This window comes from Methylobacterium mesophilicum, from assembly GCF_022179445.1.
GTDB classification, from domain to species: Bacteria; Pseudomonadota; Alphaproteobacteria; order Rhizobiales; family Beijerinckiaceae; genus Methylobacterium; species Methylobacterium mesophilicum.
The window spans coordinates 55,412-110,661 of the sequence record NZ_BPQU01000015.1 but is presented as its reverse complement, the minus strand read 5'-3'; the positions used below and the strand labels follow the sequence as shown (position 1 = coordinate 110,661).

At 71.5% G+C, this 55,250-nt stretch carries 54 protein-coding genes (1 of these 54 cut by a window edge); 27 read left to right on the top strand and 27 right to left on the bottom strand.

The window, feature by feature from the left end:
* The 3 genes from hydA to MFF40_RS16345 form a co-directional block, all read right to left on the bottom strand.
* On the bottom strand, positions 1–593 hold the beginning of the coding sequence (hydA, locus tag MFF40_RS16355) for a dihydropyrimidinase (RefSeq protein WP_238261376.1). 835 nt of this gene lie to the left of the window's left edge; 593 of the gene's 1,428 nt are visible here — the first part of the coding sequence; its start codon is at positions 591–593; the stop codon falls past the left edge of the window.
* Positions 594–799: 206 nt separating this feature from the next.
* Entirely contained in the window at positions 800–1,807 is a 1,008-nt protein-coding gene (locus tag MFF40_RS16350) for a GlxA family transcriptional regulator (RefSeq protein ID WP_238261374.1), read from the bottom strand.
* The gene (locus MFF40_RS16345; RefSeq protein ID WP_147857705.1) at positions 1,804–2,364 is read right to left on the bottom strand and encodes an isochorismatase family protein; all 561 of its coding nucleotides are present in this window, start codon (positions 2,362–2,364) and stop codon (positions 1,804–1,806) included. Before MFF40_RS16345 ends, MFF40_RS16350 begins: the two co-directional genes overlap by 4 nt.
* A 114-nt stretch (positions 2,365–2,478) precedes the next feature.
* Between MFF40_RS16345 and MFF40_RS16340 the strand changes: the two genes are divergently transcribed.
* From MFF40_RS16340 to MFF40_RS29075, 3 genes are all read left to right on the top strand, one after another.
* On the top strand, positions 2,479–3,189 hold the full coding sequence (locus MFF40_RS16340) for a Sir2 family NAD-dependent protein deacetylase (RefSeq protein ID WP_238261372.1): 711 nt from the start codon (positions 2,479–2,481) through the stop codon (positions 3,187–3,189).
* Positions 3,190–3,408: 219 nt separating this feature from the next.
* Positions 3,409–3,633, top strand: coding sequence for a hypothetical protein (locus MFF40_RS16335; protein ID WP_147854742.1), 225 nt, complete (start codon positions 3,409–3,411; stop codon positions 3,631–3,633).
* 417 nt (positions 3,634–4,050) lie between these two features.
* A complete protein-coding gene (locus MFF40_RS29075) occupies positions 4,051–4,341 on the top strand; it encodes a DUF1194 domain-containing protein (protein WP_378997221.1) in 291 nt (96 codons plus the stop codon).
* Positions 4,342–4,353: 12 nt separating this feature from the next.
* Here the strand turns inward: MFF40_RS29075 and MFF40_RS16325 are convergent, their stop codons facing one another.
* From MFF40_RS16325 to ispG, 7 genes are all read right to left on the bottom strand, one after another.
* A complete protein-coding gene (locus MFF40_RS16325; RefSeq protein WP_238261409.1) occupies positions 4,354–4,752 on the bottom strand; it encodes a hypothetical protein in 399 nt (132 codons plus the stop codon).
* Positions 4,753–4,827: 75 nt separating this feature from the next.
* Positions 4,828–7,164, bottom strand: coding sequence for a xanthine dehydrogenase family protein molybdopterin-binding subunit (locus tag MFF40_RS16320; protein WP_238261370.1), 2,337 nt, complete (start codon positions 7,162–7,164; stop codon positions 4,828–4,830).
* Positions 7,161–7,640 carry a (2Fe-2S)-binding protein gene (locus MFF40_RS16315; RefSeq protein ID WP_147854740.1) on the bottom strand — a complete coding sequence of 160 codons (480 nt, stop codon included), beginning with the start codon at positions 7,638–7,640 and terminating at the stop codon, positions 7,161–7,163. The genes MFF40_RS16320 and MFF40_RS16315 overlap by 4 nt, the downstream gene beginning before the upstream one ends.
* Before the next feature lie 469 nt (positions 7,641–8,109).
* Positions 8,110–8,424 carry a type II toxin-antitoxin system VapC family toxin gene (locus MFF40_RS16310; RefSeq protein WP_238261368.1) on the bottom strand — a complete coding sequence of 105 codons (315 nt, stop codon included), beginning with the start codon at positions 8,422–8,424 and terminating at the stop codon, positions 8,110–8,112.
* Between the two features lie 88 nt (positions 8,425–8,512).
* Entirely contained in the window at positions 8,513–8,758 is a 246-nt protein-coding gene (locus MFF40_RS16305; RefSeq protein WP_147899405.1) for a type II toxin-antitoxin system VapB family antitoxin, read from the bottom strand.
* 65 nt (positions 8,759–8,823) lie between these two features.
* Positions 8,824–10,812 carry a potassium transporter Kup gene (locus MFF40_RS16300; RefSeq protein WP_238261366.1) on the bottom strand — a complete coding sequence of 663 codons (1,989 nt, stop codon included), beginning with the start codon at positions 10,810–10,812 and terminating at the stop codon, positions 8,824–8,826.
* A 449-nt stretch (positions 10,813–11,261) separates the two neighbouring features.
* Entirely contained in the window at positions 11,262–12,593 is a 1,332-nt protein-coding gene (ispG, locus tag MFF40_RS16295) for a flavodoxin-dependent (E)-4-hydroxy-3-methylbut-2-enyl-diphosphate synthase (RefSeq protein WP_147856138.1), read from the bottom strand.
* A gap of 349 nt (positions 12,594–12,942) precedes the next feature.
* Between ispG and MFF40_RS16290 the strand changes: the two genes are divergently transcribed.
* From MFF40_RS16290 to deoA, 9 genes are all read left to right on the top strand, one after another.
* Positions 12,943–14,118, top strand: coding sequence for a patatin-like phospholipase family protein (locus MFF40_RS16290; protein WP_147856139.1), 1,176 nt, complete (start codon positions 12,943–12,945; stop codon positions 14,116–14,118).
* Between the two features lie 255 nt (positions 14,119–14,373).
* Positions 14,374–16,065, top strand: a complete 1,692-nt coding sequence (locus tag MFF40_RS16285) for a methyl-accepting chemotaxis protein (RefSeq protein WP_238261365.1) — start codon at positions 14,374–14,376, stop codon at positions 16,063–16,065.
* Positions 16,066–16,201: 136 nt separating this feature from the next.
* Positions 16,202–16,756 carry a glutathione peroxidase gene (locus MFF40_RS16280; protein ID WP_147898439.1) on the top strand — a complete coding sequence of 185 codons (555 nt, stop codon included), beginning with the start codon at positions 16,202–16,204 and terminating at the stop codon, positions 16,754–16,756.
* Between the two features lie 44 nt (positions 16,757–16,800).
* On the top strand, positions 16,801–17,424 hold the full coding sequence (locus MFF40_RS16275) for a sigma-70 family RNA polymerase sigma factor (protein ID WP_238261362.1): 624 nt from the start codon (positions 16,801–16,803) through the stop codon (positions 17,422–17,424).
* Positions 17,425–17,520: 96 nt separating this feature from the next.
* On the top strand, positions 17,521–18,285 hold the full coding sequence (locus MFF40_RS16270) for an anti-sigma factor family protein (RefSeq protein ID WP_238261360.1): 765 nt from the start codon (positions 17,521–17,523) through the stop codon (positions 18,283–18,285).
* A gap of 488 nt (positions 18,286–18,773) precedes the next feature.
* Positions 18,774–19,202: a cytidine deaminase gene (locus tag MFF40_RS16265; RefSeq protein WP_147857865.1), complete on the top strand. Its 429-nt coding sequence runs from the start codon at positions 18,774–18,776 to the stop codon at positions 19,200–19,202.
* Positions 19,195–20,019: a purine-nucleoside phosphorylase gene (locus MFF40_RS16260; RefSeq protein ID WP_238261358.1), complete on the top strand. Its 825-nt coding sequence runs from the start codon at positions 19,195–19,197 to the stop codon at positions 20,017–20,019. The genes MFF40_RS16265 and MFF40_RS16260 overlap by 8 nt, the downstream gene beginning before the upstream one ends.
* Positions 20,012–20,755 carry a deoxyribose-phosphate aldolase gene (gene deoC, locus MFF40_RS16255; protein ID WP_238261355.1) on the top strand — a complete coding sequence of 248 codons (744 nt, stop codon included), beginning with the start codon at positions 20,012–20,014 and terminating at the stop codon, positions 20,753–20,755. The genes MFF40_RS16260 and deoC overlap by 8 nt, the downstream gene beginning before the upstream one ends.
* 5 nt (positions 20,756–20,760) lie before the next feature.
* Positions 20,761–22,059 (top strand): thymidine phosphorylase, encoded by a 1,299-nt coding sequence (gene deoA / locus MFF40_RS16250; RefSeq protein ID WP_238261353.1) that lies wholly within the window; start codon positions 20,761–20,763, stop codon positions 22,057–22,059.
* An 18-nt stretch (positions 22,060–22,077) separates the two neighbouring features.
* On the opposite strand, the gene MFF40_RS16245 is transcribed toward deoA, so the two are convergent.
* On the bottom strand, positions 22,078–22,404 hold the full coding sequence (locus MFF40_RS16245) for a hypothetical protein (RefSeq protein WP_147857567.1): 327 nt from the start codon (positions 22,402–22,404) through the stop codon (positions 22,078–22,080).
* 234 nt (positions 22,405–22,638) lie between these two features.
* Positions 22,639–23,481: an SDR family NAD(P)-dependent oxidoreductase gene (locus MFF40_RS16240; RefSeq protein ID WP_238261351.1), complete on the bottom strand. Its 843-nt coding sequence runs from the start codon at positions 23,479–23,481 to the stop codon at positions 22,639–22,641.
* Between the two features lie 319 nt (positions 23,482–23,800).
* Between MFF40_RS16240 and MFF40_RS16235 the strand changes: the two genes are divergently transcribed.
* Positions 23,801–24,985 carry an endo-1,4-beta-xylanase gene (locus tag MFF40_RS16235; protein ID WP_238261349.1) on the top strand — a complete coding sequence of 395 codons (1,185 nt, stop codon included), beginning with the start codon at positions 23,801–23,803 and terminating at the stop codon, positions 24,983–24,985.
* A 133-nt stretch (positions 24,986–25,118) separates the two neighbouring features.
* On the opposite strand, the gene MFF40_RS16230 is transcribed toward MFF40_RS16235, so the two are convergent.
* A complete protein-coding gene (locus MFF40_RS16230; RefSeq protein ID WP_238261347.1) occupies positions 25,119–26,288 on the bottom strand; it encodes an acyltransferase family protein in 1,170 nt (389 codons plus the stop codon).
* Positions 26,289–26,500: 212 nt separating this feature from the next.
* Here MFF40_RS16230 and MFF40_RS16225 point away from each other — a divergent pair, with 212 nt between their 5' ends.
* The 3 genes from MFF40_RS16225 (at position 26,501) to MFF40_RS16215 (ending at position 28,983) form a co-directional block, all read left to right on the top strand.
* Complete coding sequence (locus MFF40_RS16225; RefSeq protein ID WP_238261345.1) at positions 26,501–28,165, top strand: L,D-transpeptidase family protein; 1,665 nt, start codon at positions 26,501–26,503, stop codon at positions 28,163–28,165.
* Positions 28,166–28,349: 184 nt separating this feature from the next.
* Complete coding sequence (locus MFF40_RS16220) at positions 28,350–28,598, top strand: AbrB/MazE/SpoVT family DNA-binding domain-containing protein (RefSeq protein ID WP_147857476.1); 249 nt, start codon at positions 28,350–28,352, stop codon at positions 28,596–28,598.
* Complete coding sequence (locus tag MFF40_RS16215) at positions 28,591–28,983, top strand: type II toxin-antitoxin system VapC family toxin (RefSeq protein ID WP_147857475.1); 393 nt, start codon at positions 28,591–28,593, stop codon at positions 28,981–28,983. The genes MFF40_RS16220 and MFF40_RS16215 overlap by 8 nt, the downstream gene beginning before the upstream one ends.
* 42 nt (positions 28,984–29,025) lie before the next feature.
* Here MFF40_RS16215 and MFF40_RS16210 read toward each other — a convergent pair whose 3' ends face one another.
* Positions 29,026–31,701: a bifunctional acetate--CoA ligase family protein/GNAT family N-acetyltransferase gene (locus MFF40_RS16210; protein ID WP_238261343.1), complete on the bottom strand. Its 2,676-nt coding sequence runs from the start codon at positions 31,699–31,701 to the stop codon at positions 29,026–29,028.
* A gap of 374 nt (positions 31,702–32,075) precedes the next feature.
* Here MFF40_RS16210 and MFF40_RS16205 point away from each other — a divergent pair, with 374 nt between their 5' ends.
* Together MFF40_RS16205 and MFF40_RS16200 are read left to right on the top strand one after the other, a co-directional pair.
* Positions 32,076–32,498 carry a Ros/MucR family transcriptional regulator gene (locus MFF40_RS16205; RefSeq protein ID WP_147857595.1) on the top strand — a complete coding sequence of 141 codons (423 nt, stop codon included), beginning with the start codon at positions 32,076–32,078 and terminating at the stop codon, positions 32,496–32,498.
* 97 nt (positions 32,499–32,595) lie between these two features.
* Positions 32,596–33,354, top strand: a complete 759-nt coding sequence (locus MFF40_RS16200) for a restriction endonuclease (protein ID WP_238261341.1) — start codon at positions 32,596–32,598, stop codon at positions 33,352–33,354.
* Positions 33,355–33,389: 35 nt separating this feature from the next.
* Here the strand turns inward: MFF40_RS16200 and MFF40_RS16195 are convergent, their stop codons facing one another.
* Both MFF40_RS16195 and MFF40_RS16190 read right to left on the bottom strand, forming a co-directional pair.
* Positions 33,390–33,869, bottom strand: a complete 480-nt coding sequence (locus MFF40_RS16195; RefSeq protein ID WP_147857512.1) for a peroxiredoxin — start codon at positions 33,867–33,869, stop codon at positions 33,390–33,392.
* Positions 33,870–33,971: 102 nt separating this feature from the next.
* Positions 33,972–34,250, bottom strand: coding sequence for a hypothetical protein (locus MFF40_RS16190; RefSeq protein WP_147857511.1), 279 nt, complete (start codon positions 34,248–34,250; stop codon positions 33,972–33,974).
* Between the two features lie 172 nt (positions 34,251–34,422).
* Here MFF40_RS16190 and MFF40_RS16185 point away from each other — a divergent pair, with 172 nt between their 5' ends.
* The gene (locus MFF40_RS16185; RefSeq protein WP_147857510.1) at positions 34,423–35,043 is read left to right on the top strand and encodes a YqgE/AlgH family protein; all 621 of its coding nucleotides are present in this window, start codon (positions 34,423–34,425) and stop codon (positions 35,041–35,043) included.
* 59 nt (positions 35,044–35,102) lie between these two features.
* Here the strand turns inward: MFF40_RS16185 and MFF40_RS16180 are convergent, their stop codons facing one another.
* On the bottom strand, positions 35,103–36,107 hold the full coding sequence (locus MFF40_RS16180) for a hypothetical protein (protein WP_238261339.1): 1,005 nt from the start codon (positions 36,105–36,107) through the stop codon (positions 35,103–35,105).
* Positions 36,108–36,497: 390 nt separating this feature from the next.
* On the opposite strand from MFF40_RS16180, the gene dnaK reads away from it, so the two are divergent.
* The 5 genes from dnaK (at position 36,498) to MFF40_RS16155 (ending at position 42,716) form a co-directional block, all read left to right on the top strand.
* Entirely contained in the window at positions 36,498–38,414 is a 1,917-nt protein-coding gene (gene dnaK, locus MFF40_RS16175) for a molecular chaperone DnaK (protein ID WP_147857024.1), read from the top strand.
* Positions 38,415–38,691: 277 nt separating this feature from the next.
* On the top strand, positions 38,692–39,834 hold the full coding sequence (gene dnaJ / locus MFF40_RS16170; RefSeq protein WP_147899367.1) for a molecular chaperone DnaJ: 1,143 nt from the start codon (positions 38,692–38,694) through the stop codon (positions 39,832–39,834).
* A gap of 201 nt (positions 39,835–40,035) precedes the next feature.
* A complete protein-coding gene (locus tag MFF40_RS16165) occupies positions 40,036–40,674 on the top strand; it encodes a class I SAM-dependent methyltransferase (protein ID WP_147856997.1) in 639 nt (212 codons plus the stop codon).
* A gap of 247 nt (positions 40,675–40,921) precedes the next feature.
* On the top strand, positions 40,922–42,394 hold the full coding sequence (gene zwf, locus MFF40_RS16160; protein WP_238261336.1) for a glucose-6-phosphate dehydrogenase: 1,473 nt from the start codon (positions 40,922–40,924) through the stop codon (positions 42,392–42,394).
* A gap of 121 nt (positions 42,395–42,515) precedes the next feature.
* A complete protein-coding gene (locus tag MFF40_RS16155; RefSeq protein ID WP_147899365.1) occupies positions 42,516–42,716 on the top strand; it encodes a hypothetical protein in 201 nt (66 codons plus the stop codon).
* Between the two features lie 217 nt (positions 42,717–42,933).
* Here the strand turns inward: MFF40_RS16155 and MFF40_RS16150 are convergent, their stop codons facing one another.
* Entirely contained in the window at positions 42,934–44,430 is a 1,497-nt protein-coding gene (locus tag MFF40_RS16150) for an OpgD/OpgG family glucan biosynthesis protein (protein ID WP_238261334.1), read from the bottom strand.
* Between the two features lie 295 nt (positions 44,431–44,725).
* Here MFF40_RS16150 and mdoH point away from each other — a divergent pair, with 295 nt between their 5' ends.
* Positions 44,726–46,696, top strand: coding sequence for a glucans biosynthesis glucosyltransferase MdoH (gene mdoH, locus MFF40_RS16145; protein ID WP_238261332.1), 1,971 nt, complete (start codon positions 44,726–44,728; stop codon positions 46,694–46,696).
* A gap of 525 nt (positions 46,697–47,221) precedes the next feature.
* Complete coding sequence (locus MFF40_RS16140; RefSeq protein ID WP_147856557.1) at positions 47,222–47,881, top strand: L,D-transpeptidase; 660 nt, start codon at positions 47,222–47,224, stop codon at positions 47,879–47,881.
* Between the two features lie 51 nt (positions 47,882–47,932).
* On the opposite strand, the gene MFF40_RS16135 is transcribed toward MFF40_RS16140, so the two are convergent.
* From MFF40_RS16135 to MFF40_RS16120, 4 genes are all read right to left on the bottom strand, one after another.
* Positions 47,933–48,259 carry a cupin domain-containing protein gene (locus tag MFF40_RS16135; protein WP_147856556.1) on the bottom strand — a complete coding sequence of 109 codons (327 nt, stop codon included), beginning with the start codon at positions 48,257–48,259 and terminating at the stop codon, positions 47,933–47,935.
* 114 nt (positions 48,260–48,373) lie between these two features.
* Complete coding sequence (locus tag MFF40_RS16130; RefSeq protein ID WP_283206108.1) at positions 48,374–48,667, bottom strand: type II toxin-antitoxin system RelE/ParE family toxin; 294 nt, start codon at positions 48,665–48,667, stop codon at positions 48,374–48,376.
* Positions 48,664–48,891, bottom strand: coding sequence for a hypothetical protein (locus MFF40_RS16125; protein ID WP_147856555.1), 228 nt, complete (start codon positions 48,889–48,891; stop codon positions 48,664–48,666). Before MFF40_RS16125 ends, MFF40_RS16130 begins: the two co-directional genes overlap by 4 nt.
* Before the next feature lie 78 nt (positions 48,892–48,969).
* The gene (locus tag MFF40_RS16120) at positions 48,970–49,392 is read right to left on the bottom strand and encodes a gamma-butyrobetaine hydroxylase family protein (RefSeq protein ID WP_238261330.1); all 423 of its coding nucleotides are present in this window, start codon (positions 49,390–49,392) and stop codon (positions 48,970–48,972) included.
* 81 nt (positions 49,393–49,473) lie between these two features.
* Here MFF40_RS16120 and moaA point away from each other — a divergent pair, with 81 nt between their 5' ends.
* Positions 49,474–50,532: a GTP 3',8-cyclase MoaA gene (moaA, locus tag MFF40_RS16115; RefSeq protein ID WP_238261328.1), complete on the top strand. Its 1,059-nt coding sequence runs from the start codon at positions 49,474–49,476 to the stop codon at positions 50,530–50,532.
* A 546-nt stretch (positions 50,533–51,078) separates the two neighbouring features.
* Here the strand turns inward: moaA and radA are convergent.
* From radA to MFF40_RS16090, 5 genes are all read right to left on the bottom strand, one after another.
* Complete coding sequence (gene radA, locus MFF40_RS16110; protein WP_238261326.1) at positions 51,079–52,515, bottom strand: DNA repair protein RadA; 1,437 nt, start codon at positions 52,513–52,515, stop codon at positions 51,079–51,081.
* A gap of 45 nt (positions 52,516–52,560) precedes the next feature.
* Positions 52,561–53,643, bottom strand: coding sequence for an alanine racemase (alr, locus tag MFF40_RS16105; RefSeq protein WP_238261405.1), 1,083 nt, complete (start codon positions 53,641–53,643; stop codon positions 52,561–52,563).
* Positions 53,644–53,742: 99 nt separating this feature from the next.
* Positions 53,743–54,102 (bottom strand): type II toxin-antitoxin system PemK/MazF family toxin, encoded by a 360-nt coding sequence (locus MFF40_RS16100; RefSeq protein WP_238261325.1) that lies wholly within the window; start codon positions 54,100–54,102, stop codon positions 53,743–53,745.
* Positions 54,102–54,323, bottom strand: a complete 222-nt coding sequence (locus tag MFF40_RS16095; protein ID WP_147856075.1) for an AbrB/MazE/SpoVT family DNA-binding domain-containing protein — start codon at positions 54,321–54,323, stop codon at positions 54,102–54,104. The genes MFF40_RS16100 and MFF40_RS16095 overlap by 1 nt, the downstream gene beginning before the upstream one ends.
* Before the next feature lie 168 nt (positions 54,324–54,491).
* Positions 54,492–55,202 carry a queuosine precursor transporter gene (locus MFF40_RS16090; RefSeq protein WP_238261323.1) on the bottom strand — a complete coding sequence of 237 codons (711 nt, stop codon included), beginning with the start codon at positions 55,200–55,202 and terminating at the stop codon, positions 54,492–54,494.
* Positions 55,203–55,250: the final 48 nt, after the last annotated feature.

The following is a 55,250-nucleotide window of genomic DNA, read 5'->3' as shown; positions in this document are numbered from 1 at the left end:
CGGTCGCTGAGATAGCGGATCGCGTCGTAGCCCTCGGCGTGGACCATCACCCGGGCGCCCTGCCGCCGCGCGACGTGGAACACGTCCAGCAGCTGGCGGTCGTTCAGGACCAGGTCGTCGTAGGTCATGAACACCTTGAACGAGGTGTAGCCGTCGGCCACCAGCGCCGGCAGCTCCTGGCCGAGCACCGCCTCGCTCGGGTCCGAGACGATCATGTGGATCGCCACGTCGACGTGGCACTGGCCCTCGGCCTTGGCGCGATAGGCGTCGACCGCCCCGCGCAGCGAGCCGCCCCGGGGCTGGACTGCGAACGGCATCACGCAGGTGTTGCCCCCGGCCGCCGCCGCCCGGGTGGCGCTGGCGAAGTCGTCCGCCATGACGATGCCGGGGCCGGGGTCCTGGGCGATGTGGACATGGCTGTCGATGCCGCCGGGCAGGACCAGCAAGCCGGAGGCGTCGATCACCCGGGCGGCGTCGGCGATGCCCTCGGCCACAGCCACGATCCGCCCGCCGCGCACGCCGACATCCGCCCGCACCGTGTCGCTCGCCGTGACCACCGTGCCGCCCCGGATGGCGAGGTCGTATTCGGGCATGGTGCGCTCTCCTCCGCGCCCGCGGGCGCCTGTCGGGACGGGCGGATGCATCGTCCGCGCCGATTCGAACGACGCGAGGAGGGCACAGCCGTCCGGCGGGGTCCAGAGTGCGCACGTCATGGGTTCCCAAAGGGCTCAGCCCTTTGGCAGGGGTTCGGGGGCGGAGCCCCTGAGAGACCAGGGCTCTGCCCTGGACCCAAGAAAGGTCACGGACCTTTCGAAACCGGGACTTGGGTTCGGAGTGTCGAGGGGGCGGCTTCGTGGAAGAGGCGCCAGACGCGACGCATGTGGCGGGCGGAGCCGAAGCCCGCGCGGTCGGCGACCTGCTCCAGGGCGAGGTCGGTCTGGGCGATCAGGTCCCGGGCCAGCGCGATCCGGGCGTGGTTCACGGCATCTGTCACGGTCATGCCGGCGTGGAGCCGGAACAGCCGGGCGAGGTTGCGCGGGCTCGCCCCGGCGAGGCGGCCCAAGATCTCGGGGGACCAGTCCCGGCCGGGCTCGGCCGCGATCGCGTCCTGGGCGCGGTGCACCAGCGGATGCAGATGGCTGCGGCCTTCGAGCCAGGGCGAGAGCTGCGGGTCGTCGGGCCCGCGCCGCATGTAGACGACCAGGGTCCGGGCCGCCGCCAGCGCCGCGGCCGGGCCGGCCCAGTCGGCGACGAGGTGGAGCATCAGGTCGACGCCCGCCGTGACGCCGGCGCTGCTGAACCGGTCCCGGTCCTGCACGAACAGCCGGTTTTCCAGAACCCGCGCCCGGGGCGCCAGGGCGGCGAGCCGCGCGCAGCTGGCGTGATGGGTGGTGCAGGCATAGCCGTCGAACAGCCCGGCCCGGGCGGCCATCAGCGTGCCCTCGCACACCGTGACCAGGGTGTGGCCCGGCCGGACCGCGCCGCGCAGCCAGTCGACGATCCGTGCCTCGGCGGCCGCGTCGTCCGGATCGGCTTCGCGGCCGAGCACCCGGGACGAAGCGCCGGGCAGGAGCACCACGGTACCCGGCGCGATCGCCTCCGGCAGCGGCTCGGCGCCGCTCAGGGCCAGCCCGATCGAGCAGCGGGTGTACGGATCCGGCGCCACGTAGCGGACCGCGAAGGCGACCCGCTCCTGCACCGCCCCGGCGATCCGCAGCACCTCGACCGGGCCGGCGAGATCGAGCAGCAGGGTGCGCGGCGGCAGGACCACCAGGACCGGGATGCTGCGCCGCGCTGCCTCGCTCATGCGGCGACCGGCAGGTCCCGGCCGGCGAGCGCCTGCGCCACCGTGGCGATGCGGGCGAAGCGGTCCACCAGGACCAGCTCGGTGCGGGCCTTGATGTCGTCCGCCTCGAACCGGCGGCCGTCAGGATGGGTCATCGCGAAGGTCAGCGTCGCCTCGGTGACGTAATCCACCTGCCAGCCGCTGTCGGAGGCGTGCCGGGTGGTGGTCTCGCAGCATTGCTCGGTGCGGATCCCCGACACGATCAGCCGGCGGATGCCGTGCTGCGTCAGCCAGCCCGCAAGACCCGTATCGACCAGCGCGCTGTGCCGGCGCTTGTGGAACACGGCCGTCGGCGCGATCACGATGGGCTCGAGGGTGCGGACATGGCCGGACTCGACCGAAAACGGACCCGTCTCCGCGACGTGGAACACCTGCAGCACCGGAATCCGGCGGGCGGCCGCGCCGTCGATGAGGGTCTGCAGGCGTTCGGTGAAGAGCGGCACGTCCGCCGCGCTCCAGAACGGCCGGTGACGGAAGGATTCCTGGACGTCGATGACCAGCAGCGCAACAGCGGACATTTCGTGTCTCCCACTCGGTAAAGCGAGCGGCAGGATCGCGCTCTGGCCACACGGGCGAAAGAAACCGCGCAGCCAACAAGCGGACATATCCGGCCATTCCATGGAGAACGCCGCATGAGCACGCCCAAAAACATCTTCGTGCTGACCGGAGCCGGCGTGTCGGCCGAGAGCGGGCTGGGCACGTTCCGCGACCGCGGCGGGATCTGGGCGCGGTTCGACCCGATGCGGCTCGCCACCCCGGAGGCCTATGCCGCCGATCCCGACACGGTGCTCGACTTCTACGACCATCGCCGCCGGGGCGTGGTCGCGGCCGCGCCCAACGCGGCGCATGTGGCCCTGGCCGAGGCCGAGGCGCGGCTCGCCGCGCGGGGCGGGCGCCTGTTCCTGTGCACGCAGAACGTCGACGACCTGCACGAGCGGGCGGGTTCGCGCGCGGTGGTCCACATGCACGGCGAGCTGCTGAAGGCCCGCTGCACCGCCTGCGGGGCGGTCACGCCCTGGCGCGACGACCTGAACCGGGCCTCGTCCTGCCCGGCCTGCGGGACGGTCGGCCGGATGCGGCCGGACGTGGTCTGGTTCGGCGAGATGCCGATGCATCTCGATGCCATTGAGGATGCGCTCGCCGCGGCCGACCTGTTCGTGGCCGTGGGCACCTCGGGGGCGGTCTACCCGGCGGCCGGCTACGTGCGGCAGGCCCGGGCGCTGACGATTCCGACCTGCGAAATCAACCTGGACCCCTCGGACAATGCCGACGCGTTCGACGACGCGCGCTACGGGCCGGCGAGCACGGTCCTGCCCCGCTACCTGGCCGATCTCGGCCTGTGACCGCCCCGGCGGCCGCAACGCGTTGCCGGCGAACGGCTTTTCGATTCGCCGCCGGGTTTCCCCGGCGAGGACCAAAATCTTAAATGATGCGAATCACATCCGCGCGAGCTGTCAAGAACTGTTCGGGTCGTTACCCACCGGTTACAACGGCCAAGCTCGGGTTCGGCGTCGCGGCCCGCCCGGGCGTTCGTTGAAGCCACAAGGGGAAGACGAAGACCCATGCAGCACTTCACCGTAACCGACCGCGAGCGTGACACCGTCCTGGCGGCTTTGCGCTATTACCAGTTCTACCGGATGCAGGGACATCCGTTCGACCCCCGCCAGGACCACCTGATCGACACCATCGCGGGCCGGGCCGGAGACGCCCTCGACCTCGCTGAGATCGACGATCTCTGCGCCGGCCTGAACGGCAACCCGCACGCGCTCGCCGCCGCGGCCGCCTGAGGCCGCATCGCGGGGCGGATCTCGTACCGCCCCGACTTCCCCCGGCCGCCGAGCCGCCGGGACCGGGGATCGACCCCTCCGAGATGAGCGAAGCCGCCGCCGGAGCCGGACGATCCCCGATCGAACCCTGATGCTCACACATCTCAGAGTGAGGGGCGGGTCCGCTGTCGAGTGCGGGCTATGATGTTTCACCCATCGTCTTCCGGGAGGGGCGACGTGCCCCCTCTCCCGAGCGGGAGAGGGCTGGGGTGAGGGATCAGGTCCATCCGGAGACGTCGCATCCCTCACCCCGCCCCTCTCCCGCACGGGAGAGGGGACCCGCGCTACATCCGGTAGCCCGCGCGAAGGGAGGGGGAATGCCCGTGTGGTGTCCGCACCGCCTTCACCCCATCCCCCGGAAGGCCGATTTCACCGGCTTTGAAAGCATGCCCTAACGGATCCGCGGCGGCCCTCCGCCCGGGGAGAGCCGGGACCGTCGATGGCGAGAGCGCGGACGGGTTCGGGTCGGCTCCGGGTGTTGGGCATGGTCGGCGCGCTGAGCCTCAGCTCGGGGCCGGCCCTACGGACCGGACCACCCTGGAGCACTGGTACCGCGCCCACGTCCTCGGCGGCCCGGGCGCGTTCCTGTTGGCGGACGCCGGCTACGGCGATTTCTCCCGGGCGCTGCGCCGGAAATTCGTGATCGCGATCAGCGCCCTAGGGCGGTAGCCCGGCGACGCCTCAGGGCGCCTTCTTCAGCTGACCCTCGGCCCGGGCCACGCCGGCCTCGCAGGCTTTCGCGTCGCCCTTGGAATCGGCGGTGCGCGCCTCGTCCAACGCGACCTTGGCCTGCTGGGCGGCGTCCGCGCCCTCGCCGGCCTGGGCCGACTTCTCCGGGGGGGCCTGCGGGGATTCGTTGGCGCGCTGGCCCTCGGTGCCGGTCACGCCCTCGCCGCCGCGCTTGGCGGCGTTGCCCTGGCCGCTGGTGGAAGCCGAGATCGAGGCGGTCGCCTCCGCGGTGACACGCTTCGACAGGGCGTCGATCTTGTCCGAGCAGGGCGAGGCGAGGACCGGGGCCGCCATCAGGACCAGGGCCAGGGGCACCGTGACGGAAACCGTGAAGGCGGCGGGACGCATCATCGTGTCGAACTCTTTCATGGCGGGGGGCCGGGGATCAGGTCCCCGGTCCCCCAACGCATCGCGGTGGAATGCGGTTCAGGCGCTGAGCTGGTCGCGGATCGGCAATTGCCGCACGCGCCGGCCGGTGGCCGCGAAGACCGCGTTGGCGATGGCGGGCGCCACCGGCGGCACGCCGGGTTCGCCGACGCCGCCGAGCGGGCCGTCGTAGGAGCCGGTCGGCACCAGGTGCACGCGGACCACCTTCGGGGCGGCGTCGATCCGGATGATCTCGTAGCCGTCGAAGTTGTTCTGCACGGCCCGGCCCTGCTTGAAGGTGATCTCGGAGGTGAGGGCGAGCCCCATCCCCATGACCACGGCGCCCTCCATCTGCGACCGGATGCGCTCCGGGTTCACCTGCGGCCCGCAATCGACCGCGATGTCGATGGCGTGGACCTTCACCTGGCCCTTGTCGTCGACCTCCACCTCAGCCGCCACCGACGTGTAGGTGACGAAGCTGTAGTGGCCGGCGATGCCGAGGCCGCGGCCCTTGGGCATCTGCCGTCCCCAGCCGGCGCCCTTGGCCGCCGCCTCGATCACGCCGCGCAGGCGGCCGGTGTCGATCGGGTAGAGCTTCGGGTCCTCGCCGTGGTTCCAGACGTCGCCGATGGAGGTCGGGTCGATTGTCCGGGCCGGGCCGATCAGGTCCAGCAGGTACTCCTTCGGGTCGCGGCCGGCGGTATGCGCCAGCTCCGACACGAAGGACTGGATCGCGAAGGCGTGCGGGATGTTCGAGACCGAGCGGAACCAGCCGATCCGGACGTGGGCGGCGGCCTCCGGGTTCTCCATCCGGGCGTTGGGCAGGTTGAACGGCGTGTTCACCAGACCCATCCCGAGCTCGAACGGCAGCTCGTGCTTCGGATCGGGGGCGAAGATCGAGCCGATCGTCGGCGCCACCGAGCGGTGCAGCCACGCCACCGGCATGCCCTTGTCGTCGAGGCCGGCCTCCAGGCGCTCCACCGAGATCGTGTGGTAGTAGCCGTGGTGGATGTCGTCCTCGCGGGTCCAGGCGAGCTTGACCGGCGCGCCGTCCACCGCCAGCGAGCACAGGGCGGCCTCGACCACGTAATCCGGCTTGGACTTGCGCCCGAAGCCGCCGCCGAGCAGCGTGACGTTCACCTTGACCTTGTCGTCGGGCAGCTTGAGCGCCTTCATCAGGCGGTCGTTGGCGGCCTGCGGACCCTGGGTGCAGGCCCAGGCCTCGCAGAACCCGTCCTTGACCCGGGCCACGGCGGCCGGGGGCTCCATCGGGGCCTGGACCAAGTGGGGCACGAAGTATTCGGCCTCGAGCTTGGTCTTGGCCTTGGCCATCGCGCCGTCGACGTCGCCCTGGTTGCGCACCACCTTGCCGGGCTTGCGCGCGGCGGCCTCGAGCTCCTTGCGGAACACGTCGGTGTCGTAGCCGGCGTTCGGACCGTCATCCCAGGTGATCTTCAGCGCGTCGCGCGCCTTCAGGGCGGCCCAGGTGTTCTTGGCGACCACGGCGACGCCGCCGAGCGGCATGAACTCGCTCGGGATCTCGCCGCCGTCGATCTTGAAGATCTTGACGACGCCCGGGACCTTCTTGGCCTCGCTGTCGTCGTAGGACGCGACCTTGCCGCCGTAGACCGCCGGGCGGGCGACAACAGCGTACAGCATCCCGTCGAGCTTGGTGTCGAGGCCGTAGACGGCCCGGCCCGTGGTGATGTCAAAGTTGTCGATCAGCCCGATCTTGCCGGTGCCGATGTACCGGAAATCCTTCGGGTCCTTCAGCGGGACGTTCGTGGGCACCGGCAGCTCGGAGGCCGCCTGCGCCACGGCGCCGTAGCCGAGGCTGCGCTTCGACTTGGCGTGCGTGAGGGTGTGGTTGGACGCCGTCACCTCGGAGGCCGGCACGCCCCATTGCTTGGCCGCGGCCTCGATCAGCATCAGCCGCGCGGCGGCGCCGGCATGGCGGAAATGCTGGAAGAAGTGGCGCAGCGAGCGCGAGCCGTCGGTGTCCTGGTTGCCGAAGCGCGCCTCGTCGCCCCAGGCCTGGACCACCTTCACCTTCGGCCAATCGGCCTCCAGCTCGTCGGCGACGGTGAGCGCCACGGAGGTGCGCACGCCCTGGCCCATGTCGGAGCGGTGGTTGGTCACCGTGACGGTGCCGTCCGGAGCGATCGCCACGAAGACCTTCGGGTCGTCGCGCCAGCCGTGCGGCATGCCGTCGGCGCCGAATTTCTGGGCCTTCTGCTCGGCGGTCTGGCCCTCGTCGGCGCGGGCGTCGCGCAGGGACAGGGCGAGCACAAGGGCGCCGGCGCCGCCGAGGATGCCGCGGCGGCTGACATTGGCGAGGACCGGCTTGGCGGTCGGTTGAGCGGCCAGTTCGGCCATCATCTGGGCGTCATGAATCACAGGCGCTCTCCCTTGCCGGCGGGCGCCGTCTGGCCGGCGGCCTGATGGATCGCCGCGCGGATGCGCGGATAGGTGCCGCAACGGCAGATGTTGCCGCTCATCGTGTCGTCGATGTCCTGCTCGGACGGCTTGGGCGTGTCCTTGAGCAGGGCTGCGGCCTGCATGATCTGGCCGCACTGGCAGTAGCCGCACTGGGCGACGTTGAGGTCGCGCCAGGCCACCTGCACCGGGTGGTTGCCGTCGGGCGACAGCCCCTCGATGGTCACGACCTCCTGGCCGGCGGCCGCCGAGACCGGGGTGATGCAGGCGCGGGTCGCCGCGCCGCCGAGATGGATCGTGCAGGCGCCGCACAGCGACACGCCACAGCCGAACTTGGTGCCGGTGAGCCCGAGTTCGTCGCGCAGGTACCACAGCAGCGGCATGTCGGGGTCGCCGTCGAAGCTGCGCGCAGCCCCGTTCACGGTGAGTTTGATCATCGATGCGTCCTGTCTGGCAGCGCCGGAGCGGCGTCCCCTCGGGTCCGAGCCGGGTCGGAGGCGCCGACCGATGCTCCGGTCCACGCGTCCGCCCATGCCGGCTAACCCGGCGAACGGGTCTCTGGGTTCGGAAGTGGAAGAATTCTAATCCACCCTGGGAGACTTGTGCAACGCAAGGTGGACGCGGCATGCCGCCGGAGGTCCGCGCCGGGGACATGCCGCGTGCGGCGGCGCACATGCGTGTCTCGTGGAGGGACAACGCCTTCGAACGTGTCAGAGGGAAGCGGTCCGTACTGCCACGCTGCACTGCGTCGACGACGATCAGCGTCGGCATCCGAACGCTCGATCGGCTCGGACCTAACGCCCTTGCCGCTTCGCCGCGCTCGCCATGGCCGGGCGGAGCCTGCATGCCCACCGAGAACATCGGTCCGTTGGGTGTTTGTAGGCGGATCGATCCATCACCGGACCGTCAGCGGACAGTCTCCAGATCGGTCCTGCGAAACTCGTCCGCCGTGGCGAGGATCGGCACGTCGAAGAGCCGGGCCGCGGCGTAGTGGAGACAGTCACCGAGGTTGAGGCCGTGACGGCCCGCCCGGTAGCGATGCGCCGCCGACAGAGCGAGCGCCGTGGTCTCGTTGGCGGGCGGCAGATCGCAGACCTCGATGCTTCGGGCTTCGAGGAATTCGAGGACGATCGGCCCGACGGCTTCGACCGTCATGTCGAACTTGTCGGGCCGCGCGAGGGCCAGCACCGTTTCCAGGACCGCGACGGCGAGGTCATACACCGGCTGGCCGAGGCGAGCGCGGCGGAGATCCGGCCGGCCTCCGGCTCGTCCGCCAGCAGGGCGACGAGCGCGGAGGCGTCCACGAACATCAGCGGCTTTCCCACATCGCGTCGTAGACATCCCGCGGGAGGGGCGTCCGGGCATCCTCGCTGAGGGTGATTCCATGCTTCTCGCGCAGCCGTGCGGCGGTCGCCTGCGGCGTCTCCCCCGGGTGCCTGCGCGCGATCGCCTCTCGCATGGCGATGACGATCGCCTCGGTGATGCCGACCCCCGCCAGGGTGGCGAACCGGCGCGTCAGCGCATCGGCTTCGGGATTGTTGACGTTGATCGGCACGGCCGTTCGCCCTCGACAGAGCGATGTAGATAATCGCTCGCGCGGATCTACACCAGCCGACGGCGTTACACCGTCACCTGCGTCCCGACCTCGACCACCCGCCCGGTGGGGATCTGGAAGAAGTCCGTCGCGTCGTTGGCGTTCTTGGCGAGCGTGATGAAGATGCGGTCCTGCCAGAGCGGCATGCCCGAATGGGTGGCCGGGCGGATCGAGCGGCGGGACAGGAAGAACGACGTCGCCATGATGTCGAACTTGAAGCCCTGGCGGCGCAGCAGCACCAGGGTCTTGGGGATGTTCGGCGTCTCCATGTAGCCGAACTTCATCACCACCTTGAAGAAGTGCGGACCCACCGGCTCGATCCGGACCTTGTCGGCCTCCTTCGAGCGCGGCGTGTCCACCGTCTCGACCGTGAGGATCACGTTCTTCTCGTGCAGCACCTTGTTGTGCTTCAGGTTGTGCAGCAGGGCGGCCGGGGCGATCTCGGGGTCGCTCGTCAGGAACACCGCGGTGCCGCGCACGTGGTGGGGCGGGCTCTTCTCCAGCATGCCGACCAGCTCGACCAAGGGCACGTCGGTCTTGCGGGTCTTGTTGAACAGGATCGTGACCCCGCGCACCCAGGTCCACATCAGGATGACGAGGCCGCCGGCCAGGATCAGGGGCACGTAGCCGCCCTCGACCACCTTGATCAGGTTGGAGAGCAGGAACAGGAACTCGACCACGATGAACGGCAGCATCACCAGGGCGGCGGCCACCGGCGACCAGCCCCACATCCGCCAGATCACCAGGAAGGTCATCGAGGCGGTGAGCAGCATCGTTCCGGTCACCGCGATGCCGTAGGCCGAGGCGAGCGACGAGGAGGTCTTGAACAGCACCGCCAGCAGCACGACGCCGACCATCAGCAGCCCGTTGATCTGCGGCAGGTAGATCTGCCCGGCATGCGATTCGGAGGTGTGGCGGATCTCGAGCCGCGGCAGCAGGCCGAGCTGGATCGCCTGCCGGGACAACGAGAAGGCGCCGGTGATCACCGCCTGGCTCGCCACCACGGTGGCCAGCGTCGCCAGCACCACCATCGGCAGCAGGCCCCAGGCCGGGACGAGCTGGAAGAACGGGTCGGCGGTGTCGGGCTTCTCCAGCACCAGGGCCGCCTGGCCCAGGTAGTTCAGGGCGAGCGCCGGGAAGACCAGGCAGACCCAGGCCACCTGGATCGGCTTGCGGCCGAAATGCCCGAGATCGGCGAACAGGGCCTCGGCGCCGGTCACCGCCAGGAACACCGCGCCGAGCGCCACCAGCGCCCCGGTGCCGTGGCCGAGCAGGTAATGCACCGCGTACCAGGGGTTGACCGCGCGGAACACCTCCGTGTGCAGGCCGATATGCGGCAGGGCGGCGAGCGCCATGGCGACGAACCACACCACGGTCATCGGCCCGAAGAAGGCCGCGACCTTGGCGGTGCCGCGGTTCTGCACCAGGAACAGGGCGACGATGATCGTCACCGTGATCGGCAGCACGTAGTCGTTCAGGGCCGGGGTGACGAGCTTCAGCCCCTCCACGGCCGAGAGCACCGAGATCGCCGGGGTGATCACCGCGTCGCCGTAGAACAGCGAGGCGCCCAGCAGGCCGAGCATGAACACGATGCGGGAGCCGCCGAGCGCCTTCCGGGCCAGCGCCATCAGCGAGAGGATGCCGCCCTCGCCGTTGTTGTCCATGCGCAGCAGGATCAGGACGTACTTGACCGTCACGATCAGGAACAGCGCCCAGAGGATCAGCGATACGGTGCCGATCACTTCCTCGGGCAGCAGGATGCCGTCGGTGCGGGCCGGGACCAGCGCCTCGCGGAAGGCGTAGAGCGGGCTGGTGCCGATGTCGCCGTAGACGACCCCGACCGAGCCGACCAGCAGGGTCCAGAAGCCGGCATGGCCGTGCTGGGTCTCGGCCTTCTCGGGGGAATCCAGGGCGCCGGCGGGGGCCGGCCCCTGCTCGGGGGCGGACGGGGGCGCGGCGTCAGACGCCGCGGGCGCGGGCTGGGCTGCTACGCCGGGTGCGAAGGTCTGGCTCATGCGGATTGTCGGAGGCTCGGGCGTGGCCGGCGTTTCGCGGGTCGGCTCATGGGGGCCCGGAGGGCCGGGCAGGAGGACGCGAAAACTCCGCCGAACCACGCGGGCCGGCCACCAGGCCGACCACTCACGGGATCGTGCGGCCTTGCTATCACGGCCTCAGGCGGCCGGGAACCGGGGGCCGTGCGAAGATCAGGGCTTCGGTGGGAGCGGGGCCGGCGGGGGAGGCTACCCGGGGCAGAGGAATTTACTTATTCTCTTGGGACTCAAGAGTTCTCTGAACTTCTAATCACCCGCCTTGTCATCCCGGGGCCGCGAAGCGGAGCCCGGGATCCATAACCGCCGATAGTTCAAAATCTTGCGCTGTCGGCGGCTCTGGGTTCCGGGCTCGCCTGCGGCGCCCCGGAATGACACGGCGGTTAATCCTGCCGTCCTGCGCGACCTGCGTCCGGCTATTCGGCCGCGGTGCGCGTGCCGCCGCCCTGCTGGCCGAAGCGGCGCTCGATGTACTCGATCACGACGGTCTCGAAATCCTTGGCGAGCGTGGCGCCGCGCAGCGTCATCGCCTTCTTGCCGTCGATGAACACCGGGGCGGTCGGGGTCTCGCCGGTGCCCGGCAGGGAGATGCCGATATCGGCGTGCTTCGATTCGCCCGGGCCGTTGACGATGCAGCCCATCACGGCGACGTTCAGGCCCTCGACCCCCGGATAGGTCTTCTTCCATTCCGGCATGGAGGTGACGATCCAGTTCTGGATGTCCCGGGCCAGCTCCTGGAAGGTGGTCGAGGTGGTGCGGCCGCAGCCCGGGCAGGCCGCGACCATCGGCACGAAGGTGCGGAAGCCCATGGTCTGCAGCAATTCCTGGCTCGCCTTGACCTCCACGCTCCGGTCGCCGCCGGGCTCCGGGGTCAGCGAGTAGCGGATCGTGTCGCCGATCCCCTCCTGGAGCAGCACGCCGATCGCCGCCGAGGCCGCGACCAGGCCCTTGGAGCCCATGCCGGCCTCGGTGAGGCCCAGGTGGATCGCGTAATCCGAGCGGCGCGCCACCTCGCGGTAGACCGCGATCAGGTCCTGCACCGCCGAGACCTTGGCCGACAGGATGATCTTGTTCTGCGGCAGGCCGAGTTCCACCGCCCGGTCGGCCGAGCCGATCGCCGAGCGCACCATCGCCTCGCGCATCACCGCGCGGGCATCGATCGGCCGCGGCAGCTTGGCGTTCTCGTCCATCAGGTGGGTGAGCAGCTCGCCGTCGAGCGAGCCCCAGTTGGCGCCGATCCGGACGGTCTTGCCGTACTTGATCGCCTGCTCGATGATCGAGGAGAACTGGGTGTCCTTCTTGTCCTTGAACCCGACGTTGCCGGGGTTGATCCGGTACTTCGCCAGGGCCTCGGCGCAGGCCGGGTGGTCGGCCAGGAGCTTGTGGCCGATATAGTGGAAGTCGCCGATCAGCGGCACGTGGACGCCGATCCGGTCGAGCCGCTCGCGGATCTTCGGAACCGCGGCCGCCGCCTCGTCCCGGTCGACGGTGATGCGGACCAGCTCCGAGCCGACCCGGGCGAGCTGGGCGACCTGCGCTACCGTGCCGTCGATGTCGGCGGTGTCGGTGTTGGTCATCGACTGCACGACGATCGGGGCGCCGCCGCCGACCGTGACCGCGCCTTCGCCCTCGCCGACCGTGACGCCCACCGTGCGGTGGCGCGGCGCTGGGCCGGCGATCTCCGGACCCCCGCTGGTCAGGGCGGTCGCGGCGGGATTTTCGGAGCGGATGGCTTCCATGACTTCCATCGTGGACCTTCGCGGGCGCGCACTGTGCGGAGCGCCGGAGCCCTGAAACGGGCTGGCCGGGCATCTCGCGGCGCGCGCCTCGCCGGAGCTTCGGGGCTGCGGGCCGACCGCGGTTAGCTGCGGACGACGCCGCGCGGCGTCAAGCAGACGCCACGCATGACAGCATCGCGGTTGTCATGTCGTATCCGGATGCGGATGTCGAGTTTGCCGCGCGGCCGACACCGGTTTTCGTCCGCCCCTGTTGCCGGAATCGCGCGCCGCGCGCCGCCCGTCACCGCGCCGCCAGCCCCCGGGATGGTTGATGTTGCAGTGCACCATCCCATGTAGGGAGCCCTTATTGGAGGCCGACATGCGCGAGCATCCCCACGGCGGTGAGCCGCACAACCCGGTGACCGTCGTTCCGGAAATCTTGCCGGAAACCTTGCCGGAAACCTTGCCCGACCCTTCGTCCGGAATCCCTGTCTCGGACGGGATCGAGCCCACGCCCGCCCACTCGCCGAACCGGATCCTGGCGGGCCCCCGGGCCGAGAAGCCGGTCGCCCTGGCCCTGCAGGGCGGGGGCGCGCACGGCGCCTTCACCTGGGGCGTGCTCGATGCCCTGATCGAGGACGGCCGCCTGGCCTTCGAGGCGCTGACCGGGGCGAGCGCCGGGGCGATGAACGCCGTCGTGATGGTCGACGGCTGGCTGAAGGGCGGCCCGGACGGCGCCCGGGAGGGGCTCGAGCGGTTCTGGCGCGAGGTCAGCCTCGACGGCGACCTCGGCCCGGCCCAGCGCAACTTCGTCAGCGGGCTGTTCAGCCTGTGGAAGGGCAACCCGGTGGCCGAGTTCTGGTCCAAGATGCTCTCGCCCAGCCCCTACGTGTCGAACCCGCTCAACATCAACCCGCTGCGCAAGGCGCTGGCCGCGCAGGTGGACTTCGAGCGCCTGCGGGAGTCCGAGACCGCCGGCCTGTTCGTCTCGGCCACCAATGTCTGGACCGGCAAGCTCGCGGTGTTCGAGCGCGAGCGCCTGACCGTCGATCACCTGATGGCCTCGGCCTGCCTGCCGACGGTGTTCCAGGCGGTGGAGATTGACGGCGTGCCCTATTGGGACGGCGGCTACCTCGGCAACCCGCCGCTCTACCCGCTGCACCGGGGCGCCCGGACCCGGGACATCGTGCTGGTCCAGATCAACCCGGTCGAGCGGCGCGAGACCCCACGCACGGAGAACGAGATCCGCGACCGGCTCAACGAGATCACCTTCAACGCCAACCTGATGCGGGAATTGCGGGCGATCGACTTCCTCGACGGCCTGATCGAGGACGGCACCCTGGGCCAGGGCGGCTACCAGCGGGTCCTGGTACACCGGATCGACGGGACCGACGCGCTGGAGGATTACAACGCCGCCTCCAAGCTCGACGCCCGCTGGACCGTGTTCAAGCGCCTGCGCGACAAGGGCCGCGGCGCCGCCCGGACCTGGCTCGCCGAGACCTACGGGACCATCGGCCACGCCTGCACCCTGAACCTGCGGGACGCGTATCAATAGCTGGGGCAAGACTGGTCGATCGCGGATGGCATGGCGCAATACCCGTATTGCCCCCGGCTCTGTGCGAAGTCATATCAAGATGATTGGACGCGGTGCGACTGAATATATTTCAATCTGGAGGGTGTATTAACTGGCTAAGTATCGCTTTTTAATCAAAAAAGTCGCGGCGTAAGAGATATTTCACGGAGATGTTGTATCCCGGCGCGTCGACCGCGGGCCGATCGGGCCCGGTGATTCTTCCCCGAAGGACGGGCCATGGGTTTTCGTCTGATCGATCTCAGGACCGGCGTGAAGATCGCGCTGGTCATGGCCCTGATGCTGGCGATCACCGCCGGCGCCTCGGCGGTCTCGCTCCGCAATATCGGGTTGATCGAGGACACCGAGGCCTGGACCGTGCACACCCACGAGGTGCTGGCCGAGGTCGACCGGATGGTGGTCGCCATGATCGACCGGGAGACTGCCCTGCGGGGGTACCTGATCTCCGCCGAGCCGCTCTTCCTCGAGCCCGAGCAGGCCGGGCGGAAGGCCTTCGCGGCGTCCTGGGACGCGGCGCGCAAGCTCACCGCCAACAATCCCACGCAGCCCCGGCGCCTCCTGGAGCTGAAGGCCCTGGCCGAGCGCTGGAGCGACGCGGTGGCGGACCGCGAACTCGCCCTGATGAAGGACCCGGCGACCCGGGAGGACGCGCGCCGGCTCGAAGGCTCGGGCGTCGGCAAGGCGGCGATGGATGCCGTGCGCGCCAAGGCGGCCGAGATCGCGCAGGTCGAGCAGGATCTGCTGAAGGACCGGAGCGCCGCCTCGGCGGCGGCCGTCTCGGCGGCGCGGATGGCCAACCTGATCGGCCTCGGCGCGGTGGTGGTCACCGCCCTGATCGGGTCCCTGCTCCTACATCACGGCATCGGCAAGCCGATCAACCGGATGGCCCAGGCCATGACCCGGCTCGCCGCCGACGACCTCTCCGTGGAGATCCCCGGCGTCGGGCGCCGCGACGAGATCGGCGCCATGGCCGGCGCCGTGCAGGTGTTCCGGGACGGGCTCGCTCGGACGAAGGTCCTGGAGGCGGAGGCCGCCCAGGCCCGGATCGGCCAGGAGGCGCAGCGCAAGACGGCGATGCGCGATCTGGCCGCCAGCTTCGAGGGCGCCGTCGGCGGCATCATCCGCGCCGTCGCCACCGCCGCGGCGAGCCTGAAAGCCACCGCGGAGACCATGAGCGCCGCGGCGGCCGAGACCGCCAGCCAGTCGACCCATGTGGCGACGGCGGCCGAGCAGGCGGCCTCCAACGTCAACACCGTGGCGGCGGCGGCCGAGGAACTCGGCGTCTCCGTCAACGAGATCGGCCGGCAGGTGCAGGCCTCGGCCGACCTCGCCGACGCCGCCGTGCTGGAGGCCGGGAAATCCGCCGACCTCGTGCGCAACCTGCGCGACGGGGCGGTGAAGATCGGCGCCGTGGTCGATCTGATCAGCGGCATCGCCGGCCAGACCAACCTGCTGGCGCTCAACGCCACGATCGAGGCCGCCCGGGCCGGCGAGGCGGGCCGCGGCTTCGCGGTGGTCGCCACGGAGGTGAAGGAGCTGGCCGGCCAGACCGCCAAGGCCACCGGCGAGATCGCCCGGCAGATCGGCGAGATCCAGTCCTGGACCGGGGAGACGGTGGACGCGATCGGGATCATCGTCGGCCGCATCACCGAGATGAGCGGGCTGTCCACCGGAATCGCCGCCGCGATCGAGGAGCAGGGCTCGGCCACCCAGGAGATCGTCCGGAACGTCGGCCAGGCCGCGACCGGGGCGGGCGAGGTCACGGCCAACATCGCCGGGGTCGCCAGCGCCGCCGAGGGCGCCGGAGCCGCCGCCGTGCAGGTGCTCGGCTCGGCCTCCGAACTCTCGGTCCAGGCCGAGCGTCTCGACGCGGAGGTCCATCGCTTCCTCGACACGGTGCGAGCGGCGTAAGCGAAGCGCGGGGCTGCGCGCCCCGGAACCCCGCCAAAGGGCCGCAGGCCCTTCGGGATCCCGGTTGTTGGGATCTGCCCGACGCGCGCTAGGTTCCGTGTGGGCGTGCGAGTGCCCGTGACCGTGCGAGGCCGCCATGACGATGTTGCGCCGCGAGGCCCTGATCCTGCTGGGCGCCGGGTTTGCCGGCGCCGCCCGGGCCGCGCCGTCCGGGCGGGCGGGCGACTTCGCCTTCGAGCATCCGGAGGGCGGCGCCATGCCGCTCTCGGCCTATGCCGGGCGGCCGATCCTGGTGGTCAACACCGCCACGGCCTGCGGCTATGCCGGCCAGCTCGCCGGGCTCCAGACCCTGTGGACCCGCTTCGGCGACCGGGGCCTCACGGTGATCGGCGTGCCGTCGCCGGATTTCGGCAACCAGGAGCCGCTCGACGGGCCGGCCATCGCGGAGGCCGCGCGGAAGAATCACGGCGTGACCTTCCCGCTGACCGCCAAGACCCGGGTGAAGATGCCGGGCGCCCACCCGTTCTACCAATGGGCGGCGGCGGAGCGGCCGGGCGAGACCCCGCGCTGGAACTTCCACAAGTACCTGATCGCCCGGGACGGCTCCTTGGCCGCCGCCTTCGCCACCCAGGTGGAGCCCACCGACCCGCGCCTCGTCTCGGGCATCGCCGCCACCCTCGATCAGGCGTGATCGGCGCCCGGGATTAAACGCCCGGGACCCCGCGTTCACACCCTATGGCGTCAGACAAGCTCAAGCATCCGGACATCGTCGATCTGCTGGTGCCCCTGCGGCGCTACGCCCGTTCGCTGACCCGCGACGCGCTGCGGGCGGACGACCTCGTGCACGATACCCTGGTGCGCGCCCTGGAGATGCAGGGGTCCCTGCGCCCCAACACCAACCTGCGCACCTGGATGATGACGGTGCTGCACAACGCCTTCATCGACGAGCAGCGCCGCCGCCAGGTCGAGGCGCGGCACGCCGACGCACTCGTGCGGATGAGCGAGGACATGGCGCCCCCCGCCCAGGAGGGCCGGGTCCGCCTCGCCCAGATCCGGCAGGCCTTCCTGACCCTGCCGGAGGAGCAGCGCGCCGCCCTGCACCTCGTGACCCTGGAGGGCATGGCCTACGCCGACGCCGCCGCGGTGCTGGGGATCCCGATCGGCACGCTGATGTCCCGCCTCGGCCGCGGCCGGGCGGCGTTGCGCGCCTTCGAGGACGGCGCCCGGGGCACGACCGAGGCCGAGCCCGAAACGAACCGGCCGGATGTCCGGCGCGGCACCTTCCCGGGCCTGCGCCTCGTCGCCTCCGACCAGACCCGGGACCGGCCGCCGATGAAGCGCGCCGCCGGAGATGCCTGAGGCATTCGACCCGGACCGGCCGCGCAGGGCCGGAACAGAGACGATGACGACCGGCGGATCCGCCCCGGCGGCACGCTGGAACCGAGGACTTCACCGATGATGGATCCGATAACAGACGACGACCTCATCGCTTTCGTCGACGGGCAGATCGACCCGATGCGCCGTCTCGACGTCGAGGCGCACCTGGCCGCCCATCCCGGGGCCGCCGCCCAGGTGATGGCCGACCTGCACGACCGCGACGCCCTCAGGGCCGCCTTCGGGCGCATGCCCGGGCCGGGGCCCGACCGCACCCTCGTCCTGGCCCGCCGCTTCGACCGCAACCAGCGCTGGCGCCGGGTCGGCGCGCGGCTCAAGCGCGCCGCCGCCATCGTGGTCCTGGTCGGCGCGGGCTGGCTCGCCCACGACGAGATCGGCCGGTTCGGCGTGCCCGACACCCTGGCCGCGACCCCCGATCCGGCCCTGATCGCCGACGCCCGCCAGGCCCGCGCCGTGGCGCAGCTGCGCAAGAGCATCTCCAGCCAGGGCGAGCACCCGGTCTACGACCGGGCCCGCCTCCAATCGGTCACCGGCATCGACCTGCCGCCGCTCCCGGCGGGCTGGCAGGTGCGCGACATCCAGATCTTCCCCGGCCGCCACGGCACGGGCATCGAGATCGCCTTCGAGGCCGGTTCGATGGGCGAGGCCTCGCTGTTCGCCACCCGCGGCCTGCGCGGCGGCCCGGCGGCGCTCACCGGCTCGGACGACGGCACGCTCCTGTCCTGGAATGCCGGCGACACCGCCTACGCGCTGAGCGGCCCGCAGGACGACGCGGTCCTGCGCCAGGCCGCCGGGATGCTGGGGGCGGGCGCGGCGACGCGCTGAGGGATTTTCGGGGACGGCCGAACATTCGCCACGTCATTCCCAACGACGGCCCTGCACAGGTTTGAGGCGCAGGCGCAGTTACAGGTCGCTCCGCGCACCCTCTGCCGCACGGGCTGCCGGATTCACACTTCGGGCCGGGACACTTGGGCACAGGATGACGCGCGGGTCCCCTCTCCCGTGCGGGAGAGGGACAGGGTGAGGGGACAGGTTTGTCCGGATAGGGCGCATCCCTCACCCCAACCCTCTCCCGCACGGGAGAGGGGACTTGCGGCTTCTGCGGCCATGGTATGGATGCGGCTGCGATCGGAACGTGTGGGCCCCCGGCGTTGCGGGCTCGCCTTCGGCGCCCCGGAATAAGGGATCCGGATTTTCAACGCATCCGAGTAGCCCGCACACTGAAAACAGCCGCTCTCGTTGGCACCGCACTATGCCCTCTGCCATTGCTCCGCCCCTCGACAGGCCGCCCCGCCGGGTGCCAAAGATCGGCCATGCAGGCCGCCGATTCAGCGCAACGGGATGAGGGGCTGACAGCCCTGTTCGAGGCCGCCCGGGCGGTGCGCGCGCGGGCGCACGCGCCCTATTCCCGGTTCCGGGTCGGGGCGGCGCTGCGCGACGAGCGCGGTGCGATCCATGCCGGCTGCAACGTCGAGAACGCGGCCTACCCGGTCGGAACCTGCGCGGAGGCCGGGGCGATCGCCGCGATGATCGCGGGCGGCGGCCGGCGCATCGCCGCGATCCTGGTCTGCGGCGACGGCGCGGGCCTGGTGACGCCCTGCGGCGCCTGCCGCCAGCGCATCCGCGAATTCGCCGGACCGGACACGCCGATCCACGCCGCCGGGCCGGAGCGCGTCGCGAAAACCTTCACGCTGGAAGAGTTGCTGCCCGAATCGTTCGGGCCGGAGACGCTGGGTGACTGACGCCGCCGCCCTCGCCACCCTCCGGGCCGCCGGCTTCGGCGGCGGCTACGCCTGCGCGATCGTCACCGGCACCGGGCTCGGCGGGATCGCGGCCGAGCTGGCGGACGCGCACGCGCTGGATTACGCGGCGATCCCGGGTTTCCCCGGGGCCGGCGTCAGCGGCCATGGCGGCCGGCTGCATCGCGGGCGCCTCGCCGGGCGGCCGGTGCTGGTGTTCGAGGGCCGGGCCCATGCCTACGAGCGGGGCGAGGCGGCGGCGATGCGGGTTCCGCTCGCCTGCGCCGCCGGCCTCGGGGCGCGGCGCCTGCTGCTGACCAACGCCTCCGGGTCCCTGCGGCCGGAGACCGGCCCGGGCAGCCTGGTCCTGCTCGCCGACCACATCAACCTGTCGGGCCTGAACCCGCTGATCGGCGAGGCGAGCGACGCCCGCTTCGTGCCGATGACCGACGCCTACGATCCGGACCTGCGCGTGCGCCTCCGGGCCGCGGCGGGGGCCTGCGGCGTGCCCCTCGGTGAGGGCGTCTACGCGTGGTTCTCCGGCCCGAGCTTCGAGACCCCGGCCGAGGTCCGGATGGCCGGCATCCTCGGAGCCGACCTCGTGGGCATGTCCACCGTGCCCGAAGTGATCCTCGCCCGCTTCCTCGGCCTGCCGGTGGCGGCCGTGTCGGTGGTGACCAACCTCGCCGCCGGGATCGCCGGGGGCGCGCCCCATCACGCCGAGACCAAGGCGGTGGCGGCCCGGGCCGCCGCGGATCTCGGCCGCCTGGTCCGGGCCTTCGCCGCAGGCCTGCCGGCCCAGGAGACCGACCATGGATGACCCGGATGCCGGTGCGGTCGCCCGCCGGGCGCTGCCGCTCCTCGATCTCACGGACCTGACCGAGACCTGCACCGAGCCGAAGATCGACGCGCTCTGCCGGGATGCGCGCGCGGGCGGCGTCGCGGCGATCTGCGTCTGGCCGCATTTCGTGGCGCAGGGCGCGCGGGCGCTCGAGGGCAGCGGCATCCGGGTCGCCACGGTGATCAACTTCCCGGCCGGCGGCGAGGATTGCGCCCGGGCGACCGACGACACCGCCGAGGCCCTGCGCGACGGTGCCGACGAGATCGACCTGGTCCTGCCCTATCGCGCGTTCCTGCGCGGCGACGCCGCCACCGCCCGCGACATGGTCGAGGCGGTGCGCGACACCTGCGGGGCCGCCGTGCTGAAGGTGATCCTCGAGACCGGCGAACTCGCCGATCCCGACGTCATCCGGCGCGCCGGGCGGCTGGCGCTGGAGGCGGGGGCCGACTTCCTCAAGACCTCCACGGGCAAGAGCCCGGTCTCGGCGACCCCGGAGGCCGCCGAGGCGATGCTGGCCGAGATTCGAGCCGGCGGCCGGGAGGGCGGCCGGGCGGCGGGCCTGAAGATTTCAGGCGGCCTGCGCAGCGTCGCCGATGCGGGCGCCTACCTGGCGCTCGCCGACCGGATCATGGGGCCGGACTGGGTGAGCCCGAAGACCCTCAGGCTCGGGGCGAGCAGCCTGTTCGGGGCGCTGATCCAGGCGCGGGACTCGTGAGACCCATGCGCCTGCCGCAGGAAACCATCCGGGCCAAGCGCGACGGCCTGGTCCTCGATCCGGAGGAGATCGCGGGCTTCGTCCGGGGCCTCACCGACGGCGCGGTCGGGGAGGGGCAGGCGGCGGCCTTCGCCATGGCGGTGTTCTTCCGCGGCCTGGCGCTGCCCGAGCGGGTGGCGCTGACCCGGGCGATGGCCGGATCCGGCGCGGTGCTGACATGGGACCTGCCGGGCCCGGTGCTCGACAAGCACTCCACCGGCGGCATCGGCGACACGGTGAGCTTGGCCCTCGCCCCGATGGTGGCGGCCTGCGGCGGCTACGTGCCGATGATCTCGGGCCGCGGCCTCGGCCATACCGGCGGGACGCTGGACAAGCTCGCCAGCATCCCGGGCTACGACGCCACACCGGGGCTCGACATCTTCCGCCGGGTGGTCGGCCGGGTCGGCTGCGCGATCATCGGCCAGACCGCCGAGCTGGCCCCGGCCGACCGGCGCCTCTACGCGATCCGCGACGTCACCGGCACGGTGGAATCCCTCGACCTGATCACAGCGTCGATCCTGTCGAAGAAGCTCGCCGCCGGGCTCGACGGGCTGGTGATGGACGTCAAGCAGGGCTCCGGCGCCTTCATGACGGGCTTGGACGAAGCCCGGGCCCTGGCCGAGAGCATCGTCACGGTGGCCGAGGGCGCAGGCCTGCGCACCGCCGCGCTGATCACCGACATGGACGCGCCGCTCGCCAGCGCCGCCGGCAACGCCGTCGAGGTCGCCTACGCGATCGACTACCTGACGGGGGCGCGCCGCGAGCCGCGCTTCCACGCGGTCACCCTGGCGCTCGGGGCGGAGATGCTGGCGGTCGGCGGCCTCGCGCCGGACCGGGACGCGGCGGCCGGGCGCCTGGAGGCGGTGCTGGCCTCCGGCCGGGCGGCCGAGGTTTTTTCCGAGATGGTCGCGGCCCTCGGCGGTCCGGGCGATCTCCTGGAGGACCCGGCGCGATACCTGCCGGCCGCGCCGGTGCGGCGGCCGGTCCGCCAGGACGGCGTGGTCGCCGGGATCGACACCCGGGCGATCGGGCTGGCGGTGATCGGGCTCGGCGGCGGACGGACCCGGCCCGAGGACGCGATCGACCCGCGGGTCGGCTTCACCGACCTCGCGGGTCCCGGCGACGCGGCCGGTCAGATCGGGATCGTCCACGCGGCCGACGAGGCCGCCGCCGACCGGGCCGAGGCGGCCCTGCGGGCGGCCTACCGGATCGGCGCGGCGCCCCCCGGCCGCCCGGCGATCATCGAGCGTGTCGGGGCCGGATAGGCTCCGGCCCCGCCGGCCTTACCAGCGGCCGTGGCCGTGACGGTGGCCCCAGCCGCCGTGGCGGTGATGGCCGTAGCCGCCATGATGACCCCAGCCGCGATGGTGGCCGCGCCCCCAGCCGTGATGGTGGTGGCCCCGGAAGCCCGGTCCGAAGCCGTGACGCGGGCCGAAGCCGTGGCGATGGCCGTACCCGTAGCCGTATTGGACATCCACGATGTCGCCGGCGCCCTGGTGCAGGCCGGTGTCGAGGCCGAGCGGCGCGGCCATCGCGGGGGCTCCGACGGCGATCCCCCCGAGCGCCACGGCGGCGGCCGCCAGGCGTAGGCGTGCGGTCTTGGTGAACATCGATGTCCTCCTGTGCCTCGCCGGCCGCGATGCCGCGACCGGCCGTGCCCCAGGTGTGGCGCTCATAAGTTGACGGAGACGTGACTTCGTCCCTCAGGCGTTGTTCAGGTCCGGACGGCACACGAAAGCCGGAGGTGCTCGCCCGGATCCCTCGGCCCACGCCGTCCTCGCTCCACAACTCCCCGCGTCGCGAAGCCCCGGGTCGCTTCGCTCCGCTCGCAATGACGGAGCGGCTCACTCCGCCATGAACCGCTTGAACGCCTCCGAAAAATCCGGGTGCCAGCGCGACAAAGCAGGCCGGTTCTCGATGATGTCGCCGGCCGCCCAGGCGATGCGCTTCTCGTCCTGCGCCCGGGTGGTCTCGTTGTCGGGGCAGAGGATGTAGAAATCGCCCGCCTCCAGCCGGTCCAGCATGAAGGCGACGGTCTCCTCCGGCGTCCAGGCGCCGGGCGGCTTCTCGGCGACGCCGCGGGCCTTGGTCAGGCCGGTATAGACGAAGCCCGGGATCAGCAGGTGCGCCGTGGTCCGGCAGCCCTCGCGGCTGCGCAGTTCGTGGGCCAGGGCCTCGGTGGCCGCCTTCACGGCCGCCTTCGAGACGTTGTAGGGCGCGTTGCCGGGCGGCGTGGTGATGCCCTGCTTCGAGCCGGTGACGATCACCGCGCCGGGCTGGCCGCCCGCGATCATGCCGGGCGCGAAGGCGTGGATGCCGTTGACCACGCCCCCGAGGTTGGTGCCGAGGATCCGGGTCCAGGTCCCGGCGTCGGAGAAGAGCTTGCCGCCGGCCTCGATCCCCGCGTTCAGCATCACCACGGCCGGAGGGCCGGCCTTGGCGACATGGGCCGCCAGGGCCTCCACGGCCTCCCGGTCCGAGACGTCGGTGGGCAAAGCCCGGACCTCGACGGCGGCCAGTTCGGCCACGGCGCGGTGGGCCTCCTCGAGGGCCGGGCCGGGCAGGTCGGCGAGCCAGACGTTCATGCCGGCCCGCGCGAAGGCTTTGGCCGCCGCGAGCCCGATGCCGCTCGCCGCCCCGTTGACGACCGCGCTGCGGCCTGGGCTGATGGCGGGATGCTGGCTCATGGGTCGGTCCTCGGCTGGATGGCGCCCCGAAGATGGGGCGCGTCGGGGCCGAAGGCGAGTTGGAACCGGTGCGATCGGTCCGCTGCCAGCGCCCTTGCCGACTAGGGCGATCGCATGAGGAGATGTTATTCCTCCGGAAGTTGATAACTCCCGCGGCGCGCGCTCACCCACCGTGTCATTCCGGGGCCGCGAAGCGGAGCCCGGAATCCAGAACCTCAAGCCGAGCAAGATCTTGCTCCGTCGGCGGTTCTGGATTCCGGGCTCGCCTGCGGCGCCCCGGAATGACGGGGTGACGTATCCCTCGAAGCGAGAACCCGGCATGACCCCACCCCCCGGCCTGCCGAGCCGCCGCGCGCTCCTCGCCGGGGCGGCCTGCGTCGGCCTCGCCACGGCTGCGGGGGCCGCGCCGTCCGGTTTCGGCCCCCTCGGCAAGCCATCCTGGTCGGGCGACAGCCTCCAGGCCGCCGCCGCCGCCAAGGGGCTGACGTATGGCTGCGAGGTACCGTTCCACCGCTTCGACTCGACCCCAGCCTACCGGCAGGCGGTGGCGCGGGAATGCGGGATCCTGGTCTGCGGCACCGAGATGAAGATGGAGGAGGTGCTGCCCGCACCCGGGCGCACCGATTTCGCCCGCGGCGACGCGATCCTGCGCTTCGCGCGGGCCAACGGCCAGCGGATGCGCGGGCACACGCTGGTCTGGCACGCGGCCCTGCCGCCCTGGGTCGCGCCGCTGCTCGGCCGGGCGAGCCCCGTCCAGGCCGAGGATTTCATGCGGCGCTGGATCGAGACCGTGGCCGGCCATTACCGGGGGCAGATCGTCGCCTGGGACGTGGTCAACGAGATCCTGGGCAACGAGGGCGACCCCGACCGGGGCGGGGGCCTGCGCGAGTCCCCCTGGCTCGCCGCGATGGGGCCCGGCTACGTGGACCGCGCCTTCCGGATCCTGCACGAGACCGACCCGGCGGCGGCCGGCACCTGGAACGAGGACGCGGTCGAGCAGGGCGCGCCCTGGATGGAGGCCAAGCGCACCAAGGTGCTGCGCCAGCTCGAGGCGATGCGCGCGCGCGGCGTGCCGATCCGTCGGTTCGGCCTGCAATCGCACCTGACCAGCACGGTCCCGATCGACCAGGCCCAGCTGCGCCGCTTCCTGCACGAGATCGGCCAGATGGGGCTGGGGATCGCGGTCACCGAGCTCGACATCGACGACCGGGCCTTCCCGTCCGACGTGGCGACCCGCGACCGCAGGGTGGCCGACTTCGCCCGCCGCTACCTCGACGTGGTCCTGGCCGAGCCCGCCCTGCTCGACGTGCTCACCTGGGACATCTACGACCCCGACACGTGGCTGAACGACCACCCCAACCGCAAGCGGCCGGACGGCCTGCCCCAGCGGGCGCTGCCCCTCGACGCGCAGTTCCGGCGCAAGCCGCTCTGGCACGCGATGCTGGCCAGCTTCCAGGCCGCCCCGGACCATGCCGCCGCGCGGGAAAAACTCAGGCGGGGGTGATGCCGGTGCGACCTTGTCTGTCGTCAGGAGCCAGCGGAGTTACCTGGCGGCGCCGGACGAGGCTCGGGTCCCCTCTCCCGTGCGGGAGAGGGGCAGGGTGAGGGATGCGACGTCTCCGGATAGACCTGTCCCCTCACCCCAACCCTCTCCCGCTCGGGAGAGGGGGCTGCGTCGCGCTCCGTACGGGATCGTGTGAGCGCCCCGCGACACCGAGAACGGGCTCCGGCGGCCGGTCCGCCAGCAGCCGGCGGCGCAACAGCGCGCAAGGGCGCTCGACCAGCGTGAACATGCCCCAGCACCAGAGCAGGGTCAGCGGGAAGGCCGCCAGCATCAGCGTCAGCCCGTGCAGGCCGGGCGCCTGGTGCAGCACCGCCGCCACCACGGCCATGTGGGCGAGATAAAAACTGTAGGACCAGAGGCCGAGCTGGCGCATCGGCCGGGCCGCGAGCAGCCGCACCGCCCGGCCCTCGCCGTGCAGCAGGTAGGCGAACGGCACGAACAGTGCCGCGCTCTGGAGTGTGTAGCGCAGGGTCTCGCGGAAGGCGGGATCGCGCACGGCCAGGGTCAGCAGGATCACCCCGAGGCTCGCGGCGACGTGCCAGGCCCGGGGCCGCCAGGCGCGGTCGCCCGGGATCACCGGGTTGTTCCACAGGCCCAGGCAGCAGCCGAACAGGATCGCGTCGATGCGGGTGTGGGTCCAGGAATAGTTCAGGCTGTAATCGGGCAGCCGCCAGACGTTGACGCAGCGGATCGCCAGCACCGCCGCGCAGAGCCCCAGGCAGGCCAGCGCCGCCCGGCGCGGCCGCAGGCGGCCCAGCCACAGGGCGTAGGCCAAGGGGAAGACCAGGTAAAAATGCTCCTCGATGGCGAGGCTCCAGAGCGGCACCGGCAGCACCGCCTCGGTGCCGAACAGGCCGGGATAGTTGGTCAGGAACAGCACCTGGCCGAGCACGGCCGCCGGCTCGACCCGCATCCAGTCGAGCAGTCCCGCCGCGTAGAGCGCCCCGGCGGCGGCCAGGGTCAGGTAGAGCGGCGGCAGGATGCGCAGGCTGCGCCGCAGGTAGAAGGCCGACAGCGACACCGTGCCGGTGCGCCCGCGCTCGATCCGCAGCAGCGTCGTGATCAGGTAGCCGCTGAGGAAGAAGAACACCGTGACGCCAAAACCCCCCGGCACCACGTGGCTGTAGCCGCAATGGGCCGCGAACACGATCAGGATCGCGAGCGCGCGCACCCCGTCGAGCTGGGGCAGGTAGGGCATCGTGCTCAGGCGCTCCCCGGGGCGCTGGGATCCGGACTCCGGCATGGCGGCGGCTGATCGTCCTTCACGGCACGGCCCGGCAGGGTGCGCCTTTTCCGCGCGAATCGATATCCGCCCCCGGGTCCGGAGGCGATCCCCCTCGATGGATGGTGAACGGGCCCCGCCGCGGGGGCGATTCACCGGAGGAGATTGGTAACCGTACCGCCCCATCATCCCGCCCGACCGCGCCGTCCCGGGCGCCGTCGGGAGTGTTGCGTATGGTCCCGACCCGTTTCCGCCTTCCCGCTCGCCTCGGCACCGGCCTCTCGGTTCTGGCGCTGCTCGGCGGCCCCGTGGCCGCGCTGGCGCAGGGCGCCCCGGCCGCACCCGCGGCGCCGGCGGCCCCGCCGCTCGCCGTCCCGGTCGCCGTGCCGCCGGCCCCGGAACCCGTGAAGGCTCCGGAGCCCAAGGCCCAAGTCGAGAAGGCCCAAGTCGAGAAGGCCGAAGTGAAGGCTGACGCGAAGACTCCCGAGGGCCGGCCGATCGAGGCCAAGACGTCCGAGGTGAGGCCCCCGGATGCGCCGAAAAAACCGCGCGCGCCGGCGCCGCTGGTCTACGCCAAGGTCTCCACCGACCCGACCCCGACGCTCACCGCCCGGACCTTCCTGGACACGCTGAAGGTGGCCGACCGCTACGCCGCCTTCGCGGAGGCCGGCGGCTGGGAACGGCTGCCCGACGACCTGATCCGGCTGAAGCCCGGGGAGCGCAGCCCGGCGATCCCGTCGCTGCGCCACCACCTGACGCTCACCGGCGACCTGCCCGTGGACGCGCCGCCGAGCGACCGGCTCGACCCGCCGCTGGTGGCCGCGATCGCGGCGTTCCAGGGCCGCCACGGCCTGCCCGACAGCGGCATCCTGGGCCGGCTCACGATCAACGCCCTGAACGTGCCGGCCGCCACCCGGCAGCGCCAGCTCGCGGCCTCGGCGGCTCGGCTGATGGGCTCGAAATTCCCGTTCGGCGAGCGCTACGTCGTGGTCAACGTGCCCTCGGCCATCGTCGAGGCGGTGGAGAACGGCGTGGTGGCGCGCCGCTACGTCGCGGTGGTCGGCTCCCCCGACAAGGCGACACCCACGGTGGAGACCCGGGTCACCGACATCAACTTCAACCCGACCTGGACGGTGCCGGCCTCGGTGGTGAAGAACGAGATCATCCCGCAGATGCGCAAGAACCCGGGCTACCTCGCCCGGAACCACATCCGCATCCTCGGCCCCGCCGGCGAGGTCGACCCGACCAAGATCGACTGGGCGGGCAACAAGGCCGCGGCCTACACGCTGCGCCAGGATTCCGGCTTCGACAATTCGCTCGGCCAGGTGCGGATCGACATGCCGAACCGCTTTGCCGTCTACATGCACGACACGCCGGCCAAGTCCCTGTTCGCCGCCAACGTGCGCTTCCACAGCCACGGCTGCGTCCGGGTCGGGCAGGTGAAGGAGCTGGTCGGCTGGCTGCTGCAGGGCACCGACGGCCCCAACGGGCCCGGCACGAGCTGGGGCCCGATCGAGATCGAGACCGGCATCGCCGACGGGGAGCGCCGCGACATCAAGCTGGTCAAGCCGGTGCCGGTGACGTTCGTCTACCTGACGGGCTACGCCACCCCGGACGGGACGGCGCATTTTCGCGACGACATCTATAATCTCGACACGCCGCCCCCGGCACCGGAGCCCGCCGCCACCGGGGCGATCGCACCGGCCGGCGCCGTGCAGCCTGCCGTGATGCCGAAGCCCGCGGCGCCAACGCCGCCGAAGCCGGTGGTGGCCAAGCCGGCGGTGACCAAGCCCGCTGCGGCGAAGGCCGTCGCCGCCAAGCCGGCGGCCAGCAAGGCAACGATCGCGAAGCCGGCAACGGAGGGGGGCAATCCGGACGTGCATCAACCTCCGCGGTGATCCCAATCCGGCCATCCGGGCTTGGCTGAACCGGACCATGTCTCGACGGTACGTCCGCTTCGCCGCGGGATAGCGGCACAGGACTTTCCTTTTTTATCTGTCATCGGGCATCATAGGACGGCGCGGCCAGCGTCCGATGGCGCGGACAGCGAGCGTTGTTTCGGGCCGCGATCCGGAATTCGGCATGGCTTCGCACTTGGCAAAGATCGAGGCTGGCGGGACGCTCGTCATCCCGGCGGATTTCCGGCGGGAACTCGGGCTCGCAGCCGGCGACACCGTCATGGTCGAACTGGCCGAGGACGGTCTGCGGATCCGCTCCTTGTCTGCTGCAGTCCGGGAGGCGCAGGCCATCGTCCGCAGCTTCGTGCCGGTCGATCGGAACTTGGCCGACGAATTGATCGCGGAGCGTCGGACCGAGGCGGAGCGTGAGTGAGGCCTTCGTCCTCGACGCCTCAGCGCTGCTGTGCCTGCTTCGCGCGGAGACAGGTGCCGAGGCGGTTGCCGAGGTCCTGCCGCAATCCGTGATCGGTGCGGTGAACCTATCCGAAGTCTATGCCAAGTTGGCCGAAGCCGGTGGAGCGGAAGCGCAGATCACGCAGGCTCTCGGCGTCCTCCGCCTCGCGATCGAACCCTTCGATGACGAGCAGGCGCGGATGGCCGGTATCCTGCGACTGCCGACGCGCCCGCTCGGACTCTCGCTGGGCGATCGAGCCTGCCTCGCTCTGGCAAAGCAACGCCGATCGGTTGCCGTGACGACGGACCGGGCCTGGAGCCGGCTGCCGGCCGATCTCGGGCTGAGCGTCAGGATCGTCCGCTAGCGTACAGTCCGGAAAGACGATGCCGACCGGGCGCCGGAGCCCCTAACCCACCCCAAGCTCCAGCTTCACGGTCACCAGCCCCGGATCCTCCGGGTCCCGCCCCTGGCTGAACCCGAGCCGGCGGCAGACCGCCAGCATCGGGCGGTTCTCGGCGAGCACCATGCCCTCGACCCGGCCGACGCCCTCGGAGCGGGCCCAGTCGATCATCAGGCGCATCAGCGCGAAGGCGAGGCCGGTGCCGCGCGCGTCGCGGCCGACCGCGATGGCGTATTCGCCGCTCTCGTGGTTGGCGTCGGCGTGCAGCCGGACGGCGCCGAGCATGCGCTCGCCGCCCTGCGGATCGACCTCGGTGGCCACGAACGCGATGGCCCGGGCGTAGTCGAGCTGGGTCAGCCGGGCGAGGAACGCGTGGCTGAACTCGCGGACCGGCCCGAAGAAGCGCAGCCGCAGGTCCTCCGGATCGAGGCCCTTGAAGAACGCCAGGAACAGGCCCTCGTCCTCGGGGCGCACCGGGCGCACCCGGATCGTGCGGTCCTTGAGGTTGAGGGTGCGGACCCATTCCGCCGGATAGGGCCGGATCGCGAAGCGCGGGTGGCCGCGGCCGTGGCAGCCCCGCTCCGCGCGCCCGATCCGGACCCGGGCGTCCAGCGCCAGCACGCCGGTCTCGTCGGCCAAGAGCGGGTTGATGTCGAGTTCGCGCACCTGCGGCAGGTCGGCGGCGAGCTGGGACAGCTTCACCAGTGTCAGGGCGATCGCCCCGAGATCGGCGGCCGGCACGTCGCGGTAGCCTTCGAGGCGCCGGGCGACCCGGGTGCGGCCGATCAGGTCGCGGGCGAGCGCGAGGTCGAGGGGCGGGAGGCCGAGGGCGCGGTCGTCGATCACCTCCACCGCCGTGCCGCCCCGGCCGAACACGACCACGGGCCCGAACACCGCGTCCTCGGCGAGCCCGGCGATCAGCTCCCGGCGCTGGCCCCGGCGGACCATCGGCTGCACTGCGAAGCCGGTGACCCGGGCGTCCGGCCGCTCCCGCCGGGCGCGCGCCAGGATGCTGCGGGCGGCATCGCGGACGTCGGCCTCGCTGGTGAGGTCGAGACGGACGCCGCCGATGTCGGATTTGTGCACCACGTCGGGCGAGACGACCTTGAGCGCCACCGTGCCGCCGGCCGCGATGATCGGCCAGGCGGCGGCCGCGGCGGAATCCTGGTCGGGGGCGAGGGTGATCGGCACGGTGGGGATGCCGTAGGCCTCCAGCAGGCCGTTCACGGCAACCGGGTCGAGCCAGGCCGCCCCCTGGCGCAGGGCGGCGGCCACGATCGAGCGGGCCCGGGCCGTGTCGGGGGAGAAGTCCCGCGGCAGCGAATCCGGCGTGCGCATCAGGTCGTCCTGCGCCTCGCGGTAGCGCACGAGGTGCAAAAACCCCTCGATCGCCTCGGAATCGGTGGCGAAATGCGGGATCCCGGCCCCCGCGAAGGCGGCGCGCGCCACCTCGGCATCGCCCAGCGACACCGCGAAGACCGGCTTCTTGCGGGTCTGGCCGGCGCGGGCGCGCGTGACCGTCTCGGCGATCGCCCCGGCCACCGCGCCGGCATCCGACCGGACCGTGGGGACGTGGATCGCCAGCACCGCGTCGCTGGCCCGGTCGGCCAGCAGCGGCGCCAGGGCGGCCGAGAAGGCCGGGCCGCCGGCATCGATGCCGAGGTCGATCGGGTTGCCGGCCGGCCGGTCCTCGGCCGCGGGGATCTCGGCCAGGATGCCCGCGCGGTCGGTCAGCCGGTCGGCGGCGAGCAGCCCGATGCCGCGGCCGTTGGTGAGGATCGCCAGGCGGTCCCCCGGGAACGGGCGCTGGCGCCCCAGGGCCTCGACCGCCGAGAACATCGCGTCGAGATCCGGCACGGCGAGCAGGCCGGCCCGGCGGAAGGCCGCGGCGTAGACCGCGTCCGGCCGGGCGAGCGCGCCGGTATGGGTCACGGCCGCCCGCGTGTCCGGCCGGTGCCGGCCGGCGCGCAGCACCACCACGGGCTTGGCGCGGGCGGCGGCCCGGGCCGCCGACATGAACCGCCGGGCATCGGCCACCCGGTCGAGGCAGAGCAGGATCGCCCGGGTGCGGTAGTCGGCGGCGAAATGGTCCAGGCAGTCGGCGACCCCGATATCGAGCACGCTGCCGAGCGACAGCACCGCGGAGAAGCCGGTCCCGTGGCGGGCGGCCCATTCGACGATGGCCGCCGCCACCGTGCCGGATTGCGAGACGAGCGCGAGGTCCCCCGCCGCCGGGGCGTGGGCGAACAGGCTGGCATCGAGCTTGGCGGCGGGCACCGCGAGGCCGGCGCTGTCGGGGCCGAGCAGGCGCAGGCCCTGCGCGCGGGCGATCCGGTGCGCCACCGGCCCGGGGTCGTCCGGCCCGCGGCCGAGCCGGGCGGTGAGGATCACGGCCGCCCCGGCGCCGATCGCGGCGGCCTGGGCGACCACCTCGGGCACGCTCGCGGGCGGCACCGCGATCAGCACGAGGTCCGGCACCACGGTGAGGTCGGCGACCCGCTTCACGCAGGGCAGGCCGTCCACGGATTCGTGATCCGGCTGGACCGGCAGGATCGCGCCGGGAAACCCCGCCCGGCGCAGGCTGTCGAGCACGCTGCGCCCGAGGGAGCCCTCGCGGGCCACGGCTCCGACCAGCGCGACCGAGCGCGGCGCCAGGAGCTTGTCGAAGCGGTACGTGCTCACGGCGCCGACGGCCCGAATCTGTGCGCGCGCATGGGGGCCCCTCGCCTGGGTGACGCGCTTTGCAAGGCGCGCCGCGGCGCACCCGCCGCCCTACCAGATGGCACAATCTCCCGCAGGTGCAACGCCCGGATGCACCGATGCCGCGCGTGGCCCGCACCGGCCGCCACGGGACGAGCCGGCTTTGTACAGTATTCGACAATGCAGGCTGCAATCACGTTGGCTGTTGTGGTCACTTACAAATTGGTCTTGCCCTTATATTGATCACATCATAGTACCTGCCGCTTTATAGGCCTGTATCAGCCTCGACAGACACAGATTCCGGCCGGCACACGCCGAACGATGGCGGCCGAGACGAAGCGACGGGAGGTTTCGGAATGGACGCCACGGTCGGAGAGGACCTGGATTATCTCGCGCTGTCCGTCGACATCGTGTCGGCCTTCGTGAGCAACAATCCGGTGCCCGTGCCGGAACTGCCCGGACTGATCGCCGCGGTCCACGCCACCCTGCACGGGCTGAGCCAGCCGCCGGCCCCGCCGGTGGAGGAGCTTCGGCCCGCGGTCTCGGTGCGGCGCTCGATCCAGCCCGACTACCTCGTGTGCCTGGAGGACGGGAAGAAGTTCAAGTCGCTCAAGCGGCACCTGCGCACCCACTACGACCTGACGCCCGAAGCCTACCGGGAGAAGTGGGGGCTCGCCCCCGACTACCCGATGGTGGCGCCGAACTACGCCGCCGCGCGCTCGAGCCTCGCCAAGAGCATGGGGCTCGGCCACCAGCGCCGGAAGGGCCAGAAGGATTAGGCCCGCGGGCCTGCATCCACAGCTTTCCCGCCGGGATTCAGCATCGGGCAAGGGGCGCTTGCCAGGGTCGGCGGGCTCATCCGCGACCCGAGATCCGATGCCCGGCAAGCCCAACCCCGTCGCCCGCCTGTTCTGGACGGCCGTGATCGGCTGCCCGCTCGGGCTCTGGTACGGACCGCCGGCCTTCGCGGCCACGGGGGCGGCCCTCGCGCTGGTCCTCGGGCGCCATCTCGGCCGGCCCCGCCGGTTCCGGGCGCGGGTGCGCCGGATCGCCCGGGCCCATGGCGAGACCCTGGCGCTGCGGCGGCGGCAGGAGAGCTTTTCCGATGCCTACGGCAACCGGATCGAGGACGGCTGGCTGCGGGAGCGGGCGTACTTCCTCGACCGCACCGTCCTGCCGCAGATCGGGCCCCGGTTTGCCGACCTCGCCGAGTCGGAGCGCGCCCGGATGCTGGCGATCGTCGAGGCGGAGGCCGCCGCCATCGCGCTGCCCGAGGAAGACGAGGCGCCGGGCGACGGGATCGATTACGAGCGCTACTGCGCCGACCGCCTGGCCCGGGCGGGCTGGCGGGCGCACCGGACCCCGCCGAGCGGCGACCAGGGCGCCGACATCGTGGCGGTGCGCGACGGGCTCCGGCTGATCGTGCAGTGCAAGCGGCTGGCCAAGCCCGTCGGCAACGCCGCCGTGCAGGAGGCGGCCGCCGCCCTGCGCTACTGGGCGGGCGACCGGGCCGCGGTGGTGTCGAATGCCGGCTTCACCCCGGCGGCGCGCCGCCTGGCGGCGGCGACCGGCGTGCTGCTCCTGCACCACGACGCGCTGGACGACATCGACCTCGCCAGCGCGTACCGGAGCTGACGCGGGATGGGTACGGGGCGCGAAGCCCCGATGGCCTAGAGGACCTTGAGCAGCGCCTCGGCGCCGGACGCCTCGGCCTTCGAGGGGGTCTCCTCGACGTTGAGGATCTTCACCACGCCGTCCTCGACCAGCATCGAGTAGCGCTTGGAGCGGATCCCGAGGCCGAAGCCGGTGCCGTCCATCTCCAGGCCGATGGCCTTGGCGAAGTCGGCATTGCCGTCGGCCAGGAATTCCAGGCCCTCGGCGCCGCTGGCCTTCGACCACGCGTCCATCACGAACACGTCGTTGACGCTGGTGACCGCGATGGCGTCGACGCCGCGGGCCGTGATCTCGTCCTTCTTGGAAACGAAGCCGGGCAGGTGGTTGCGGTGGCAGCTCGGCGTGAAGGCGCCCGGCACGCCGATCAGCACCACGCGACGGCCCTTGAACACGTCGTCTGTGGTGCGGGCGAGCGGGCCCTCGGGGCCGGTCACGCGGAAGGTCGTCTGGGGCAGGTGGTCGCCGACCTGAATCATCGCGGGTCCCTCGTTGCTGCACGCTCGGATCGCGCGCTGGACAATCGCGGCTGACCTAGCGTGGCGGCCCGCGCCTGTCGAGGACGGAGGCGGCGGAGCTCGTCACGCTCCGAGCAGCTTGATGAAGGCGGCGCCCGCCCCGAAGAAGGCCGCGCCCGCGGCCATGCCCGAGAGCGCGACCTGCCAGGGCGCCAGCGCCCGGTCGCGGCCGAGCTTGGCCGCCTCGGCCGACATCTTGAGCTGCTCTGTGGCCAGCTTGGCCGCCTCGGCCATCAGCTTGCGCTGCTCGGCGACGAACTTGCCCGTCTCCTCCTGCGCCCGCTGGATCTGGGCGCGCTGTGCTTCGATGTCGAAGGCAGCCGGGGATGCAGCGTCCGCCATGGGACACCTCCTTCTCGCGGCCAGGTCAGGCCCATGCAAAGGCCAATGCCCGGGGGCGAGGATATATAGCGATCCGCCCGCAGATTCGACAGCGCCTTTCCAGCCGGGTGGGGCCGGGGCGACGCGCGCTTTGTCCGCTGGACAAGGCGAGGGGGCCGCGTAGCATACGCGCATGTCGAACCCAGCGTCGCCCGTGCAGTCCGCGCTCACCGGCCCGAGCTTCCTCGACGGACAATTCCTCGTGGCGATGCCCGGGATGGCCGACGAGCGCTTCGCCCGCTCGGTGATCTACGTCTGCGCCCATTCGGCCGACGGCGCGATGGGCATCATCGTCAACAAGGCGGCGACCGACATCAGCATGCCGGACCTGCTGGTCCAGCTCGACGTCGCCCCGGAGGCGGACGCGATCCGGCTGCGCGAACGGGTCGGCCACATGCCGGTGCTGATGGGCGGCCCGGTGGAGGGTCGGCGCGGCTTCGTGCTGCACACCGACGACTTCCACATCCAGCAATCGACGCTGATCATCGACGACGGCATCTGCCTGACCGCCACGGTCGAGATCCTGCGCGCCATCGCGAGCGGCGAGGGCCCGGCCAGCGCCGTGCTGGCGCTCGGCTATGCCGGCTGGCAGGCGGGGCAGCTCGAGAGCGAGATCATGGCCAATGGCTGGCTCAACTGCCCGGCCGACCCGGCGCTGATCTTCGACGCCGACCTCGACGCCAAGTACGAATTGGCCCTGCGGGCCAACGGCATCGACCCGGCCATGCTGTCGATGACCGCCGGGCGGGCCTGAAGCATCGTCCCGAACGGTGGTCGCCGGCTTTCGGGGCAGGACGATGCTCTGACGGACCGCTATTCCGGCGGCATCTCGCCGGCGGTGTCCGGGTTCACCCCGTCGACGGCCGGCTCCGCGGCGGGCCTGGGCCGGGACCGGCGCGGGGCCGCCGCGGCGGTCGGAACCGCCGTGTTGGCACCCAGGCGGGTGGCGAGCGCCAGGGCCCGGTTCTCGGTGACCCGCAGGTGGCAGAAGCCGTGCGTGCCCTCGCGGGCGTAGCCGCGGCAGAGCTGCTCCCGGTCGGCCGAGAACGCCGCCTGCTCGCTCACGATCGGCCGCACGTCCTCGCGCCGGGCACGCTGGGTCATCAGCTTGTAATTGTCGCGTACCGCCTTGTCGGCGACGCCCCGGCCGGTGTCGAACTCCCCGGCCCGGGGGATCAGGCTGGCGCCCGCCGGCCCCCACAGCCCCACGGGCGTGGTCGCGCAATCCGCATTCGAGAAGGTGCAGATCGGTCCCTGGCCCAGCGACGTGACCAGGATCCCGCCCTCGACCACGTCGAAGCGCAGCGGGCACTCGGCCCCGGCGGCCTCGAAGCGCGGCGCGCCTTCGGGCTTGCCCTCGGAGGTCAGGGTGATGGGATTGCCGTTGGCGAGCGGCACCGTGCAGGACTCCGCCGGCTGCGAGATCTTGGTGCCGGGCAGCTTGATCCGCGCCGTGACGGCGGTGCCGGCCCGCTCCAGCTTCAGGGTGCCGGACATGCCGTTGAGCTGGAGCTCCGGCCCGATCACCCCGTCCTCGGACGGGGCCTTCAGCACCACCGGGCGGGCCGGGGCCGGGGCGGGCCGGGTCGCCTCGGGGGCGGACGGGGCGGGGCCCGGCTCCCCCGGGGCGGGGGCCGCGGGCGGACCCTCGGGCACGCCGCGGGGCGGCACCGGCGGCCGTTCGGGCTTGATCCCGAAGAGGCGCTCGAAGAAGTTCTGGGCCTGCGCCGGCGGCGCGCCGAGCAGCGCGGGAGCCGCGATCGCGGCCGCCAGGACGGGGAGCAGGCGGGGGAGCAGGAAGCTGCGGGTCCGAGGCATCGGGCTCTGACGGGAGGATGAGGTGGCGGGGCCACGCTCAACCCCTTGTCGAACCGTTAACACGCCATCGATGGCCTTGACGTGGCAGCGGAGCAACAAAATCCGTCGACGCCATTCGGGCAATGCGGGCGCCACGAAGGGATTTTTGAGGCAGAACAAAGCCTTGGCAGAAAGTCCGATCGCCGGGGCCAACGCGCCGGCTTTGCCTTGCGAGCCCGTCCGGGGGTTCTTATATCGCCCTCGACGCGGGATTACGCGCTGGATTTCAGCCGTTCACGGCCCTTGATCCGGCCCGGGTCCCATACTCACATCACACACTCATCCGCCATGGGCCGAGCTGCTTCGGGGCTCGGCGGTCTGCTTGAACGCGACGAAAAGAGGGATCCCACCATGGGTAAAGTTATCGGTATCGATCTGGGCACCACCAATTCCTGCGTGGCCGTCATGGAAGGCACGCAGCCCCGGGTCATCGAGAATTCTGAAGGCGCCCGCACCACGCCGTCGATCGTCGCCTTCACGGACGACGGCGAGCGGCTCGTCGGCCAGCCGGCCAAGCGCCAGGCGGTCACGAACCCCGAGCGCACGTTCTTCGCCATCAAGCGGCTCGTCGGGCGCACCTTCGACGACCCGATGACCCAGAAGGACAAGGGCCTCGTTCCCTACACGATCGTCCGCGGCGACAACGGCGACGCCTGGGTCGAGGCCGACGGCAAGAAGTATTCGCCCTCGCAGATCTCCGCCTTCACGCTCCAGAAGATGAAGGAGACCGCGGAGTCGCATCTCGGCCAGCCGGTCACGCAGGCGGTCATCACGGTCCCGGCCTACTTCAACGACGCCCAGCGCCAGGCGACCAAGGATGCCGGCAAGATCGCGGGCCTCGAGGTGCTCCGCATCATCAACGAGCCGACCGCGGCCGCCCTCGCCTACGGCCTCGACAAGAAGAAGGCCGGCACCATCGCGGTCTACGACCTCGGCGGCGGCACCTTCGACGTGTCGATCCTGGAGATCGGCGACGGCGTGTTCGAGGTGAAGTCGACCAACGGCGACACCTTCCTGGGCGGCGAGGACTTCGACAACCGCGTGGTCGAGTACCTGACCGCCGAGTTCAAGAAGGAGCAGGGCATCGACCTGACCAAGGACAAGCTCGCCCTCCAGCGCCTCAAGGAGGCCGCCGAGAAGGCGAAGATCGAGCTGTCCTCGGCCACCCAGACCGAGATCAACCTGCCCTACATCACCGCCGACCAGACCGGCCCGAAGCACCTCGCGCTGAAGCTCAGCCGGGCGAAGTTCGAGTCGCTGGTGGACGACCTGGTGCAGCGCACGATCGAGCCCTGCCGCAAGGCGCTCAAGGATGCCGGCGTGTCGGCCTCCGAGATCGACGAGGTGGTGCTGGTCGGCGGCATGATCCGCATGCCGAAGATCCAGGAAGTGGTGAAGTCCTTCTTCGGCAAGGAGCCGCACAAGGGCGTCAACCCGGATGAGGTCGTGGCGATCGGTGCCGCCGTGCAGGCGGGCGTGCTCCAGGGCGACGTCAAGGACGTGCTGCTGCTCGACGTGACCCCGCTGTCGCTGGGCATCGAGACGCTGGGCGGCGTGTTCACCCGGCTCATCGACCGCAACACCACGATCCCGACCAAGAAGTCCCAGACCTTCTCGACGGCGGAGGACAACCAGAACGCCGTCACGATCCGGGTCTTCCAGGGCGAGCGCGAGATGGCGGCCGACAACAAGCTGCTCGGCCAGTTCGACCTGGTCGGCATCCCGCCGGCACCCCGCGGCATGCCGCAGATCGAGGTGACCTTCGACATCGACGCCAACGGCATCGTCAACGTGACGGCCAAGGACAAGGCGACGAACAAGGAGCACCAGATCCGCATCCAGGCCTCGGGCGGCCTCTCGGACGCCGACATCGACCGGATGGTGAAGGACGCCGAGGCCAACGCCGAGGCGGACAAGAAGCGTCGCGAGCTGGTCGAGGTGAAGAACCAGGGCGAGAGCCTGGTCCACGCCACCGAGAAGTCGGTCGCGGAGTACGGTGACAAGGTCCCGGCCGCCGACAAGGGCGCGATCGAGACCGCGATGACCGCGCTCAAGACCGCGCTTGAGGGCGAGGACGTCGAGACCATCAAGGCCCGGACCACGGACCTGATGCAGGCCTCGATGAAGCTCGGCGAGGCGATGTACAGCGCCAACCAGGGCGCAGGCCCCGAGGCCGGTGCCGAGGCGGGCGCCTCCGAGAAGAAGGACGACGTCATCGACGCCGATTTCCAGGAGGTCGACGACAAGGACCAGAAGAAGCGCGCCTGAGGCGTCGTTTCGACAGGACCGCGCGGGGCCGGAGCGATCCGGCCCCGCCTCTGCTTGTGAGACGCGCTGTTGCGCGGGCGCCGCAGGACCCGGATATCGTCCGAATTCAGCCTCGGACCGGCCGGCTCATGCTAGAGCGCCGGGGTCGCCACGATCGCGGCGATGCCTCGGCCCGCTCACCCTGCTCGAGACCGCCCCCTGAACGGCCCGCCCCGGCGGGCTCGGGGGACTGGTCCAGGGAACACAGCGCCTTCTGAGTGTCCGGAGACTGGGTGGGATGTCGAAGCGGGACTATTACGAGATCCTGGGATGCGCCAAGACCGCAACGGAAGGTGAGCTGAAGGTCGCCTTCCGCAAGCTCGCGATGACCTATCATCCCGACCGCAATCCCGGCGACAAGGAAGCCGAGATCAAGTTCAAGGAATTGAACGAGGCCTATCAGTGCCTCTCGGACGGGCAGAAGCGCGCGGCCTACGACAAGTTCGGCCACGCCGCCTTCAGCCAGGGTGCGGGCGGCCCCGGATTCGGCAACGAGTTCGGCGACTTCATGTCGGACATCTTCGACAACTTCTTCGGCGACGGCCGGGGCGGCGCCCAGCGCGGCCGCGGCGGCGGGACCCCGGGCCGCGAGCGCGGCTCCGACCTGCGCTACAACCTCGAGATCACCCTCGAAGAGGCCTTCATCGGCAAGGCCGAGACGATCCGGATCCCGACCTCGGTGACCTGCGAAGCCTGCGACGGCTCGGGCGCCAAGCCGGGCTCGAAGCCGCGCGCCTGCCCGACCTGCGCGGGCTACGGCCGGGTCCGGGCCGCGCAAGGCTTCTTCGCCATCGAGCGGACCTGCCCGAACTGCCACGGCCGCGGCGAGATCGTCGACGACCCCTGCGCCACCTGCCAGGGCGCCGGCCGGGTCAACCGCGAGCGCACGCTCTCGATCAACGTGCCGGCGGGCGTCGATGACGGCCTGCGCATCCGGCTGGCCGGCGAGGGCGAGAGCGGCCTGCGCGGCGGCCCGCCCGGGGACCTCTACGTGTTCCTGTCGATCAAGCAGCACGAGTTCTTCCAGCGCGACGGCGCCGACCTGTTCTGCCGGGTGCCGATCTCGATGGTGACCGCGGCCCTCGCGGGCGAGATCACCGTGCCGGTGATCGACGGCTCGCAGACCCAGGTGCGGATCCCGGCCGGGACGCAGACAGCCAAGCAGTTCCGGATCAAGGGCAAGGGCATGCCGGTGCTCCGCTCCCGGGAGGTCGGCGACCTCTACATCCAGGTCTTCGTCGAGACCCCGCAGAACCTGACCAAGCGCCAGCGCGAGCTGCTGCAGGAGTTCGATCAGTCGGCCTCGCCGGAGAACCACCCGGAATCGGCCGGCTTCTTCGCCAAGGTGCGGGACTTCTTCGGCAGCGCCGTTCGACCCTAGGATCGCCGATCCGACGCGCTCGCCGAGGCCGAACCGGCATCCCGGTCGGCGGCGCGCGGGTCGGGCCGGATCCGAACCCGCGCACGCCCGTTATGCATCCGGCGAGCGTGGCATGCTTACCCTAGGCGCCGGGCCGGCTTGACTGTAAGACGGCGCGTTGCCTTAGCCTTCCATTCCCATCGGCTTCGAGGAATCCAGGACTTGCCGCCGCTCCGCCGTCCCAGTGCGAAGGCCCCTGCCGCCAGGGGTGACCATCTTGGGCCGCGGCGCGACCCCCTGGAGGACGAAGCCCGCTTCCTCCGGTCCTGGTTCGAGCGGCCGCTCGTCACCGGCGCCGTGACCCCGTCTGGCAAGATGCTGGCCCGGACCATGGCGTCCTACGTCGATCCGCGCCGCGAAGGCCCGGTGGTCGAACTCGGCCCCGGCACGGGACCGGTCACGGAGGCGCTGATCCGCCGGGGCATCGCGCCCTCGCGCCTGATCCTGGTGGAGTTCAACCCGGATTTCTGCCGCCTGCTGACACGCCGCTTCCCGGGCGTGACCGTCATCCGCGGCGATGCCTACGACATGCGTGCGACCCTCAAGACGGCGCTGGCCCAGCCCGCCGCGGCGACGATCTCGAGCCTGCCGCTGTTCACCAAGCCGCTGGAGCAGCGTCTCGACCTGCTCAACGCCGCCCACGACCTGATGCAGCCGGGCGCGCCGTTCGTGCAGTTCACCTACGCGGTGGTGCCGCCGATCCCGGCCCGCTGCGAGGCCGGCAGCTACACGGCCGACCGCTCGAACCGGGTCTGGCTGAACCTGCCGCCCGCGCGAGTCTGGGTGTATCGCCGGCCGTAGGACACCTCTTGTCGCCACCAGCTGTCCCAGCGGAACGCCGCGCCGCGCGGAGGCCTGGGTTGCTTCGCTGCGCTGCAATGACGGGCCTGCATCGGACCGAGCCGGCGTTCAGCTCTTCATCCGGAGGCATGCGCCGCGGACCTTGCTGACGGTCCCCCCTCGTCTGGCGAAGCGTTTGCACCCAGGTTAGGTCAGTGCGGCGCGCCCGCCGCGCTGCACCCGCGCACGACACCAGGGAGCCGCTCTTTTGGCCACGATCATCCCCGTTGCCTCGTTCGACTGCGTCGTGTTCGGCGCCACCGGCGATCTCACGGCGCGCAAGCTGCTGCCGGCGCTGTTCTACCGGTTCCGGGACGGGCAGATCCCGCAGACCAGCCGAATCATCGGCGCCTCGCGCTCTGACCTGTCGACGGACGCGTTCCGCGAGCATGCCCGGGACGCCCTCAAGCGCTTCGTGCCCGCCTCGGACCTCGCCGAGGACGCGCTCCACGCCTTCCTCGACCACGTGGATTACGTGGCGGTGGACGGGGCCAGCGAGAGCGGCTGGGCCGACCTCGTGGCCAAGCTCGACGAGCGGCCCGACCAGGTCCGGCCCTACTACCTCGCCACCTCGCCCGACCTCTACGGCTCGATCTGCCGCAACCTCGCCTCGCACGGGCTCGTCGGCGAGAAGTCCCGGGTCGTGCTGGAGAAGCCGATCGGCAAGGATCTGAAATCCGCCCGCGCGATCAACGACGCGGTCGGCGAGGTCTTCCCCGAATCGCAGATCTTCCGGATCGACCACTACCTCGGCAAGGAGACGGTGCAGAACCTGCTGTCCCTGCGGTTCGCCAACACCATCTTCGAGCGGCTCTGGACCTCGGACGTGATCGACCACGTCCAGATCACCGTGGCCGAGACGGTGGGGGTCGAGGGGCGGGCCGGCTACTACGACACCTCGGGCGCGATGCGCGACATGCTGCAGAACCACATCCTGCAGCTGCTGTGCCTCACCGCCATGGAGAGCCCGCTCAACCTCGAGGCGAATTCCGTGCGCGACGAGAAGCTGAAGGTGCTGCGCGCGCTCAAGCCGATCACCGCCCACGACATCCAGTTCGCCACCGTCCGCGGCCAGTACGTGGCGGGCGCCGTCGACGGCAAGCCGGTGGAGGGCTACCTCGCCGAACTCGGCCACGAGAGCCGGACCGAGACCTTCGTGGCCATGAAGGTCGAGATCCAGTCCGGGCGCTGGGCCGGGGTGCCGTTCTACCTGCGCACCGGCAAGCGCCTGCCGCAGAAGCTGTCGGAGATCGTGGTCCAGTTCCGGGCCTCGCCGTTCTCGATCTTCCCCGAGGAGGCGTTCGGGCGCGAGCCGAACCGCCTCGTGATCCGCCTGCAGCCGCAGGAGGGCATGAAGCTCGAGGTGATGACCAAGGATCCGGGCCCCGGCGGCCTGCGGCTGCGCCCGACCGACCTCGACATCTCCTTCGAGGAGACCTTCAAGCAGCGCTACCCGGACGCCTACGAGCGCCTGCTGATGGACGTGGTCCGGGGCAACGCCACCCTGTTCATGCGCCGCGACGAGGTCGAGGCCGCCTGGGCCTGGGCCGACGGCGTGCTCAAGGCCTGGGCCGACCGCCCGGAGGCGCCGCGGCCCTACCCGGCCGGAAGCTGGGGGCCCACCGCCGCCATCGCGCTGATCGAGCGCGACGGGCGGACCTGGCACGAGGAGCTGCGGTAAAGGCGCGGCGGCTTACGGCCAAGCTGCCTTGATGCGGTCAAGCCGGGTGCCGAGATTGGTCCCCGCCGCCGGCCACCGCCCCGCGAGAGGGCGGGCCCGGCCCCGCACGAGGGATCATCGCATGCTGAACACGTATCCGGACGTGGCCGGCTCGGCCGAACGCCGGCTCGAGCGCTCGGTCGACGCCGCCCTGCGGGTCATCGCGGCCGCCCATGTCGAGCGGCAGGCGCCGCCGATCTCCGCCGCCCGCCGCCGCCTGAGCGAGGTCTACGGCGCCACCCGCCTCGCCAAACGCCTGGAGCGCGAGCGGCGCAGCGCGTGAGGTCGGGTCGGGCTACCGGTCGGTTGAGATAGGGCCGCTCCCCCCGCAGCCACAATCCGTTTGCCGGACGGGCGCGGGTCCCCTCTCCCGTGCGGGAGAGGGACAGGGTGAGGGATCAGGTTCTTCCGGAGAGGTCGCATCCCTCACCCCAACCCTCTCCCGCACGGGAGAGGGGGGTCGTCGCGACCTGCATGGAAAGATGTGCGAACGCCGCAGATCAGACGGCCGCGTCCCAGGTCTCGCTGATGGGATTCGCCCCACGCACCAGCCGCGCCCGCAGCACGATGTCCCCCGCCGGCATCGGCTGGGGCGGTCGCCACTCCACGTAGATGCGCCAGCCGCCGGTCTGCGGCACGAAGTTGGCCACCGGCTCGTGCAGCGTGCCGGCGCTGGCCGAGACCTCCGCGGCGACGGTCTCGTCCGGCCCCTTCGGGAGCGACGGACCCTCGAAATCGATCATGCAGAGCCGCCGCTCCGGCCTCGGCGGGACGGTCGGGCGCAGGCGTTCGGCCGAGCCGAACCGGGTCTCGGTGACCCGGGCGAGCGCGGGCTGCGGGATCGCGTCGGCCGGCTCCGCCCCCACGGTGGTCAGGCCGTAGGCGAGACGCAGGGCCGTGCCCGGCCGCACCGGATCGGCCGGCGCGAAGGCCGCCACGATGTTGTCCATGTACTCTTCGTCCGAGGGGATCTCGTAGAGCTGCACGGCGCCCTCCGCGAAGGCGTCGCCGCGATCGGGGGACACCCACAGGCCGGGCCGGGCCTCCTGGCGCGCCTCCACGTCCAGATAGGCGGCAAAGCTCCGCTCCCGCTGCAGCAGCCCGAACCCTGCGAGGGGCTTGGCCGCGAAGGCCGAGATCTGCGGCTGCCGGCGGCCGTTGACCAGCGGCCGCCACAGCCGGTCGCCCGGGGTGGCGACGCAGAGCCCGTCGGAATCGTGCACCTGCGGGCGGAAGTCGTCGAACGGCTTGGCGCCCCGGGCGCCGGGCCCGTTCTGGCCGTACAGGAACATGCTGGTGAGCGGCGCCAGCCCGAGCCGCGGGATCGTGGTACGCGGATGGAGCGACGCGGTGACGGCGATCCGCGCCGGGTCCCCGGGGGTGATCACGAACCGGTAGGCGCCGGACACGCTCGGGCTGTCGAGGAGCGACAGCACGGTCAGGCTGCGCGCCTCCGGCTCCGGCTCGCACAGCCAATGGGCGACGAAGTCGGGAAACTCTTCGCCCTCCGGCGCACCGGTGCCGATTGAGAGCCCCCGCGCCGAGAGCCCGTATTCCTGGCCGGCCGCGCGCAGCCGGAAATAGGAGGCGCCGAGAAATACCAGAAACTCCTCCTGGAAGCCTTTGGGCCGCCAAGCCGGCGTGTCCGGGAAGGCGTAGTGCAGGCGGAAGCCCGCGAAGCCGAGATCGGCCGGAAAACCCTGGCCGGCGAGCCGCCCGCCGAGGTCGAACATCCGGCTCTCGTACGGGATCGGCCGGGCCGGGCCACTGCGCGGCTGGAGGTAGAGCGCCACGCGCTTGCGCTGCAGGAAGCCGCGGTGGAACAGCTGCGCACTGAAATGGCGGCCCAGCGGCACCCCCTCGGACGGCCGGAAGACGATGCTCCGGTAGCCGTCGTAATCCAGCCCGGTCAGCGCGGGCGGCAACTCGCTGGGCGGGGCCGCGTAGGGGGCGGCGGCCAGGCGCTCGGCCTGGGCCGACAGGGTCTCGAAGGTCATCGCGGCGTCCTGAGAAGCCCCGGAGACCGGTCCCTGCGGCTGAAGCGCCGGTCCGGCCCATGTTCGGGCGCCATTCAGATCTATAGCGCTAGGTAGAATACTGCCGGCAGCCGCGGTCAGGGCCGTCCTGAGAACGCTGCGTCGGGAGGGGGGATCGATCCGTTCGGCCTCCGGCTGCCTGTGCGGCCGGGTCGGCTGCGTGTCCTCGCCCCGCATATCGGTGTCCACGCTCATCGGTTTCCGCCCGTACGCGGCGCGGCGGCCGACAGGCTTCCACGGTCGAGTTTCTCGCGCCATGTCCTCACGCGTCCCCTCCTCACGCGTCACCGCCTCCGCCGAGCGGCCGCACCGGAACGCCCGTCCGGGCCTTCCCGATCCCCAGCCTGTACGGACCGTCGCGGTCCCGCCCGAACCCGAGGCCTGGGCCGGTCGCCGCCGGGCCCTGCTGGCCCGGCGCCTCGCCCTGGCGGTCCCGAGTCTCGCCACCGCGGGCGGTCTCGCATGGCTGGCTGCCACCGCCTACCCGGCCGGCGGCAGCCCGCTGGCCTGGACCCTCCTGGTCCTGTTCGGCCTGGTGATGGGCTGGCAGGGTTTCGTGGCCTGCCAATACGTCTACGGGCTCGTGGCCGCGCTCCTGGGCGACCGGGCGAAGTCGGTGCTGGAGCGCCGCGCCGAGGCCGCCCAGGCGCCCTCCGCCGGCTCCGGCCGGACCGCCGCCGTGGTGGCGATCCACGCCGAGGACGCGGTGGCGGTGTTCGCCCGGCTCCGGGTGATGGCCCGCTCGCTGGCGCGCGAGCAGGCGCAGGGCTGTGGGGAAGCCATCGACATCTTCGTCCTGTCGGACACCCGGGACGGCGCGATCGCGGCCGTCGAGGAGCATGAATTCGCCCGCATCCTGGCCTGGGCGGAGGCCGACCCGGCCCTGCCGCGGATCCGCTACCGCCGCCGGACCGAGAATACCGGCCGCAAGGCCGGCAACATCGGCGCGTTCTGCCGCAGCCACGGCGCGGAATACGCCTACATGATCGTCCTCGACGCCGACAGCCTGATGACCGGCGCCGCCATGACCCGGCTCGTGGGCCTGATGGACGAGAGCCCCCGCACCGGCCTGATCCAGACCGTCTCGTACGCGGCCGGCCGGGACACCCTGTTCGCCCGGATCCAGCAATTCGCCGTGCGCCTCTACGCGCCCCTGGCCCTGCGCTGCCTGGAGACCTGGCAGGGCCCTGAGGGCAGCTACTGGGGCCACAACGCGATCCTGCGGATCGAGGCTTTTGCCGAGAACGCGCAACTCCCGGTCCTGCCGGGGCGGGCGCCGCTCGGCGGCGAGATCCTGTGCCACGACATCGTCGAGGGCGCCCTGATGGTCCGGGCCGGCTGGGAGGTTCGCCTGCTGCCCGAGATGGGCGGTACCTGGGAGGAGATGCCCACGAACCTCGTCGACCTGCTCGGCCGCGAGCGCCGCTGGTGCCAGGGCAACCTGCAGCACCTGCGCGTCCTGCCCTGGGCCGGGCTGCACGCCGCCAGCCGCTGGCACCTCGCGGTGGGCATCCTGGCCTACGGCATGCTGCCGCTCTGGATCGCCTTCCTGGGCCTGGCCTCCTGGCAGGCGGCCCGCATCGGCGACCTCGGCCTGCTCGCCTACGGGCTGACCGGCCACGGCGCCGCCGCCCACGGCCTCGCCGCCCTCAGCCTCGCCGTGCTGGCGCTGCCCAAGGTCCTGAGCCTCGGCCACGTCCTCGCCTCGCCCGAGCGCCGGGCGGCGTTCGGCGGGACCCGGGCGCTGCTGGCGAGTGCCGCCCTCGAGCAGGCCGCGTGGGTGATCCTGTGGCCGGTGCTGACCCTGTTCACGGCCGGCGCCGTGGTCTCGACCTTCCTGGGCCGGGTGGTGCGCTGGGAGACCCAGGACCGCGACGACCGGGAGGTCTCCTGGTCGGAGGCGTTCCGGCTCCAGGCCGACGCCGTCGTGGTCGGGGCGCTGATCGCCTTCGCCCTGGTCTGGGCCGGCGATGCCTGGCTCGGCCTGTGGCTGGCGCCTTTGGCCCTCGCGCTGCTGGCGAGCCCGGCCCAGAGCGTCTGGACCAGCCGGGCCGATCTCGGCCGCGCCGCCCGGGCCCGGGGCCTGTTCCTCACCGCCGACGACACCGCGCAGGCGCCGGAGCTGGCCGAGCTGAGCCAGATCCGCGGCCTCCCGGCCGCCGCGCCGGCTCTCGTCCGCGCAACGCCCCTCGAGCCCGCGATCTGGCTCGCCGCCGACGAGGCGTGAGCTTCGGGCTGGATAAACACCGCGCCGATGGCCCGGCATGAAGTCGCCGAGGCACGCAGTGACCCCGTGGTTCTGCTCCCCGATCGGCAAGCCGACGTCGGCAGAGCAAATCGCTTTGTCATTCCGGGGCGCCGCAGGCGAGCCCGGAACCCAGAGCCGCCGACGGTGCAAGATCGTGAGCTCGGCGGTTATGGATCCCGGGCTCCGCCGCGCGGCCCCGGGATGACACGCAGGGTGTTCGAACGTCCGTGTAAGGCGCGCCTCGATCGGGACCAGCAATGTCCCATGCGGTTGCCTCGATGCCCGCCGACACGCGCGACCGCCCTCGTCCATCCCCCGCGCTTATGGCCAAGCTGCCACAGTGTTGCCATCGAGTCACGGAGGGGCGGAACCGGCCGAGCGGGGCGGTTTGAGGCTTGGTTTTGGGACGCGAGCGTTTACCCCTTGGCGAGGATCGGCACGGCATCGTGCCCCGGTAATTCGCTGCGTTCCCACTCCATTTCGCGCCTGCCCCGAGAGGCTTTGATGCGTCGTTTCCTTCCCGCCCTCGTCGGGCTCTTCGGCGCGGTCGCCTGCACCGCGCCGGCGTTCGCCTACGAGATCGACCCGCTGACCCGTCAGCCTCTGAACGATGCGCTGTCCGTGCGGGTGCGCCCGCAGGCCATCGAGACCGTGGCGGTGCCGGTGGCCAACGCCTCCCTCAACCCGGCCGACCCCATGGACGCGGCGGTGCCGCAGATGTCGGCGATCCCGCGCGAGACCGTGGCGTATAGCGGCCCCTACGGCGCCGGCACGATCGTGGTCTCCACGGCCGAGCGGCGGCTCTATTACGTGATGGGCGGCGGCCAGGCCCTGCGCTACGGCGTCGGCGTCGGCCGTCCGGGCTTCACCTGGGGCGGCGTGCAGACCATCACGATGAAGCGCGAGTGGCCGGATTGGCGTCCGCCGTCGACCATGCTGCGCCGCCGGCCAGACCTGCCGCGCTACATGAAGGGCGGCCTCGAGAACCCCCTCGGCGCCCGCGCCATGTATCTCGGCGGCTCGATCTACCGGATCCACGGCTCGAACGAGCCGGAGACCATCGGCACCGCCGTCTCCTCGGGCTGCATCCGCATGACCAACGACGACGTCACCGACCTCTACACCCGCGCCAAGGTCGGCACGAAGGTCATCGTACAGCGCTGATTTTTTGGGACTTTTCGTTCAGGGCCGGCCGCGAGGTCGGCCCTTTTGCGTTCAGGCCTCGGGCATTGTCACAAGCGCATCGGGGCGCTTCACCTCGATCTCGATGAACGCGATCGGATGCTCCGACCCGTTCATGACGTCGTGCCGGATCCCGGCCGGCCGCATGTAGGATTGCCCGGCCGCCAGCAGGGTCTCGCTGACCGCCGCGCCGTCATGGACGCGCAGCACGCCCTCGACCAGCATCACCACGAAATACGGCCAGCCGTGCTCGTGCCAGCCGGTCACCGACCCGGGCGGAAAGTCCCAGCGGGTGATCCGGACCGTGGCGTCGTCCTGCTGGATCGTGGGCACTGCGGGGATCGTGCAGGTGAAGGCCATGGTGACTCCGAGGCTGGCGGGACGTCCGGCTCGCACCGAACGTCCAAAGATTAGGATGCGATCGCCGGCCGAAGCGCCGGTCAGATCTGAACGCCCGATCGGCCCGACCGCGCGTCACGGCGCTCCCGGCATCGAGGAGGGGGCACGGGCACCATGGCGGATTCCGATGATGACGACTTCGTCATCGGAAGCCTCGTAGAAAATTAAATACGGGTAGGGTCGCACTGCGATGCACCGCAGATTTTTTAGGCTCGTCAACCGGCCGCTTCTCGGCTGATCCATAAGGAAATCGAGGACAATCTGGATCCGGCCCTGAACGCGTCGTGCCCCTTGAGGCGATGCCTGCGCGATCTCCGAGAGCACACGCTCAAGTTCCGCCGCCGCATCCGCAGTAAAGCGCAGTCTCAAAGCCCGTGCTTCGCCCAGATCGCCCGGATCTGCTCATCCGAAGCGAAATCACGCCGCTCCGCCTGGGCGCGCGAGTTCGCGAAAGACGCTTCTTCCTCCGGGCTGATCCGGTAGACAGGCTCGTCCTCGCCGGCGAGGCGCAGGAGGACGCCGGCCAGCTCGTCCTGGGTTTCGGAGGGCAGCATGCGCACGCGCGCGATGGCTCGGTCGAGAAGCTCCGTCATGCCGTCATCGTGCGTCGGAATCATTGCCGAGAGAAGTCGTCATGGCGCGGAAGCTGCCGGCTTTCTGACCAGTCGACCTCAATGGCAGCCGCACGAGCCCGAGCCGCAGCCCCCGGTCTGCTTCACCGGGGCGGTGCGCGCGGTCTCGCGGTCGAGTCCGCGCTCGGACAGTTCGGTGAGGTAGGTCTGCCAGCGGGATTCGTAGTCGCGGCCCAGCGTGTGGAGATAGCTCCAGCCGTAGATCCCAGTGTCGTGCATGTCGTCGAAGCCGAGCTTGACCGCGTAGTTGCCGATCTGCTCGACGGCCAGGATCGCCACCGCGCGCTTGCCGCCGATCACCTTGCGCTCCAGGGGCGAATGCCCCTGCACCTCGGCCGACGGGCTCGACACCCGCAGGTACTCGGCCGGCAGGGCGAAGCGCGACCCGTCCTCGAAGGCGACGTTGAGCACCCGCCGGTCGGCCGACAGGCGGATCTCGGTCGGCCACAGATCCTCGTTCACGGGTCACACTCCTCAAGCATTCCGGGGCCGCGGCCCGGGGTCGGCTTGCCCACGACCGTATCGGGCATCATATGCTCAATCATGCTCGATGACATCTCCAGCACGCCGCAGGGGTTTTCGGCCGAGGCGCCCCGCGCGCCGAGTCCCGCACCGCTGATCGACCCGTTCCAGCGGGCGATCTCCTACCTGCGCATCTCCGTGACGGATCGCTGCGACCTGCGCTGCGCCTACTGCATGTCGGAGACCATGCAGTTCCTGCCCAAGCGCGACCTGCTGACCCTGGAGGAGCTGGACCGGCTCTGCGGCGTGTTCATCGCCCGGGGCGTGCGCAAGCTGCGGATCACCGGCGGCGAGCCGCTGGTCCGCCGCGACATCATGCACCTGTTCCGCCGCCTGTCGCGCCACCTCGATTCGGGCGCGCTGGACGAGTTGACGCTGACCACCAACGGCACGCAGCTCACGCGCTACGCCGCCGAGCTGGCGAGCCTCGGGGTGCGCAGGATCAACGTGTCCCTGGATACGCTGGACCCCCAGAAGTTCCGGGCGATCACCCGGCGGGGCGACTTGCCGGTGGTGCTCGACGGCATCGCGGCCGCGCGGGCGGCCGGCATGAAGGTCAAGATCAACGCGGTGGCGCTGCGCGACGTCAACGCCGACGAGATTCCCGACATGATCGCCTGGGCCCACGGGCTCGGCATGGACATGACGCTGATCGAGGTCATGCCGCTGGGCGAGATCGAGGCCGACCGCACCGACCAGTTCCTGCCCCTGTCGGTGGCCCGGCAGCGCCTGGAGAGCCGCTACACCCTGACGCCGCTGCCCGACCGCACCGGCGGCCCGGCGCGCTACGTCCGGGTCGAGGAGACCGGCGGCAAGCTCGGATTCATCACGCCGCTGACCCACAATTTCTGCGAGAGCTGCAACCGGGTGCGTCTGACCTGCACCGGCCAGCTCTACCTGTGCCTCGGCCAGGAGGATTCGGCGGATCTCCGTGCCGTGCTGCGGGCATCGGACGACGATTCCGTGCTGGCGGCCGCGGTGGTCGAGGCGATCACCCGCAAGCCCAAGGGCCACGACTTCATCATCGAGCGCCAGCGCCCGGCCGCGGTGCCGCGCCACATGAGCGTGACGGGGGGGTAGACCACGGACACTCTGCCCCGCAGGGCGACGATGGTCCCACATCGGCCGGTACAGGCCGCGACGCGCCCCCTCTTCCGTGCGGGCTAACGGATTCACACATCGCAGTCCGGATGGTTCTAGGCCGCAAGAGAACCCTATCCGAGGCCAGCACGCGCCTTCCCTCCCCCCTCTGCGGGGGAGGGTGGCCCCCGGAGGGGGTCGGGAGAGGGGAGCGACGGTGCAGAAACGGGCTTTGCCCGTCGTGCGGGTCGCACCATGTCCTGCACCCGGGCTCCCCTCTCCCGACCCGGCCTGACGGCCGGCCCACCCTCCCCCGCAGAGGGGGGAGGGAGACGCGCTTGAGGTTAGCCTGGGTCCACATCCACCAGCCGATGTGTGAACATCTAAGCCCGTGCGGGAGAGGGTTGGGGTGAGGGATACGCCCTATCCGGAGGAACCTGTCCCCTCACCCTGTCCCTCTCCCGCACGGGAGAGGGGACCTGCGCCTCGTCCGGCGCCCGTGCTCCCCAGCCCAATGTGTAGATCCCAAAGTAGGGGTAAGCCCGCTCACATCTCCTCGTCGGCGTAGCGCGATTGCGCCCGCCCGCGCTGGCCCGCACCGCGCCGGGGTGCCCCGGAACTGATCCCGGCCACCAGGTCGGCGATGTGGCGCAACGTCTCCACCGCCAGAGCCTTGTCGCCCTCGCCCCGGCCCTGCGGGATCAGCGCCTTGGCGAAGCCGAGCTTCTGGGCCTCCTTCAGCCGGGCGCCGGCCTGGGCCACCGGTCGGATCGCCCCGGACAGGCCGATCTCCCCGAAATACACGGTCTCCGGAGGCAGCACCGCCCCCGACAGGGACGAGACCAGGGCGGCCGCCACCGCGAGGTCCGCGGCCGGCTCGGTGATGCGCAAGCCTCCGGCGACGTTCAAATACACGTCGTGGGTGCCGAGCCGGATGCCGCCATGGGCCTCCAGCACGGCCAACACCATGGACAGCCGGTTCGGGTCCCAGCCGACCACGGCCCGGCGGGGCATGCCGAGCGAGGACGGCGCCACCAGCGCCTGGATCTCCACCAGCAGGGGCCGCGTGCCCTCCATCCCGGCGAAGACCGCGGTGCCGGCGGCCTGATGGTCGCGGCCCGCCAGGAACAGGGCCGAGGGGTTGGGCACCTCGGCGAGCCCCGCATCGGTCATCTCGAACACGCCGATCTCGTCGGTGGGGCCGAAGCGGTTCTTCACGGCGCGCAGGATGCGGAAATGGTGGCCCTGGTCGCCCTCGAACGAGGCGACCGCGTCGACCATGTGCTCCACCACCCGGGGGCCGGCGATCTGCCCGTCCTTGGTGACGTGGCCGACCAGGATCACCGCGGTGCCGGTGGTCTTGGCGAAGCGGATCAGCGCCTGGGCCGAGGAGCGCACCTGCGTGACCGTGCCGGGGGCCGATTCCACGGTCTCGGTCCACATGGTCTGGATCGAATCGATGATCGCCAGCGCCGGCGGACGGCCCTGACTCAGGGTCTCGATGATGTCCTCGACATTGGTCTCGGCTGCCAGATCCACCGGACGGGAGCTCAGCCCGAGCCGCTCGGCCCGCAGGCGTACCTGCCCCACCGCCTCCTCGCCGGAGATGTAGGCGACCCGCTCGCCGGTCCCCGCCATGGCGGCCGAGGCCTGCATCAGCAGGGTGGACTTGCCGATGCCGGGATCGCCGCCGAGCAGGATCACCGAGCCGCGCACGAAGCCGCCGCCGGTGACCCGGTCGAGCTCGCCGATCCCCGAGGGGATGCGCGGCGCCTCCTTGGTCTCGCCGGTCAGGCCCTCGAGCGGAAACACCCGGCCCCGGGCGCGGGACGGCCGGGTCGCGACCGGACCGGACTGGCCCGGCGCCGCGGCCGCCTCCTCGACGATCGTGTTCCAGCCGTTGCAGGCCTCGCAGCGCCCGCGCCAGCGGTTGTAGACCGCCCCGCAGGATTGGCAGACGAAGGTCTGGTGGATCTTGGCCATTCGGGTCCGCGCGCCGCCGGTCCGGCATTCGTAAGGTGGGTCGGATCACCCTACATAAGTTCGAACATAACGCGAACCCAGCCCCGTCAGGATCTCGTAGCCGATCGTGCCGGCGGCGCGGCCGACGGTGTCGATGTCGAGGCTGTCGCCGATCAGCACCGCGGTGGCGCCGCGCCGGGCGGCGGGGGCCGCGGTGACGTCGAGGATGATCAGGTCCATGGAGACGAGGCCCAGGATCGGGCAGGGCACGCCACCGACCAGCGCCTGGCCGCGCCCGCTGATCGCCCGGGGGAAGCCGTCCGCGTAGCCGAGCGACAGCGTTGCCAGCCGACTCGGGGCCGGGGCCGTCCAGCGGCCGTTATAGCCGACGCTGGTTCCGGCCTCGACATCCCGCACCTGCGCGATCAGGGCCTCCAGCCGCACCACCGGGCGCATCGGGTTGGCGGAGTCCGGCGTCGGGTTGCCGCCGAACAGGGCGTAGCCGGGACGCAGCAGGTCGTAGCGGGCGCCGTCGAGGAAGACGCCGGACGAATTGGCGAGCGACGCAGGCAGGCCCGGATAGGCGGCCCGGACCCGGGCGAAGTCGGCGATCTGCCGGGCGTTGACCGGGTCGGCAGGCTTCTCGGCGCTGACGAAGTGGCTCATCAGCAGGTCGATCCCGCAGGCCGCGATGCACGGGTCGCCCGCGAGCGCCAGCGCCTCCGGCACCGGCAGTCCCAGGCGGTTCATCCCGGTGTCGACGTGGAGCGCCGCCGGCAGGCGCCCGCCCGAGAACGCCGACCACTCCGTCATCTCCTCGCGGCTGCCCAGCACCGGGCGCAGGCCGTGCGCCGCGCAGGTCCCGCCGGCACCGGGCGGCAACCCGTTCAGGATGTAGAGCGCGGCCTCCGGCAGGGCGGCCCGGGCCGCGATGCCCTCGGACAAGTGGGCGACGAAGTAGGTCCGGCACCCGGCCGCCCACAGGGCCGGCCCGACCCGGGCTACGCCGCAGCCATAGGCGTCGGCCTTCACCACGGCGGCGCAATCGGCGCCCCGGGCGGCCAGCAGCCGCCAATTCGCGGCGACCGCCCCGAGATCGACGGTCAGCCGGGCGCCGTGGGCGCCGATATCTCTTCCGGATTCCGTCACTGACCGACTACCCGCCACCGAAGCGTCCCCGATCCTCGATTCCCCGCGGACGGATGCACGATGCGGACCCGTGAGGCGAGTCGGTTCGCGGCATTGGTCTCAGGGGTCGACGAGACTGGCAACCCGCGCGGCGATCTCGCCCACGGTGTCCGGATCCGCGACACCGGCGAGGCTCGCACTGCCATCGGCGATGCGCGCCCGCAGATCGAAGCTGCGGACCTGCGTGCAGACCGCCACGCCGGTCACGCCATCAGCCGTAACGGGGACTGTGAGGCCCGCGGCGCGGGCGCCCGCCGCCACGGTGGAGATGACCACGGCGATTGCCGTGCCGTGAACGTTCACGGCCTCCGGCGTCAGGACAATCCAGTAATGTCGATCTCGCATTTCCCGGCCGACGACCGGGTTGGGGTTGATCGAGTAGATCTCGCCGCGCTTCGGGACCTTCGGCCGCGGGCCCATCACCCGATCTCATCGCCGACTGGGGGGCCTTCCAGAGCCTTGGCGGTGTCCGCGTACAAGGCCGGCAGATGCTCGGCGCCTTCCAGAAGCTCCGCCAGGGTGTAGCGGCGTTTGCGTTTCGCGACCGGTGTCGCGACCAGGGTACCGTCCTGGACGGCGAGCGTTAGGTCGGTGCCCGTATCGGCTCCGATAGCGGCCAGGACAGCGGGCGGGAGCGTCATCACCCGGGCTCCGCCTTGGCGCCGAACCGTCACAACCGTCGTCGTTGACGTTTGAGTCGGCGGTTTGGCGTTCGTCTTCGTGCGAGGCGTTCGCTTGGCGGCAGGCATGGTCACGCTTCTCCGGAAGGTGCTACAAAGGTAGCACTTTTCCGTTGCCGCCGACACCCATCACCCCCGCAAGCGGAATGGGTTGAAATCCGTGTCCGTATCGAAGGCGTCGCGCCCCTCGGCGCGTTTCAAGAAGCCGATCAGCGGCACGCTGAGGGGCAGGGCCACAATCTCCCAGGCGACCTTCAGCGCCCAGATCGACAGCGCGAGGCGGACGAGATCCGCGGCGGGGTAGAGCCCGCCGAAGCCGAGCCCGATGAACAGGGCCGAATCGATGCCCTGGCCGACCAGCGTCGAGGCGACGAGCCGCGCGGCCAGCCCCCGGCCGCGAAAGCGCAGCTTCAGCTTGGCGAGCAGGTAGACGTTCAGGAATTCGCCGGTGAGATAGGCCGCGAGGCCTGCCAGCGCGAGCCGCGGGGTGGCGCCCAGCACCGCCTCGAACGCCGCCTGGTGCGGCCAGAACGGCGCGGGCGGCAGCGCCGCCGCGATCCCGTAGGCCAGGATCCAGAGCGCCTGCGCCAGGAAGCCGGTCCAGACCACCGTGCGGGTGCTGGAATAGCCGTAGACCTCGGTCAGCACGTCGCCGAACAGGTAGGAGGCGGGAAACACGATCACCGCTGCCGTGAAGGTCAGGCCGCCCACCGAGACGATCTTGCCCGCCAGCACCAGCGAGATCATCAGCACCGCGCCGAACAGGCCGGCGATCGGAACGAGGTAAACGGGGCCGGCCGCCGCCCGGTTCGCGCTCACGATCGGCACGGGCTGATGCATGGACGGCACAGGCCTCGGCCGAGGCCCGTCCCCGAGGGTGACGGCCGA

What these genes read in the sequence shown, in the direction of transcription:
- MFF40_RS16350 (WP_238261374.1), bottom strand. Translation starts at nt 1,807, where the DNA reads ATGAGCGAGGCAGCGCGGCGCAGCATCCCGGTCCTGGTGGTCCTGCCG.
- MFF40_RS16345 (WP_147857705.1), bottom strand. Translation starts at nt 2,364, where the DNA reads ATGTCCGCTGTTGCGCTGCTGGTCATCGACGTCCAGGAATCCTTCCGT.
- MFF40_RS16340 (WP_238261372.1), top strand. Translation starts at nt 2,479, where the DNA reads ATGAGCACGCCCAAAAACATCTTCGTGCTGACCGGAGCCGGCGTGTCG.
- MFF40_RS16335 (WP_147854742.1), top strand. Translation starts at nt 3,409, where the DNA reads ATGCAGCACTTCACCGTAACCGACCGCGAGCGTGACACCGTCCTGGCG.
- MFF40_RS16325 (WP_238261409.1), bottom strand. Translation starts at nt 4,752, where the DNA reads ATGATGCGTCCCGCCGCCTTCACGGTTTCCGTCACGGTGCCCCTGGCC.
- MFF40_RS16315 (WP_147854740.1), bottom strand. Translation starts at nt 7,640, where the DNA reads ATGATCAAACTCACCGTGAACGGGGCTGCGCGCAGCTTCGACGGCGAC.
- MFF40_RS16300 (WP_238261366.1), bottom strand. Translation starts at nt 10,812, where the DNA reads ATGAGCCAGACCTTCGCACCCGGCGTAGCAGCCCAGCCCGCGCCCGCG.
- ispG (WP_147856138.1), bottom strand. Translation starts at nt 12,593, where the DNA reads ATGGAAGTCATGGAAGCCATCCGCTCCGAAAATCCCGCCGCGACCGCC.
- MFF40_RS16290 (WP_147856139.1), top strand. Translation starts at nt 12,943, where the DNA reads ATGCGCGAGCATCCCCACGGCGGTGAGCCGCACAACCCGGTGACCGTC.
- MFF40_RS16285 (WP_238261365.1), top strand. Translation starts at nt 14,374, where the DNA reads ATGGGTTTTCGTCTGATCGATCTCAGGACCGGCGTGAAGATCGCGCTG.
- MFF40_RS16280 (WP_147898439.1), top strand. Translation starts at nt 16,202, where the DNA reads ATGACGATGTTGCGCCGCGAGGCCCTGATCCTGCTGGGCGCCGGGTTT.
- MFF40_RS16275 (WP_238261362.1), top strand. Translation starts at nt 16,801, where the DNA reads ATGGCGTCAGACAAGCTCAAGCATCCGGACATCGTCGATCTGCTGGTG.
- MFF40_RS16270 (WP_238261360.1), top strand. Translation starts at nt 17,521, where the DNA reads ATGATGGATCCGATAACAGACGACGACCTCATCGCTTTCGTCGACGGG.
- MFF40_RS16265 (WP_147857865.1), top strand. Translation starts at nt 18,774, where the DNA reads ATGCAGGCCGCCGATTCAGCGCAACGGGATGAGGGGCTGACAGCCCTG.
- deoC (WP_238261355.1), top strand. Translation starts at nt 20,012, where the DNA reads ATGGATGACCCGGATGCCGGTGCGGTCGCCCGCCGGGCGCTGCCGCTC.
- deoA (WP_238261353.1), top strand. Translation starts at nt 20,761, where the DNA reads ATGCGCCTGCCGCAGGAAACCATCCGGGCCAAGCGCGACGGCCTGGTC.
- MFF40_RS16245 (WP_147857567.1), bottom strand. Translation starts at nt 22,404, where the DNA reads ATGTTCACCAAGACCGCACGCCTACGCCTGGCGGCCGCCGCCGTGGCG.
- MFF40_RS16240 (WP_238261351.1), bottom strand. Translation starts at nt 23,481, where the DNA reads ATGAGCCAGCATCCCGCCATCAGCCCAGGCCGCAGCGCGGTCGTCAAC.
- MFF40_RS16235 (WP_238261349.1), top strand. Translation starts at nt 23,801, where the DNA reads ATGACCCCACCCCCCGGCCTGCCGAGCCGCCGCGCGCTCCTCGCCGGG.
- MFF40_RS16230 (WP_238261347.1), bottom strand. Translation starts at nt 26,288, where the DNA reads ATGCCGGAGTCCGGATCCCAGCGCCCCGGGGAGCGCCTGAGCACGATG.
- MFF40_RS16225 (WP_238261345.1), top strand. Translation starts at nt 26,501, where the DNA reads ATGGTCCCGACCCGTTTCCGCCTTCCCGCTCGCCTCGGCACCGGCCTC.
- MFF40_RS16220 (WP_147857476.1), top strand. Translation starts at nt 28,350, where the DNA reads ATGGCTTCGCACTTGGCAAAGATCGAGGCTGGCGGGACGCTCGTCATC.
- MFF40_RS16205 (WP_147857595.1), top strand. Translation starts at nt 32,076, where the DNA reads ATGGACGCCACGGTCGGAGAGGACCTGGATTATCTCGCGCTGTCCGTC.
- MFF40_RS16200 (WP_238261341.1), top strand. Translation starts at nt 32,596, where the DNA reads ATGCCCGGCAAGCCCAACCCCGTCGCCCGCCTGTTCTGGACGGCCGTG.
- MFF40_RS16195 (WP_147857512.1), bottom strand. Translation starts at nt 33,869, where the DNA reads ATGATTCAGGTCGGCGACCACCTGCCCCAGACGACCTTCCGCGTGACC.
- MFF40_RS16190 (WP_147857511.1), bottom strand. Translation starts at nt 34,250, where the DNA reads ATGGCGGACGCTGCATCCCCGGCTGCCTTCGACATCGAAGCACAGCGC.
- MFF40_RS16185 (WP_147857510.1), top strand. Translation starts at nt 34,423, where the DNA reads ATGTCGAACCCAGCGTCGCCCGTGCAGTCCGCGCTCACCGGCCCGAGC.
- MFF40_RS16180 (WP_238261339.1), bottom strand. Translation starts at nt 36,107, where the DNA reads ATGCCTCGGACCCGCAGCTTCCTGCTCCCCCGCCTGCTCCCCGTCCTG.
- dnaK (WP_147857024.1), top strand. Translation starts at nt 36,498, where the DNA reads ATGGGTAAAGTTATCGGTATCGATCTGGGCACCACCAATTCCTGCGTG.
- dnaJ (WP_147899367.1), top strand. Translation starts at nt 38,692, where the DNA reads ATGTCGAAGCGGGACTATTACGAGATCCTGGGATGCGCCAAGACCGCA.
- MFF40_RS16155 (WP_147899365.1), top strand. Translation starts at nt 42,516, where the DNA reads ATGCTGAACACGTATCCGGACGTGGCCGGCTCGGCCGAACGCCGGCTC.
- MFF40_RS16150 (WP_238261334.1), bottom strand. Translation starts at nt 44,430, where the DNA reads ATGACCTTCGAGACCCTGTCGGCCCAGGCCGAGCGCCTGGCCGCCGCC.
- mdoH (WP_238261332.1), top strand. Translation starts at nt 44,726, where the DNA reads ATGTCCTCACGCGTCCCCTCCTCACGCGTCACCGCCTCCGCCGAGCGG.
- MFF40_RS16140 (WP_147856557.1), top strand. Translation starts at nt 47,222, where the DNA reads ATGCGTCGTTTCCTTCCCGCCCTCGTCGGGCTCTTCGGCGCGGTCGCC.
- MFF40_RS16135 (WP_147856556.1), bottom strand. Translation starts at nt 48,259, where the DNA reads ATGGCCTTCACCTGCACGATCCCCGCAGTGCCCACGATCCAGCAGGAC.
- MFF40_RS16125 (WP_147856555.1), bottom strand. Translation starts at nt 48,891, where the DNA reads ATGACGGAGCTTCTCGACCGAGCCATCGCGCGCGTGCGCATGCTGCCC.
- moaA (WP_238261328.1), top strand. Translation starts at nt 49,474, where the DNA reads ATGCTCGATGACATCTCCAGCACGCCGCAGGGGTTTTCGGCCGAGGCG.
- radA (WP_238261326.1), bottom strand. Translation starts at nt 52,515, where the DNA reads ATGGCCAAGATCCACCAGACCTTCGTCTGCCAATCCTGCGGGGCGGTC.
- MFF40_RS16100 (WP_238261325.1), bottom strand. Translation starts at nt 54,102, where the DNA reads ATGGGCCCGCGGCCGAAGGTCCCGAAGCGCGGCGAGATCTACTCGATC.
- MFF40_RS16095 (WP_147856075.1), bottom strand. Translation starts at nt 54,323, where the DNA reads ATGACGCTCCCGCCCGCTGTCCTGGCCGCTATCGGAGCCGATACGGGC.
- MFF40_RS16090 (WP_238261323.1), bottom strand. Translation starts at nt 55,202, where the DNA reads ATGCATCAGCCCGTGCCGATCGTGAGCGCGAACCGGGCGGCGGCCGGC.